General features: G+C 61.1%; 51 protein-coding genes and 2 riboswitches (1 of these 53 only partly in view). Of the genes, 17 read left to right on the top strand and 34 right to left on the bottom strand.

Going from position 1 to position 57,369, the window contains the following annotated elements; translation table 11 throughout:
• Together AC1DD7_RS17375 and AC1DD7_RS17370 are read right to left on the bottom strand one after the other, a co-directional pair.
• Positions 1-219: the beginning of an ABC transporter ATP-binding protein gene (locus AC1DD7_RS17375; RefSeq protein ID WP_477515965.1), read on the bottom strand. 1,695 nt of this gene lie to the left of the window's left edge; the window shows 219 of its 1,914 coding nt (coding positions 1-219); the start codon lies at positions 217-219; the stop codon falls past the left edge of the window.
• 3 nt (positions 220-222) lie between these two features.
• Positions 223-1,884, bottom strand: a complete 1,662-nt coding sequence (locus AC1DD7_RS17370; protein WP_477515964.1) for an ABC-F family ATP-binding cassette domain-containing protein — start codon at positions 1,882-1,884, stop codon at positions 223-225.
• A gap of 279 nt (positions 1,885-2,163) precedes the next feature.
• Here AC1DD7_RS17370 and AC1DD7_RS17365 point away from each other — a divergent pair, with 279 nt between their 5' ends.
• The 5 genes from AC1DD7_RS17365 (at position 2,164) to AC1DD7_RS17345 (ending at position 6,147) form a co-directional block, all read left to right on the top strand.
• Entirely contained in the window at positions 2,164-2,886 is a 723-nt protein-coding gene (locus tag AC1DD7_RS17365) for a hypothetical protein (RefSeq protein ID WP_477515963.1), read from the top strand.
• The gene (locus AC1DD7_RS17360) at positions 2,883-3,590 is read left to right on the top strand and encodes a hypothetical protein (RefSeq protein ID WP_477515962.1); all 708 of its coding nucleotides are present in this window, start codon (positions 2,883-2,885) and stop codon (positions 3,588-3,590) included. Before AC1DD7_RS17365 ends, AC1DD7_RS17360 begins: the two co-directional genes overlap by 4 nt.
• Before the next feature lie 243 nt (positions 3,591-3,833).
• On the top strand, positions 3,834-4,649 hold the full coding sequence (locus tag AC1DD7_RS17355) for an amino acid ABC transporter substrate-binding protein (RefSeq protein WP_477515961.1): 816 nt from the start codon (positions 3,834-3,836) through the stop codon (positions 4,647-4,649).
• A complete protein-coding gene (locus tag AC1DD7_RS17350; protein WP_477515960.1) occupies positions 4,650-5,309 on the top strand; it encodes an amino acid ABC transporter permease in 660 nt (219 codons plus the stop codon). It begins immediately after the preceding gene.
• Positions 5,296-6,147 (top strand): amino acid ABC transporter ATP-binding protein, encoded by an 852-nt coding sequence (locus tag AC1DD7_RS17345; RefSeq protein ID WP_477515959.1) that lies wholly within the window; start codon positions 5,296-5,298, stop codon positions 6,145-6,147. The genes AC1DD7_RS17350 and AC1DD7_RS17345 overlap by 14 nt, the downstream gene beginning before the upstream one ends.
• Before the next feature lie 36 nt (positions 6,148-6,183).
• On the opposite strand, the gene AC1DD7_RS17340 is transcribed toward AC1DD7_RS17345, so the two are convergent.
• From AC1DD7_RS17340 to AC1DD7_RS17295, 10 genes are all read right to left on the bottom strand, one after another.
• Positions 6,184-9,210, bottom strand: coding sequence for an alpha-mannosidase (locus tag AC1DD7_RS17340; protein ID WP_477515958.1), 3,027 nt, complete (start codon positions 9,208-9,210; stop codon positions 6,184-6,186).
• A 171-nt stretch (positions 9,211-9,381) separates the two neighbouring features.
• Entirely contained in the window at positions 9,382-10,248 is an 867-nt protein-coding gene (gene fdhD / locus AC1DD7_RS17335) for a formate dehydrogenase accessory sulfurtransferase FdhD (RefSeq protein WP_477515957.1), read from the bottom strand.
• Position 10,249: 1 nt separating this feature from the next.
• Positions 10,250-12,559 carry an FdhF/YdeP family oxidoreductase gene (locus AC1DD7_RS17330; RefSeq protein ID WP_477515956.1) on the bottom strand — a complete coding sequence of 770 codons (2,310 nt, stop codon included), beginning with the start codon at positions 12,557-12,559 and terminating at the stop codon, positions 10,250-10,252.
• A gap of 57 nt (positions 12,560-12,616) precedes the next feature.
• A complete protein-coding gene (locus AC1DD7_RS17325; RefSeq protein WP_477515955.1) occupies positions 12,617-13,963 on the bottom strand; it encodes a molybdopterin molybdotransferase MoeA in 1,347 nt (448 codons plus the stop codon).
• A complete protein-coding gene (locus AC1DD7_RS17320; protein WP_477515954.1) occupies positions 13,960-14,862 on the bottom strand; it encodes an NTP transferase domain-containing protein in 903 nt (300 codons plus the stop codon). The genes AC1DD7_RS17325 and AC1DD7_RS17320 overlap by 4 nt, the downstream gene beginning before the upstream one ends.
• Before the next feature lie 42 nt (positions 14,863-14,904).
• Positions 14,905-15,405, bottom strand: coding sequence for an HNH endonuclease (locus AC1DD7_RS17315; protein WP_216926047.1), 501 nt, complete (start codon positions 15,403-15,405; stop codon positions 14,905-14,907).
• Between the two features lie 229 nt (positions 15,406-15,634).
• Positions 15,635-16,387 carry an NlpC/P60 family protein gene (locus tag AC1DD7_RS17310; protein ID WP_477515953.1) on the bottom strand — a complete coding sequence of 251 codons (753 nt, stop codon included), beginning with the start codon at positions 16,385-16,387 and terminating at the stop codon, positions 15,635-15,637.
• A gap of 98 nt (positions 16,388-16,485) precedes the next feature.
• Complete coding sequence (locus AC1DD7_RS17305) at positions 16,486-17,214, bottom strand: C40 family peptidase (protein ID WP_477515952.1); 729 nt, start codon at positions 17,212-17,214, stop codon at positions 16,486-16,488.
• Between the two features lie 4 nt (positions 17,215-17,218).
• Positions 17,219-17,382: riboswitch (cyclic di-AMP (ydaO/yuaA leader) on the bottom strand.
• Between the two features lie 145 nt (positions 17,383-17,527).
• Positions 17,528-18,358 carry a M23 family metallopeptidase gene (locus AC1DD7_RS17300; protein WP_431118572.1) on the bottom strand — a complete coding sequence of 277 codons (831 nt, stop codon included), beginning with the start codon at positions 18,356-18,358 and terminating at the stop codon, positions 17,528-17,530.
• 6 nt (positions 18,359-18,364) lie between these two features.
• Positions 18,365-18,594, bottom strand: a riboswitch (cyclic di-AMP (ydaO/yuaA leader).
• 201 nt (positions 18,595-18,795) lie between these two features.
• Positions 18,796-19,491 (bottom strand): iron-dependent transcriptional repressor DtxR, encoded by a 696-nt coding sequence (locus AC1DD7_RS17295; RefSeq protein WP_442018464.1) that lies wholly within the window; start codon positions 19,489-19,491, stop codon positions 18,796-18,798.
• A gap of 304 nt (positions 19,492-19,795) precedes the next feature.
• Between AC1DD7_RS17295 and serC the strand changes: the two genes are divergently transcribed.
• Positions 19,796-20,926: a phosphoserine transaminase gene (serC, locus tag AC1DD7_RS17290; protein ID WP_477515951.1), complete on the top strand. Its 1,131-nt coding sequence runs from the start codon at positions 19,796-19,798 to the stop codon at positions 20,924-20,926.
• An 84-nt stretch (positions 20,927-21,010) separates the two neighbouring features.
• Here the strand turns inward: serC and AC1DD7_RS17285 are convergent, their stop codons facing one another.
• Positions 21,011-21,637 carry a DUF3027 domain-containing protein gene (locus AC1DD7_RS17285; protein ID WP_477515950.1) on the bottom strand — a complete coding sequence of 209 codons (627 nt, stop codon included), beginning with the start codon at positions 21,635-21,637 and terminating at the stop codon, positions 21,011-21,013.
• Between the two features lie 8 nt (positions 21,638-21,645).
• The gene (locus AC1DD7_RS17280) at positions 21,646-22,029 is read right to left on the bottom strand and encodes a cold-shock protein (RefSeq protein WP_216926040.1); all 384 of its coding nucleotides are present in this window, start codon (positions 22,027-22,029) and stop codon (positions 21,646-21,648) included.
• Between the two features lie 301 nt (positions 22,030-22,330).
• On the opposite strand from AC1DD7_RS17280, the gene AC1DD7_RS17275 reads away from it, so the two are divergent.
• The 5 genes from AC1DD7_RS17275 (at position 22,331) to AC1DD7_RS17255 (ending at position 29,604) form a co-directional block, all read left to right on the top strand.
• A complete protein-coding gene (locus AC1DD7_RS17275) occupies positions 22,331-22,546 on the top strand; it encodes a hypothetical protein (protein WP_477515949.1) in 216 nt (71 codons plus the stop codon).
• 87 nt (positions 22,547-22,633) lie between these two features.
• On the top strand, positions 22,634-25,105 hold the full coding sequence (locus AC1DD7_RS17270) for a helicase-associated domain-containing protein (protein WP_477515948.1): 2,472 nt from the start codon (positions 22,634-22,636) through the stop codon (positions 25,103-25,105).
• Between the two features lie 10 nt (positions 25,106-25,115).
• Complete coding sequence (locus AC1DD7_RS17265; RefSeq protein ID WP_477515947.1) at positions 25,116-26,774, top strand: DNA repair helicase XPB; 1,659 nt, start codon at positions 25,116-25,118, stop codon at positions 26,772-26,774.
• A gap of 187 nt (positions 26,775-26,961) precedes the next feature.
• Complete coding sequence (locus tag AC1DD7_RS17260) at positions 26,962-27,435, top strand: hypothetical protein (protein ID WP_477515946.1); 474 nt, start codon at positions 26,962-26,964, stop codon at positions 27,433-27,435.
• 12 nt (positions 27,436-27,447) lie between these two features.
• Positions 27,448-29,604: a multicopper oxidase family protein gene (locus tag AC1DD7_RS17255; protein WP_477515945.1), complete on the top strand. Its 2,157-nt coding sequence runs from the start codon at positions 27,448-27,450 to the stop codon at positions 29,602-29,604.
• Between the two features lie 37 nt (positions 29,605-29,641).
• Here AC1DD7_RS17255 and AC1DD7_RS17250 read toward each other — a convergent pair whose 3' ends face one another.
• The gene (locus AC1DD7_RS17250; RefSeq protein ID WP_477515944.1) at positions 29,642-29,866 is read right to left on the bottom strand and encodes a hypothetical protein; all 225 of its coding nucleotides are present in this window, start codon (positions 29,864-29,866) and stop codon (positions 29,642-29,644) included.
• A 186-nt stretch (positions 29,867-30,052) separates the two neighbouring features.
• Positions 30,053-30,958 carry a LysR family transcriptional regulator ArgP gene (locus tag AC1DD7_RS17245; protein WP_477515943.1) on the bottom strand — a complete coding sequence of 302 codons (906 nt, stop codon included), beginning with the start codon at positions 30,956-30,958 and terminating at the stop codon, positions 30,053-30,055.
• 68 nt (positions 30,959-31,026) lie between these two features.
• Here AC1DD7_RS17245 and AC1DD7_RS17240 point away from each other — a divergent pair, with 68 nt between their 5' ends.
• The 4 genes from AC1DD7_RS17240 to AC1DD7_RS17225 all read left to right on the top strand — a co-directional run bounded on the left by AC1DD7_RS17240 (position 31,027) and on the right by AC1DD7_RS17225 (position 34,349).
• Entirely contained in the window at positions 31,027-31,662 is a 636-nt protein-coding gene (locus AC1DD7_RS17240) for a LysE/ArgO family amino acid transporter (protein ID WP_477515942.1), read from the top strand.
• Positions 31,663-31,730: 68 nt separating this feature from the next.
• Positions 31,731-32,441, top strand: a complete 711-nt coding sequence (locus AC1DD7_RS17235; protein ID WP_026543233.1) for a response regulator transcription factor — start codon at positions 31,731-31,733, stop codon at positions 32,439-32,441.
• Between the two features lie 2 nt (positions 32,442-32,443).
• Positions 32,444-33,889 (top strand): sensor histidine kinase, encoded by a 1,446-nt coding sequence (locus tag AC1DD7_RS17230; protein WP_477515941.1) that lies wholly within the window; start codon positions 32,444-32,446, stop codon positions 33,887-33,889.
• A gap of 169 nt (positions 33,890-34,058) precedes the next feature.
• Positions 34,059-34,349 (top strand): WXG100 family type VII secretion target, encoded by a 291-nt coding sequence (locus AC1DD7_RS17225; protein WP_431118557.1) that lies wholly within the window; start codon positions 34,059-34,061, stop codon positions 34,347-34,349.
• 88 nt (positions 34,350-34,437) lie between these two features.
• Here the strand turns inward: AC1DD7_RS17225 and AC1DD7_RS17220 are convergent, their stop codons facing one another.
• The 5 genes from AC1DD7_RS17220 to AC1DD7_RS17200 all read right to left on the bottom strand — a co-directional run bounded on the left by AC1DD7_RS17220 (position 34,438) and on the right by AC1DD7_RS17200 (position 39,008).
• Complete coding sequence (locus tag AC1DD7_RS17220; RefSeq protein ID WP_477515940.1) at positions 34,438-35,475, bottom strand: RNase H family protein; 1,038 nt, start codon at positions 35,473-35,475, stop codon at positions 34,438-34,440.
• Between the two features lie 195 nt (positions 35,476-35,670).
• Positions 35,671-37,296, bottom strand: coding sequence for a chaperonin GroEL (gene groL, locus AC1DD7_RS17215; protein ID WP_431118555.1), 1,626 nt, complete (start codon positions 37,294-37,296; stop codon positions 35,671-35,673).
• 313 nt (positions 37,297-37,609) lie between these two features.
• Complete coding sequence (locus tag AC1DD7_RS17210) at positions 37,610-37,813, bottom strand: cold-shock protein (RefSeq protein WP_216926027.1); 204 nt, start codon at positions 37,811-37,813, stop codon at positions 37,610-37,612.
• A gap of 190 nt (positions 37,814-38,003) precedes the next feature.
• A complete protein-coding gene (locus tag AC1DD7_RS17205) occupies positions 38,004-38,624 on the bottom strand; it encodes a LytR C-terminal domain-containing protein (protein ID WP_477515939.1) in 621 nt (206 codons plus the stop codon).
• A gap of 48 nt (positions 38,625-38,672) precedes the next feature.
• Positions 38,673-39,008 carry a DUF3263 domain-containing protein gene (locus AC1DD7_RS17200; RefSeq protein WP_396133470.1) on the bottom strand — a complete coding sequence of 112 codons (336 nt, stop codon included), beginning with the start codon at positions 39,006-39,008 and terminating at the stop codon, positions 38,673-38,675.
• A gap of 109 nt (positions 39,009-39,117) precedes the next feature.
• On the opposite strand from AC1DD7_RS17200, the gene AC1DD7_RS17195 reads away from it, so the two are divergent.
• Positions 39,118-39,885, top strand: a complete 768-nt coding sequence (locus tag AC1DD7_RS17195; RefSeq protein WP_477515938.1) for a uracil-DNA glycosylase — start codon at positions 39,118-39,120, stop codon at positions 39,883-39,885.
• 52 nt (positions 39,886-39,937) lie between these two features.
• On the top strand, positions 39,938-40,777 hold the full coding sequence (locus AC1DD7_RS17190; RefSeq protein ID WP_477515937.1) for a siderophore-interacting protein: 840 nt from the start codon (positions 39,938-39,940) through the stop codon (positions 40,775-40,777).
• Positions 40,778-40,783: 6 nt separating this feature from the next.
• On the opposite strand, the gene AC1DD7_RS17185 is transcribed toward AC1DD7_RS17190, so the two are convergent.
• The 13 genes from AC1DD7_RS17185 to AC1DD7_RS17125 form a co-directional block, all read right to left on the bottom strand.
• On the bottom strand, positions 40,784-42,271 hold the full coding sequence (locus AC1DD7_RS17185; RefSeq protein WP_431118548.1) for a threonine/serine ThrE exporter family protein: 1,488 nt from the start codon (positions 42,269-42,271) through the stop codon (positions 40,784-40,786).
• A 28-nt stretch (positions 42,272-42,299) separates the two neighbouring features.
• On the bottom strand, positions 42,300-43,613 hold the full coding sequence (locus AC1DD7_RS17180; RefSeq protein WP_477516027.1) for a peptidoglycan bridge formation glycyltransferase FemA/FemB family protein: 1,314 nt from the start codon (positions 43,611-43,613) through the stop codon (positions 42,300-42,302).
• A 105-nt stretch (positions 43,614-43,718) separates the two neighbouring features.
• Positions 43,719-44,807 (bottom strand): lipid II:glycine glycyltransferase FemX, encoded by a 1,089-nt coding sequence (locus AC1DD7_RS17175; RefSeq protein WP_477515936.1) that lies wholly within the window; start codon positions 44,805-44,807, stop codon positions 43,719-43,721.
• A gap of 1,096 nt (positions 44,808-45,903) precedes the next feature.
• On the bottom strand, positions 45,904-47,283 hold the full coding sequence (locus AC1DD7_RS17170; RefSeq protein ID WP_477515935.1) for an AMP-binding protein: 1,380 nt from the start codon (positions 47,281-47,283) through the stop codon (positions 45,904-45,906).
• Positions 47,280-48,614, bottom strand: a complete 1,335-nt coding sequence (locus tag AC1DD7_RS17165) for a condensation domain-containing protein (protein WP_477515934.1) — start codon at positions 48,612-48,614, stop codon at positions 47,280-47,282. Before AC1DD7_RS17165 ends, AC1DD7_RS17170 begins: the two co-directional genes overlap by 4 nt.
• Positions 48,611-49,840, bottom strand: a complete 1,230-nt coding sequence (locus tag AC1DD7_RS17160; RefSeq protein WP_477515933.1) for an MFS transporter — start codon at positions 49,838-49,840, stop codon at positions 48,611-48,613. Before AC1DD7_RS17160 ends, AC1DD7_RS17165 begins: the two co-directional genes overlap by 4 nt.
• The gene (locus tag AC1DD7_RS17155) at positions 49,833-51,254 is read right to left on the bottom strand and encodes an NAD(P)/FAD-dependent oxidoreductase (RefSeq protein WP_477515932.1); all 1,422 of its coding nucleotides are present in this window, start codon (positions 51,252-51,254) and stop codon (positions 49,833-49,835) included. Before AC1DD7_RS17155 ends, AC1DD7_RS17160 begins: the two co-directional genes overlap by 8 nt.
• A gap of 49 nt (positions 51,255-51,303) precedes the next feature.
• Positions 51,304-52,035 (bottom strand): SDR family oxidoreductase, encoded by a 732-nt coding sequence (locus AC1DD7_RS17150; protein ID WP_477515931.1) that lies wholly within the window; start codon positions 52,033-52,035, stop codon positions 51,304-51,306.
• Positions 52,032-52,718 (bottom strand): methyltransferase, encoded by a 687-nt coding sequence (locus tag AC1DD7_RS17145; RefSeq protein WP_477515930.1) that lies wholly within the window; start codon positions 52,716-52,718, stop codon positions 52,032-52,034. Before AC1DD7_RS17145 ends, AC1DD7_RS17150 begins: the two co-directional genes overlap by 4 nt.
• A gap of 517 nt (positions 52,719-53,235) precedes the next feature.
• Positions 53,236-54,330 carry a beta-ketoacyl synthase N-terminal-like domain-containing protein gene (locus AC1DD7_RS17140; RefSeq protein WP_477515929.1) on the bottom strand — a complete coding sequence of 365 codons (1,095 nt, stop codon included), beginning with the start codon at positions 54,328-54,330 and terminating at the stop codon, positions 53,236-53,238.
• Positions 54,327-54,554 (bottom strand): phosphopantetheine-binding protein, encoded by a 228-nt coding sequence (locus AC1DD7_RS17135; RefSeq protein ID WP_477515928.1) that lies wholly within the window; start codon positions 54,552-54,554, stop codon positions 54,327-54,329. Before AC1DD7_RS17135 ends, AC1DD7_RS17140 begins: the two co-directional genes overlap by 4 nt.
• A 1,613-nt stretch (positions 54,555-56,167) precedes the next feature.
• The gene (locus AC1DD7_RS17130) at positions 56,168-56,989 is read right to left on the bottom strand and encodes a DNA/RNA non-specific endonuclease (RefSeq protein ID WP_477515927.1); all 822 of its coding nucleotides are present in this window, start codon (positions 56,987-56,989) and stop codon (positions 56,168-56,170) included.
• Positions 56,990-57,027: 38 nt separating this feature from the next.
• Positions 57,028-57,369, bottom strand: a 342-nt coding sequence (locus AC1DD7_RS17125; protein WP_477515926.1) for an L-serine ammonia-lyase, iron-sulfur-dependent, subunit alpha, incomplete at its 5' end; no start/stop codon positions are given.

The raw sequence follows: 57,369 nt of genomic DNA, 5'->3' as shown, positions 1-57,369 counted from the left end.
GGCAATGATGGCGTCAACCACTTGGCCGGCAAGCACTGGCGTGGCGACGGCGAGGAACGCGCCCGCGATCGAGGCAATGACGAAGGCTATGAGTTTGCCCTTGTGCGGCGCGGCAAAGCCCAGCACGCGCTTCAGCGTTTCCTTCGAGAACGGCTGTGAGCCACTCTGGGCACGCGTGATTTTGTACAGCGAGCTCCAAGCAACGCCATCCATGCTCATCGTTTACTTCTCCTGGCTGGGGGTGTGGTGAAGCTCCTGGACACGGCCGTTTTCCAGGTGCCATCGCGAATCGAGCCGAACGTTCTGAAGCAAACGCCGGTCATGGGTGACCAGCAGGAGGGCGCCTTCGTAGCTTTCCAGCGCCTCTTCAAGTTGCTCGATCGCAGGGAGGTCAAGGTGGTTGGTGGGTTCATCAAGCACCAGCAGGTTCACGCCACGGGCTTGCAGGAGGGCCAGCGCGGCACGGGTTCGCTCCCCCGGGGACAATGAATCAACGGTCCGCGAAGTGTGGTCCGCTTTGAGGCCGAACTTGGCCAGGAGCGTGCGGACATCCGCGCTGTTCCAGTCCACCAGCACGGCTTCGACGGCGTCACCAAGCTGCCGTCCGCCGTCGAGCAGTCCGCGGGCTTGATCGATTTCGCCGATGGCGACAGACGCGCCCATGGAGGCCGCGCCGTCGTCCGGTTTCCGGGTGCCCAGCAGCAAGCGCAGCAGAGTGGACTTACCGGCGCCGTTGGGCCCGGTGATGCCGATGCGCTCACCGCCGTTCAGTTGGAGGTTGACCGGTCCCAGCGTGAAGTCGCCTTGGCGGACCACCACGTCACGAAGGGTGGCGACGACGGCACTTGAGCGGGGTGCCTGGCCGATGCTGAACTGCAGCTGCCATTCCTTGCGCGGCTCCTCCACCTCGGTGAGGCGGGCGATGCGCGACTCCATCTGGCGGACCTTCTGTGCCTGCTTTTCGGACGACTCGGTGCTCGCGGCCCTCCGGATTTTGTCGTTGTCCGGGTTCTTCTTCATCGCATTGCGGACGCCCTGGGAGCTCCACTCGCGCTGGGTCCGTGCGCGGGACACAAGATCGGCCTTGGTGTTGGCAAAATCTTCATAACGTTCGCGGGCGTGGCGCTTGGCGACGGCGCGTTCTTCGAGGAACGCTTCGTAGCCGCCGTCGTAGACAGCGACGGAATTCTGGGCGAGGTCCAGCTCCACAACAGTGATGACGCAGCGCGCCAGGAACTCACGGTCGTGGGAAACCAGAACCACTCCTCCGCGCAAGCCTTGCACGAAAGCCTCCAATCGGGCCAGGCCATCAAGGTCAAGGTCATTGGTGGGTTCATCAAGAAGGACAACATCGAAGCGGCTGAGCAGCAGCGCTCCCAAAGCAACCCGGGCGGCCTGCCCGCCGGAGAGACCTGTCATGAGGGCATCGGTGCCAAGCTCAAGGCCAAGATCCGCCAGGACAGCAGGAATCCGTTCCTCCAGGTCTGCAGCACCGGATGCCATCCAGCGGTCAAAGGCCAAAGAGTAAGCGTCATCCGTTCCGGGAGCCCCGGACGCGAGGGCCTCGGCGGTGGCCTCCATCTCGGCAGTGGCCTGTGCACAGCCAGTGCGGCGCGCAATGTACGCTGCGATGGTTTCGCCGGCGGTGCGCTCATGTTCCTGGGGCAGCCAGCCCACAAAGGCGTCCGACGGAGCCAGATTGACGGTCCCCTCCTGCGGCTGGTCCACGCCTGAGAGGATGCGCAGAAGCGTGGATTTGCCAGCGCCGTTCGCGCCTACCACGCCCACCACATCACCGGGCGCAACGGTGAGGGAAAGCTTTGAAAAGAGCGTGCGGTGGCCATGACCACCGGAAAGATCCTTGGCCACCAGTGTTGCAGTCATTCTCTATTCCTCTCGCAGCGCCATCAGGCGCTCGCGTCTACATCACCAGCACGGTAAAACAAGCGCGGGTTCACTTACGAAACGCGGCCACACTGCCCGTGATTCCCATGGGCATGGAAAAACCCGCTGGTCCGGACTTGGGGGGTGTACGGACCAACGGGTTCAAGCATCAAGCATAATTCAATGTGGCGTCGGCGTAAAATCAATCCGTACCTTCGCTCCGGCTCCTTTTTGGGCCAGGCCGGACTTGCCCGTTTGAAATATCCCAGAAAGCCCTCCATGCCCTTACCGTCCAAGGCGTTCCAACGCTGGCTTCACGGCGTTGCCCCCAACGCCAGCACAGCGGACGTCTGCAGGATTTCCGGGATAAAACGGACAACGCTGGCCCAACAGCTGGTCCGCGGCAAGGTGGCAGAGTCAACGCTGGTCAGCATCAGCCGGGGTTATCACATCAATCCCGTGCAAGCCCTGGCCACGTTTGACCTCTACGCAGATCTTCGGGGCGATCCCGTCCCGCCCACTCCTGATGAACTGGTGAGCCAGATTGCCACCATGGATTTGCTGCGTGCCGTAGTGGAACGCAGTGAACCTGGGTCCGTCTCCGTCACAGGACTGTCGCCAACACCGCACCCCACCGCGGTTCGCAACTGGGTGGATGCAATCGACGACGGCGAGTTGCGGCACCGGGTCAGCGAAGCCACCGGCATCGCACCACAGAACTTCTCGGCTCACCTGACCGCCAACAGGCTTCCTCCGGAGCTGGCCATCGCAACGTCGCGGGCTGCCGGCGTCGGACCAGCGGGCGGGCTGGTTGCTGGAGGGCTGATCACCGAGGCCGAGGCCGGCTGGTCCCCCAATGGACGGCAGGAGGCCTTGGACCGGATGACCTTGGGCGAACTGGTGACCCTCGCCGGCGAGAGGCTTCAGGCGCTGGGCAAGACCGTGCGCCGTCAAGAACAAGACCATGAACGAACTGAACGAATTTGGGAGAACCTCGGATGACGGCTGTCCTGCCTTGGGCAACCTTGCTGGTGTGCCTGGCGATTACCATCGCGCGGATTCCGAGCCTGCTCAGGGGTGAGAACCGCGTGGTTTTCTACATTTTCGCGCTGATCACCCTGGATATCCTCCTCAGCATCGAAGGGCCGTACCTTGCCATCGATGCCCTGCTCGGCGGAGTTAACGTCACCAACCTGATCCTGCGGTTCCTGCTGTACGGTACGTTCCTGCTGATGGGCATCAAGATTGCCATGGGTTTCGCTTCCGCGTCAGCGGAACGGGCCATTCGTGGCCCTTGGGGGCTGACAGTCCTGGGAATCACGGTGGCATTGACCACGTTCTTCTTTGTCATCACGGACACCCGCGGTTCCACGGCGGGAATGACAGGGCTGACCTGGGGACCATCCATGGAGGCCTACGCGGCTCTGGGCCGCTTCTATCCTGGATATGTATCAGCGTGTTTGCTGCCCGCGATCTGGCGCACCATCGTAGGCCGCTACCCCGCGTTGTTGCGTGCGGCCTCCGCACTCCTGTTTATTGGCCTGGCGTTGCTTTTGGTGTCCCAACTCTTCCCACTGATCCCACTGGTGCACCTGTGGCTGCGTTCCCTGATTAACTACTCCGCTGTGCTGGCAACCGCCATTGGGCTCGCTGGGATCTGGTTTTCCAAGGCATTTGCCAGGCGCAAAGCAAGACGCACAGCGTAAAGACTTTCACAAAACCATTAGATCGTGGCACAATCATGAATGTGTGAACGCGGTTGCAGCCTGGCACCGGAATCAGAGAACGGGTTTCCGGTGAATGTGGCGCCCACGTGATCACAATTGGGGGGATGAGTGGTGGCGGGCTGTTGGGGACCGCCCCCACTCAGCCTTTTTAACCAGGCTTTCTACAGGCCTCCAAGCCTTCCCTGCCGGGAATCCGCAGTGGCCCGTGACTAAGATGGCTCCATGACCAGCCTTCGCTCCCGCCGTTCTCTTTTCGCCGCTACCCTGGCCGCCGCCGCCCTTGCACTCGCTGCCTGCGGTGGCGGTTCCACTCCAGCCCAGTCCGGTGGCGATACCTCCTTGTCCGACGTGAAATCCAAGGGCGAACTCGTCATCGCAACGGAAGGAACCTACCGCCCGTTCAGCTTCCACGCTGAGGGCGCCGGTGAACTGACAGGCTTCGACGTTGAGATCGCCAAGGCCGTTGCTGAAAAGCTGGGCGTGAAGGCGAGCTTCCAGGAGACGCAATTCGATGGAATCTTCGCGGGCCTGGACGCCAAGCGGTTCGATACCATCGCCAACCAGATCTCCATCAATGCCGAGCGCAAAGCCAAGTACGAGTTCTCCAAGCCCTACACCGTCTCGACCGGCGTTGTGGTGACCAAGAAGGACAATTCCAGCATCAACAGCTTCGCTGACCTCAAGGGCAAGACCACCGCGCAGTCCCTGACCAGCAACTTCTACAAAATGGCCGTGGAGGCCGGCGCCAACGTTCAGGCAGTTGAAGGCTGGGCCCAGTCTGCCACCCTCGTACAGCAGGGACGCGTGGACGCAACGGTGAACGACAAACTCACCTACCTGGACTACGCGAAAACCACCCCGGACTCCGGTTTGAAGGTGGCCGCCGAAGCGCCGGACAAGACCGAGAGCGCCTTGGTGTTCCGAAAGGGTTCCACAGAGCTGGCCAAGGCTGTAGACAAGGCGCTGGATGACCTCCGGGCGGATGGAACCCTGACAAAGATCTCCGAAAAGTACTTCGGTGCGGATGTCACCAAATAAATGAACTGGGACCTCATCTGGAGTTCCTTCGGGCCGATCATCACAGGGGCCGTAACGGGCACCATCCCCCTTACCCTGGCCTCCTTTGCCTTTGGCCTGGTGCTGGCTTTGGTGGTGGCGCTGTTGCGGCTGAGCTCGAATTGGCTGCTGTCCGGCATAGGTCGCTTCTACGTCTCGGTTATCCGCGGTACTCCCCTGCTGGTGCAGCTGTTCGTGATTTTCTTCGGCCTTCCCAGCATTGGCATCCGGCTGGATCCCTGGCCGAGCGCCATCATCGCCTTCTCCTTGAACGTGGGCGGCTACGCTGCCGAGATCATCCGGGCTGCCATACTTTCGGTGCCCAAGGGACAGTGGGAAGCCGGCCACACCATCGGGATGTCCCACCCCCAAACGCTGGTGCGCATCATCCTTCCGCAAGCGGCACGCGTGTCCGTTCCACCGTTGTCCAACACCTTCATTTCCCTGGTTAAGGACACCTCGCTCGCTTCACTCATCCTGGTTACTGAGCTCTTCCGCAATGCCCAGCAAATCGCTGCGTTCAGCCAGGAGTTCATGGCCCTGTACCTGCAGGCAGCCCTGGTTTACTGGGTCATCTGCCTGATCCTTTCCACTGCGCAGTCCGCTGTGGAAAGGAGATTGGACCGCTATGTCGCCCACTGATGCACCTCAACAGCGCGAACCACGCGTCACCTCAGTACTGAAGGCCCGGAACCTCGCGAAGGCCTTCGGCAGCAACGTGGTGCTCCGCGACATCGATATCGACATCCGGCGCGGCCAGGTGGTGGCCCTCATCGGTCCCTCAGGTTCGGGCAAGACCACTGTTTTGCGCTCGCTTAACGGCCTTGAAATCCCCGACGCCGGTACCGTCACCTTTGGCGGCACCGGCCGGGGCCCGGGCTCCGGCTCCGGCTCGGGCTCGGGGAGCGAGACCTCCGATGGCCTCTCGATCGACTTCGGCGCCAAAGTGGGCAAGAAGGAGATCGCTGCGCTCCGGGACCGCAGTGCCATGGTGTTCCAGCACTACAACTTGTTCCCGCACATGACTGTCCTGAAGAACATCATCGAAGGCCCCGTCCAAGTCCAGAAGCGCCCCAAGGCAGAGGCCATCGCCGAAGCCGAACGTTTGCTGGAGCGGGTGGGCCTGGCTGACAAGCGGGACGCCTATCCGTTCGAGCTCTCAGGCGGACAGCAGCAGCGCGTGGGCATCGTCCGCGCCCTGGCGCTCCAGCCTCAACTGCTGTTGTTCGACGAGCCCACCTCGGCCTTGGATCCCGAGCTCGTCGGTGACGTCCTGGGCGTCATCAAGGAACTCGCCGAGGAAGGCTGGACCATGGTGATCGTGACCCACGAGTTGGCCTTCGCCCAGCATGTGGCGGACGAGGTCATCTTCATGGACGGCGGCGTTGTAGTGGAGCGCGGCCCTGCTGCCGAAGTGCTGCGCGCACCCCGGCAGGAACGGACCAAGTTGTTCGTGAAGCGGCTGCAACACGACGTCTAAACCTCTTGGCGGGATCCTCTTGGCACTCGCCAGCCTTTATCGGGCGAACCGCAACGTGACCAATTGGAACGGGCGCAGGACCAGCTCGGCTGCATCCTGCCCCACAGCCACTCCAGGAGCCTCTACCGGCCGTTCGAGCAGGTCGGTGGCCAGGACGCCATGAGCCTCAAAATTGGCCCTGACAACACCGTCTGAGCGTTGTCCCAGGGATTCGTAAAGACGCACAATGACGTCTCCGGAGCCATCCTCAGCCAGCTTCACTGCCTCCACTACCAAGGCAGGGTTGGACACGGACAGCAGGGGTTCCACTGGCTTGCTGCCAGTGACATAGCGGGGCTTCAGGTTGGTGCGGTAGCCCTCCTCCACGGCATCCCCGATCCCGGCTCCAGGCCTGACGGACAGTTCAAGTGTGTGCTCGCCGCGGTCTGCTTCGGGGTCCGGGTACCTGGCGGAGCGCAACAGCGAGACACGGACGGTGGTGGTCGTGCCCCCGTCTCCGCGAACAGCCCTGGTGACGTCGTGCCCATAGCTGGAGGAGTTGCTGACGGCCACGCCATAACCTGGCTCTGCAACGTGGATCCAGCGATGGGCGCAGATCTCGAACTTCGCAGCATCCCATGATGTGTTCGTGTGGGTCGGCCGGAACACATGGCCGAACTGGGTCTCGGAGGCCGAACGGTCCGCCCGGACATCCAGTGGGAAGGCGATCTTGAGCATCTTTTCGCGTTCTTGCCAGTCCACTGTGGTGGAGATCCCCAGCGACTCCGCACCGGCGTCGAGCGTTATTCGTTGCGTGATGGTGGAGGCACCAACCGTACGCTTGACCACCACGACGGCGCCTGCCTCCGTGCGCTCAAGATCGATGGTTTCCGCCTGGGTCACTTTGGTGACGTTGCGCCGGTAGAACTCCTCGATGTCCCAGGCATCCCATTCATTCGGAGTATCCCTGAACAGCTCAAGCAGGTTGCCGGGCTGACTGGGCACCATCGCCTCGCGGCCAGTGGAATAGTCCATGAGTGAGGTCAACAAGCCGTCACTGTCCACGACAGCGCGGATGATTCCGTTGTCCAGGATGTACCCGCCATCCTTTTCGCCGGCATCAACAACTGCCTCCGGCTTCACGGCTTCCGCGGCTGCGAGTGCCGGCACGCCAGCCCGCTTGTGCGGGGCCGCATTGAGCAGGAACTGCCTGTCTCCTTGGCCAACGAGCGCCTGAGCGGCCTTGCCGATGATGGCCTCGAGATCGCGGGCGATCGCTTCATAATTCCGCTCGGCGTCCTGGTGGACCCAGGCGATGGAACTGCCGGGCAGGATGTCGTGGAACTGCTGCAGGAGCACCAACCGCCACAGCCTCTTGAGCTCCGTTTCGGGGTAGGAGTAGAGGTCGCCCAGGCGCACTGCAGCCGTCGAGCACCACAGTTCTGCCTCGCGCAGGAGGTGCTCGCTGCGCCGGTTGCCCCGCTTGGTCTTCGCCTGGCTGGTGTACGTTCCGCGGTGCATCTCCAAGTACATCTCGCCCACCCACACCGGGAGGTTGCGGTATTCGGCCTCGGCCGCCGTGAAGAAGTCCCTGGCCGTGCCCATGCGGACCTTGGGGGAACCTTCAAGATCCGCCGTGCGGTGTGCAGCCGCCACCATCTCGCGTGTGGGACCACCGCCGCCATCGCCATAACCGAAGGGAACCAGCGACATGGTGCCGCGGCCGTGGTCACGGTAGTTGCGTTCCGCATGCGCAAGTTCTCGGGCATGGAGCTCAGCGTTATACGTGTCCACCGGCGGGAAATGGGTGAACAACCGTGTGCCATCGATGCCTTCCCACGTGAAGGTATGGTGTGGCATCCGGTTCACCTTGTTCCACGAAATCTTCTGCGTAAGGAACCATCGCAAACCCGCGGACTTGACGATTTGTGGCAGCGCTCCCGAGTAACCGAAGGAATCGGGCAGCCATGCTTCCTGGCACTCCACATCGAATTCCTTCAAGAAGAAACTCTTGCCTTCCACGAACTGGCGCGCCATGGCCTCGCCACCGGGCATGTTGGTGTCCGATTCAACCCACATCCCACCGACTGGAACGAACTGCCCGGCCCGGACCTTTTCCCGGATGCGGACAAAGAGTTCAGGGAAGAATTCCTTGATCCAGGCCATCTGCTGAGCTGAGGAGCACGAGAAGATGAAGTCGGGGTCCTCGTCCATGAGGGCCACCACGTTGGAGAAGGTGCGGGCACACTTGCGGATTGTTTCACGGACGGGCCACAACCACGCGGAGTCGATGTGCGCATGACCGGTAGCCAGGAGTTCGTGGGCCGAAGCATAGGCGGGGCGGCTCAGTACTTCGGCCAATGCCTCGCGGCCTGCGGCAGCCGTTCCTGCGACGTCGTCCGGATCCATGATGTCCAGCATCCGTTCCAGGGCCCGCAGGATTTCGTGGCGGCGCGGCAGGTCCATGGGGAGCTCGTGCATGAGCCCGCTCAATGTCCACACGTCCTGGTTGAGTTCCCACACCGTCTCGTTGAGTTCGGCAATGGCAATCCGGCCCAGACGATACCGGGGTTCGTCGCCGGAGGTCGCCTTATCCCCCAAAGGAGTAGGCGCAAATGACCAACCCTGCGACACGTCCGGGTTGGCTGCCGCTTCCACATAGAAATCAACGGACAATCCGCCGCCGAGCAGCTTCAGCGGAACGTGGTAATTACGCGGTGAGATCGCTTTGATGATGCTGGCATCGGCGTGCCAGGCCGTGCCTTCGCATTGGAACCCCGGCACATCGCTGTTGAAACCGAGGTCCACGATGATTTCCACCGCCGTACCCTTGGCTGAACCCCAGCCTTCTGGAACTTCACCCTGGAGCCGGAGCCATTTAGTGCTCCATGGCTTACCCCAAGGTGCGCCCGGCTCCTGGGGCGTGAAGAGCTGGCGCATGGCCTCCGCTGCGGGCACGGGTTCTCCAGGCGCGTCCCAGCTGCTGAGGTGCAGCGGGACGGACCTGCCGTAAATGGCCGGAAGAAGGCGTTCCCGAACGAATCGATCGAGACGCTGTTCAGTGATCCGGCGGTCGTCGTGCAATTAAATCCCCTTAGGCATTGGCTGGTGGCAAAGCGTCATGGCCGGCTGGCGAGCCGGCACTTTATGGACGGCATTATTAGAGGACACAGCGATTCCAATCGATGGATAAAATCTACGTTGTTCCAGCTCAATAGCCAAGTGATCGAGGACTATCCGCAGCGAATGGGGCCCTCAGCCAGCCTCTACCCCTACGATCCTGTCCCTGCCCGCGTACACGTTCAGGCTCGCACCGCGGCTGAAGCCCACCAGCGTGATACCCGTTTCGTCCGCGAGCTCGGCAGCGAGGCTCGATGGAGCGCTGACGGCCGCAAGGACGGGAATGCCCGCCATGGCAGCTTTCTGGACGAGCTCGAAAGATGCCCGGCCGGATACCTGAAGAACTGTGCCTTTCAGTGGCAGCTTGCCTGCCCGCAAAGCCCAACCCACCACTTTGTCCACGGCGTTGTGGCGCCCCACGTCTTCCCGCAGGCACAGCAGCTCGGTAGTACCGTCGTCGTGAATCCTGAAAAGGCCCGCGGCATGGACGCCACCGGTTTTGGCGAAGACCGCCTGCGCCTCACGCAACCGGTCCGGGAGGGCAGCCAGTGCTCTTACGGGGACCGTCACGTCATCGTCCTGGGGACTATGACGTGAGGACTTCCGGACGGCGTCGATCGAGTCGGTACCGCAAATGCCGCAGGAGCTTGAAGTGTAGACGTTACGGCCGGTGTCCGGACGTTCGACGTCGGGCCGCAGCTGTGCGTCCACCACGTTGAAGGTCTGTACGCCGTCCTCGTCCTCCCCTGCGCAGAAACGCTCGGACACCAGTTGCCCCGGCTCCCAGATGATGCCCTCCGAGACAAGGAACCCCGCCACCAGATCGAAGTCGTCTCCAGGGGTCCGCATGGTCACCGAGAAGGACATTTCACCAAGACGGATCTCCAGGGGCTCCTCGACCGCCAGGACGTCTTCCTTGTAACGAACAGGGTGTTCCAGGGCCTGGGGCGATCCGTCCAGGACGAACTTATGCAGCTTTCGGCGCTGGGTCACACGTCCCATGTCAGGATCCGTTCTCCTCTGGGTGTTTTACGAACCGCACAGTCATGGCCTTGTAGCCGGGCGTGTTCGATTCGCGGGCCACAAGCTCGCGGTGCACCAGGGCGTTGGCCTCCGGGAAGTAGGCGGCAGCGCAGCCCTTGGCCGTGGGATATGAGATCAGCCGGAACTTATTGGCTCGCCGCTCCGTGCCCGCAAAGGTGGAAATGACATCCACCAGGTCACGGTCCTTGAAACCCAGGCCAGCGATGTCTTCCTCGTGGACCAGGATCACCCTGCGGGCGTCCGAGACCCCGCGGTAGCGGTCATCAAGGCCATAGAACGTGGTGTTGTATTGGTCGTGGCTGCGCACCGTCTGCAGGATCAAATGGCCCTCTGGAGCTTCAAGATACTCCAGCGGACTTACCGAGAACCGTGCTTTGCCGATGTCAGTGGCGAAGGTACGGGTATCCCGTGGCGGGTTCGGGAGGACGAAACCGTTCTTTGTCCGGACCCTGGCGTTGAAGTCCTCGAACCCCGGGATAACACGTGAGATGTGGTCCCGGATCACGTCATAATCCTCTGCCATGGCGCGCCAGTCCACGCCGTGGTCATCCCCGAGTGTCGCTTGCGCTATGCGGGCCACGATCACGGGTTCGCTCAGGAGGTGCTCTGAGATCGGAGCCAGCCTGCCCTGCGTCTTGTGGATGACCGACATTGAGTCCTCTACGGAGAGGAACTGCTTGCCCTTGGGGTGTTTGTCGTCCGTGTCCGTGCGTCCAAGTGTGGGCAGGATCAGGGATGTCTTCCCGTGCACCACGTGGGCACGGTTCGGTTTGGTGGAGATGTGGACCGTCAGTCCGGCGGTCTTGAGCCCGGCTTCCAGTGCTGCGGTGTCAGACCCGGCTGCAGCGAAGTTTCCACCCATGGACACGAAGACATCCACCTCCCCCATTTCCAGGGCGTGCTGGGTCTCCACAGAGTCATATCCATGCTCTCGAGGCATCTGGAACCCAAATTCCTTGTCCAGCGCGGCAAGGAACGTTTCGCCGGGCTTCTCCCAAATACCCATGGTGCGATCGCCCTGCACGTTGGAGTGGCCACGCACCGGGCAGGCGCCAGCTCCCCGCTTGCCGAAGTTGCCTTGGAGCAGCAGCAGGTTGATGATCTCCTTCAGCGTATCCACGGAGTGCGGCTGCTGGGTCAAGCCCAGCGCCCAGCAAATAATGGTTGCCTTTGACTTGGCCATAAGCCCGGCCACAGTGACGATCTCCTCGCGGGACAAGCCGGTTGCGCGCTCGGTTTCCTCCCAGTCCAGCTGGGACCGTGCCTTGGCGTACGCGTCGAAGCCCTCGGTCTGCTTTCCGATAAATGACTGGTCGACGATCGTTCCCGGGTTCCGCTTCTCTTCCTCCAGGAGCAGGTGGCCCAGTGCCTGGAACAACGCGAGGTCGCCACCGACCTTGATCTTGAGGAACTCATCCGCGATCGTAGTGCCGCCGCCGATCACGCCGTTGAGGGACTGGGGGTCCTTGAAGTTCAGCAGCCCGGCTTCCGGAAGCGGGTTCACGGCCACGATCTTTCCGCCGTTGTTCTTGCAGTCACGCAGAGCGGACAACATGCGAGGATGGTTGGTCCCGGGGTTCTGGCCCACCACGAACACCAGTTCGGCGTGGTGGATGTCCTCCAGCGAAACCGTTCCCTTGCCGATTCCGATGGTCGGGTTCAGCGCGCTGCCCGAGGACTCATGGCACATGTTGGAGCAGTCCGGAAGGTTGTTGGTTCCGATGCTGCGGGCAAACAACTGGTACATGAACGCGGTCTCGTTGGCCGTGCGGCCGGACGTGTAGAAAACACAGCGATCGGGTGTGGTGGCATTGATATGCTCCCCGATCAAGGCAAAGGCTTCAGTCCAGCTGATCGGGGAATAGTGGGTATCCCCAGGTTTGAGGACTACCGGCTCGGCGATCCGCCCTTGGCTCCCCAACCAATATTCGGTCTTGTCCTCAAGATCGGCAATGGAATGTGCTGCCCAGAAATCTGCGCCGACCGTCCGTGTGGTGCTTTCCTCAGCGATTGCCTTGGCGCCGTTCTCACAGAATTCCGCGGGACTGCGACGTCCCGTGATGGATTCCGGCCAGGCGCAGCCCGGGCAATCAAAGCCATCATGCTGGTTGACCCTGAGCATGGAGCGGACCGTGCGGGCTACTCCTGCCTGGGAGTAGCCTCTTTCAAGGGCGACAGTGACAGCTTTGAGGCCTGCCGCGGCCTTCTTGGGCGGGTGGATTTGCAGGTCATCTTCATTGATGTCCTGTTCGGGAGCATGCCTGTTCATGGGTCCATCATTGCAAGCCAGGGCACCCAGTTACCACCTGCGTCCATCCGGGGACGTTCAGGATTCCAGCGCGCTCCAGTCAACAGGACCGGAAGAAGCCTTCTTTTGTTGCCTGGCCGGCGGCTTGCGTGGTTTTCCTGCAGCATCTTGGGGCGTGGGCAGAGGTTTGCCCCATGGCAAAGAAAAAGCCGGGACCAGCTCGCCCATCTGGACACCATGCGGCGGCACCACCATGACGCCATCTGCTCCCGCCAGCCCTCGCATCATCCCAGGCCCTGCATGCTGCGCGGGCGATGCCAATCCGTAGACCAGCTTGAACGGCATCAGGCGCGTCCGTCCAGGATCGGCGTCGATCATTGCACCGCTGGGAACCTCGCCGACGTCCTCCAGCTTCCCGTGGCCAAGCGCTGCGAGCAGCGGCCCCCCGACCGTGAACAGCGCCATCATGGCAGCCAGCGGATTCCCGGGCAGGCCCAGCACGAAGCGCCCGTCCGGAAGCTCCGCCAACACGGCCGGGTGCCCGGGGCGCATGGCAATGCCATCGATCAGCAGCCGGCCGCCCAGTTCAGCTACGGCCCTCCTGAAATGGTCCGTCCCTGAGCGTCCGGTCCCGCCCGTAGTAATCACGACGTCGGCCGGCGGCTCCGCTGCGGCAAATGGTGACGCGGGTTCAGGCTCGGTGTCCTGCAAAGCCGCAAGCCAGTCGTCGTAGTTGTCGCCTACCTTAAGTTGCTCTCCTGCGATGCCACCCAGGAGTTCGACGACGGCGCCGAGCTGAGGGCCAAAGGTATCCCGGACCTTGCCTGGCACGGGGACGCCTTGCGTCACCACTTCCGACCCCGTCAGGAGAAACCGCACCAAAGGTTTCCCCAGGACTTCCAATTCATCCAGACCGGCCAGGGCAGCCAAGGCAATGTGCGCAGGATTCAGGATGGTGCCGGCTTTGAGCAGCACGTCCCCTTCGGCAGCTTCCTCGGCAGCTTTGCGGATGTGCTGGCCATTGCGTGGCTCCCCCGGCTTCGCGGACCCGCCAAGCGCAAGGATCGGAAGACCGTCGTCGTCCGTGGTGATAACGCCACTTTCGCTGCGCAGAACAGCCTTGGCGCCTGGCGGAATGAGTCCTCCGGTGACGATGGGACTGGCCTGGTGGGGAGCAAGTCTGTGGCCGGGCTCAACAAGAATCCATGGGCCCGTTCCGTTGACGGCCCAGCCGTCCATTGCGGAGGACGCATAGTGCGGCATGTCCTGAATGGCCACTGCATCCGAGGCAAGTGTCCTTCCCAAGGCAGCCTTCAATGGCACTGGGCTTGGCGGGATGGGAGCAGCGACCTCAAAGGCACGTTGCCGGGCCTCATGCCATGTGTGTGCCGCGTGGTGGTGGCCCTGTCCGGGGGCCTCGGTCATTCCGCCTCAGTCCCGGGCTCCAGGTATTGCTTGGCAACCTGGCGGGCCAGGTCAAGGGCAGCGCTCATGGCGGTGTCGTCCGCCGCTTGTCCGATCCCCCTGGCCATACCGGCAGCGTAACCGGCGATGAACGTAGTCAGGGGCGCCGCAGGCCGCACCACGGAGTGGGCTGCAACTCCTGCCACCGAGAGGACTTCATTGATGTCCACTTCAACGCCCTCAAGCTCAAAGGCCTGCAGCAGTGTGCGGCACCAATCCTCGAGCGTCTCTTCCTGGCTCTTCATGTCCGCCTCCTGCTCGTTGTGTATGCCCAGGGCCGCAGCGTCCTCCCACGTGTCCACATCATCGGTAGACCCATCGGGGACAGTAACGGCCAGCAGGTTCAGCCTAGCAAGCAGCCGGAACACTGAAGAGTTCGTTAACCCCGAAGCTGCCGAAGCTACGGCAACTTCCCTTTCCAAAGCGGTGGTGCTGTAGACCCCCAGGAGGGGCTGTTGCCGGCCGTCGGCTGAGACGGCCATGGCACCTTCCACTTCAGGATGGGCACGCAATCCTTCCCAGAGGGGCGCAATGCCCCTGGAGGCGTGCGGCATGTCGCATGCCAGGACGAGCGTCCACGGCGCTGGCTGCCCATTCTGGTGAAAAGCCGCCAGACCAGCAGCAATCGCGGCGGCAGGGCCAGCAAAGGCCGGCTCCTCCCGGGCGCTAAGAACTCCATCCGGCAGGACGCCGCCGATACCAGAGGTGTCAGGACCAACCACCACCACAACTGAAGCACCCCGTGCCGCCTGCACGGCATGCGCAAGGAGGCTGGCGCCGTCGAACGTTAGTCCGGGCTTGGGCACGCCACCGAGGCGGGTGGCCCTGCCACCCGCCAGAATCACAGCGTTGAACTCCATCCGCCCAGATTACCCGGACGGCGGGAGCCCAACAGAAATCGATCAGGCGGCGGATTCCGGCAACAGGAACGGGTCCCAGTCCGGCGCAGGTTTCTCGAGTTCTTTGATCTGCCACATGGTTCCTGTGGGCACGCCAGGTTTGAAACGAAGTTTCCAACCCATCTCGGCGAGCGTGTGGTCACTCTTGGCGTTGTTGCATTTCAAACACGCCGCAACCAGGTTTTCCCAGGAATCCGCGCCGCCCCTGGATTTGGGGTGGACGTGGTCTATGGTGTGGGCTGTTTTCCCGCAATAGGCGCAGCGATGGCCGTCGCGGCGGAGTACCCCGCGGCGGCTCACGGCAGTGATCCTGTTGTACCGGGGCCGGATGTAGCGATTGAGAAGAATCACGGATGGTCTCCCGAGAATCTCCTGTGGCCCGACGACAGGCTCGTCGCCTTCGGCCACCACGCTAGCTTTTCCAGTCAGCACAAGGACCAGCGCCCGGCGGAAGGTTACTACCGCCAGCGGTTCATATCCAGCATTCAGAACGAGTGTGCGCATGCACGTACCTCTTCACGGCCGCACCCGTCAGGGGCACGAGGGCCGGCTGCCCTCTGCTTGTACGGGCTGTGGATCGACAACACAAGGGTAAGCACTTATATGCCATATCAACGAATTTTTCCGCCGTTTCGCCTGTGGTGTTGGCGAAAGTTCATGTGCGGGACACCCCGTGGTTAAAGCAGAACACCCCGCCGGCCTGAGCCTGCGGGGTGTTCCGTGGAGTATTTGATCAGCCGTTGACGCGGATGAAAACCGGGCCGGAGCCAACGTTCACGCTGAACAGTGCCGTGGTGGATCCGTTCCATCCGCCGTGGACTGCCATGCCGTTGCCGACGTAAACAGCGATGTGTGCCATTCCGCCGTAGCCACCGTTGGCATAGTAAGCGAGGTCGCCGGGCTGGGCTTCAGCTGCACTGACCGTGCGGCCGAGGGAGAGGTAGCCGGCCGGCCAATCGTGGAAGTGAATACCGACGGCGGCCAGCGAGTTGGTCACCAGCATGGTGCAGTCCTGCGTGACGCCGAGCTGTGCGTAGGCCGCTGCAGCGATAGCCGCACCGAGGCCGCTGGATGCAGCAGGCGCCTTGGCCGCGGACGCATCAGTGTTGACCGCCAAAGTAGCGGTGCCGCCAGCAGCCGGAGCTTCCTTGACAGGTGCCTTCTCGACGACGGGAGCCGGGGCTTCCACAGTCTTGACCACAGGGCGCTCGTAGGAGATGGCGACGCTGGAATCGGCAGCAATGGTGGCCTGGGCAACCGACTGCACATCAAGGGTGGACGCAGAAGTAGATTCGCGCTGGACGTTGGTGTCCGCAGCATTTGCAGCAACGCCGCTGGCCAGGACAAGGCCCGATGCAGCTGCGATCACTGCTGCCTGACGGCCAACGCCACCGGCGTTGTCGCTGACAGCCTTTGCAATGACGGCAAGTGAGCTGGTCTTGGGGGCCTCAGCTCTATGCCGTGCAACCTTGTTTGCACTGGTCATGATTACTCTCTTTTCGTATCCGCGCACGGTGGGGTCGCACGCGGGTTATGGGCTGCCAGCACTTGGGGGGCATGCTGGCTTACCCCGAATGGGATTTTCTAGCGGAGGGTGTAGAACGAGGACGTGCCGGTGGAGGCCGCGGAGTGCAGGAGCGTGCCCTGGCTGGGGTTCAAAGCGCTGATCATCATGCCGTTACCGACGTAGATGCCCACGTGGGCTCCGCCGTTCTGCACGACGAGGTCGCCAGGGGCAGGCGTGCTGGTGGGCGTCATGACCGTCCAGGCATTGACGCGGGGGATGCTGATGCCGGCCTGGGCGTAAACCCACTGGGTAAATCCGGAGCAGTCCCAGCCGTTGGGGGAAGTGCCGCCCCAAACGTAGGGGTGGCCGATGCCCGTGTAGGCAATTGCTGCAAGTCCTGAGGCTGCCGCGCTTGAAGCGGCATCCTTGGCCTTGGAGGACAGGGCAGCGAGGGTGCCGTTCGCTTGGTCTTCGGTTGCCGTGCGCTGGGAGGCCCGCTGAACCTTGGGAGCTTCCTTGGTAGCCACAACGGGGCTCTCGAAGGAAACGGTTGCGGTGGGCTCCGCGGTAACAACTGCGGTGGCGACCAACTGCTGGGTGCTGGAGGATTCCGACTTGGAGACGTCGGTGTCAGCGGCCTGGGCCGGAAGTCCAACGCTGAGAACGAGCCCCGAGGCTGCGGCCAGAACGGCGGCTTGGCGGCCTACGGTGCCTGCATTGGTTGAGACAGCCTTGGAAAGGGTGTTCAACGGGTTCGTGCGAACCAATTCGGCGCGGTGGCGCGCAGGGGTAGTGCGTGATGACACGAAGGTAGCCTCTCCCAATGCCTGCGAGGTGAGCTGTCGGATTCGGATGGGAGTCATCCGGCCGCGCGGCTTCAAGGAAGCTTTTGCGACTTAACCCCAAGGTCTTCTGACTCGAAGACCAAAATTGGTTCCCCCGCCCCTGCCAGACGATTTTTGCGAACGGACCTCGAGTGGTGGCAGAGCTAGGCAATCCACTCAAGTGCATCGGCCCCCTAAAAAGCCGATGCGCTTTAGACGGTACAACAGATGTTCGTGAATGTCACATTCAGGTCACGGGGCGTGTCATGAATGCGATAGACAACCATCAACTGGCTCAGAGCCAGCCCATGGGATCTACGACTTCGCCGTTTACCTGGACCTCGAAGTGGAGGTGGCAGCCGGTAGATGCTCCTGTGGTGCCACTCAGCGCGACGGTATCGCCGCGGCTGACAGTCTGTCCCACTTTGACGTTGAAGGACGACAGGTGGTTGTACGTGGTCTCGAGGCCGTTGCCGTGATCAATCACGACGCGGTTGCCTCCGCCGTACTCATGCCACCCGGCGAATGTGACCTTGCCTGCGGCTGCGGCGTGAACGGCGGTTCCGCACTGGGCCACGAAGTCCTGGCCACGGTGGAAGTCGCCGGTGCCGCCGGTAAGGGGGCTGACACGGTAGCCAAACGGCGATGCCGTGACCAGCTTGTCCAGCGGACTTCCCAAGGTGCCAAGTGAGGAGGCGCGCTGGATGCTCCCCGCTGACTGGGCGCTCAGCAACTGCTTGAGTTTGCCGTCAGGATCAGCGGCGGTAGCGACGGCTGCGCGACTGAAATCGATTTTGGCAGAGGCTGCTGCAGAAACTTCCGGTTGGCTGCCACCGGGCACGGAGAGGGCCGCCTCGGCCTGGCCGGACTCGGACGTGGCCATGACGGGGCTTGTGGCAGGCAGGCCTACAGTCAGGGCAAGTCCGGTGGCGGCAAGCGCGACACCGGCCTTCTGCCCGACACCACTGGCTGCGGCGAAGTCGGCTACCTGGCGCAACGGGCTCTTACGGCGGCGCACCTGACGCGGGGTGTCGCGTGGCCGGATCTCCATTGCGGCGCGGGCTGGCCGCAGCTCAGCAGCGGGGCCGGACGCGCGGCGGCGGCCCCTGACGTTCTGCGATGTCAAACTCTGTTCCTCTCTGGAAAGCCTGCGAAGTTAGCTGTCGGATTCGGGTCAGAGAGTTCAAAGACCCGGTCCGCACGAAGCGCAAACGGCACACAGGTATCCCCGGAAGGACTTGCGTTAGTAGGCACTTCTGCTGCGGACTTCACCCCAAGGCTGCTTCTTTAGGCAGCCGCTTGTGGTTCCCCCGCCTCTGCCAGTAGTTGATGACACACCTGATCTGCTGGCAGAGCTCGGCTCCAGATCAGGTAACGCTTTGGTATCGGCGCTAGTAGATAACTATAGGTGATTAAAGCCCGCAGTAATAAATTCGTTATCTTTCCAAACGACCGTGTTGTGGGTGACCCATATCATCAGTCGCGGAAATCCGCAGGTCACACGCGCGCCAACCACCCCAAAGTGAGATCTGACACTCCCCGCGGTCAGAGGGAAAGTCAGAGTCAGCTGACGGCGACGAAGACGTGCGCAGCTACCTCGGGAGGCAGCTCCAGCGCTCCTTCAATGCCGGGAACGCGGACGGAGATGTACTCCCCCACCCGTTCCAAGGAGACAGTTGCGCCAGGACGAATTCCGCCTTCGTCGAGCTGGGTGAGGAGCTCGGGCTCAACCTGGATGGGCTCAGCAAGCCGGCTGACCACTACGCGGGAATCGGCAGCGTACCCGTCCATCGCATGCAGCAGGTTCACGTCCAGCCGGGCAAGGGGCTGGTTGGCGAGGCCGCCAAGCGCTTCCAAACCCGGGATGGGGTTGCCATACGGTGACTCCGTGGGGTGTTCCAACAATTCATAGAGCCGCCGTTCCACCCGTTCGCTCATGACGTGCTCCCAGCGACATGCTTCGTCATGAACGTACGCCCAGTCCAGACCAATGACATCCGCCAGGAGCCTCTCGGCAAGGCGGTGCTTTCGCATGACTTCGGTGGCCCGCTTGCGCCCGACTTCGGTCAGTTCCAGGTGGCGGTCGTTGGACACAATCACCAGGCCATCGCGTTCCATACGTCCAATGGTCTGGGAAACCGTGGGACCCGAGTGCCGCAGACGCTCCGCAATGCGTGCGCGAAGAGCCACGATGTTCTCTTCTTCAAGCTCCAAAATGGTCCGAAGATACATCTCAGTGGTATCGATCAGATCCGTCATCCAGCTCAGCTCTCCTCGAACGCATTTCTTGCGTAATCTCCACCGTACCGCGTCCCAGCCAAGGTGGACGGTGTGCAACCGACACCTCAGGAACGTCAACCCCAGCCTAGCTTATTTGGAATTACTCTGGATAATTTTTCCCTGGACAGCAATGCCTCTGGTGGTCCGGCATTCCACGTGGCGGACTATGACAACCGCAGATTCCTGACGGTGGGTCCGGTCAGGCAGAATGAGGGAGTCGAAGGGGCAGCCGATGCCACCTGCCCACCTCCCCCTCTCTAACCGATACCCATTGGAGCCATACGTGAGCGACAACAGCATCACTATTCCCGCCGACCTGCTGCCCAAGGACGGACGCTTCGGCGCGGGACCGTCCAAGGTCCGCCCGGAACAGGTCCAGGCCCTGTCTGCCGCATCGACCACCATTCTTGGCACGTCCCACCGTCAGGCGCCGGTCAAGAACCTGGTGGGTTCGGTCCGCGAAGGGCTCAGCCAGTTCTTCCGTGCACCTGAGGGCTACGAGGTTGTCCTCGGCGTCGGCGGTTCCACTGCTTTCTGGGATGTAGCGGCTTTTGGCCTGGTTGAGAAAAAGGCCCAGCACCTCTCCTTCGGTGAGTTCGGTTCCAAGTTTGCCGCGGCCACCAACAAAGCCCCGTTCCTGGATGCATCCTCCATCATCAAGTCCGAGCCCGGCACGCGGCCGGTCTCCCAGGCGGAGGCTGGCGTTGACGTCTATGCCTGGCCGCAGAACGAGACCTCAACTGGTGTTGCAGCCCCGGTGAAGCGCGTCGAGGGCGCCGACGCCGGTTCGCTCGTCCTGGTGGACGCCACTTCAGCCGCCGGCGGGCTGGACGTGGACGTTGCCGAATCGGATGTCTACTATTTCGCCCCGCAGAAGAACTTCGCCTCTGACGGCGGCCTGTGGCTGGGCCTGTTCTCCCCCGCGGCCCTGGAGCGCGCCGCTCGGATCAAGGCGAGCGACCGCTGGATCCCGGACTTCCTGGACCTCCAGACCGCAATCGAGAACTCCAAACTGAACCAGACGTACAACACACCTTCACTGTCCACGCTGGTGACCTTGGACGCGCAAGTGCAGTGGCTCAACAGCAATGGTGGACTGGACTTCGCCAGCAAGCGCACAGCAGACTCTGCCAGCCGCATCTACTCCTGGGCTGAGGCTTCCGAGTACGCCACACCGTTCGTCGCCAAGGCTGAGGACCGCTCCAACGTCATCGCCACCATCGACTTCGATGACTCCATTGATGCAGCGGCAATCGCCAAGATCCTGCGTGCCAACGGCGTCGTGGACACCGAGCCGTACCGCAAGCTTGGGCGGAACCAGCTGCGCATTGCCACTTTCGTCGCTATCGAACCGGACGACGTCTCAGCCCTGCTCGCCAGCATCGACTACGTCGTGGGCGAACTCAAGAAATAAAACTGAAGAAGTAACCGTCGCGGAATTCCGCGCAACGGCAGGAAACGGCGTCGTCAGGGTTCTTCCCGGGCGGCGCCGACGCCGTTAATCGCCTAGGCGGGCTGCGTCGTCGTCCTCTTCATCGGCTTCATCGGATGCTTCGGCGGCGTCGTCTTCATCAGCCTGCACGGATTCCTCCGACACTTCCTCAACCGTCTCCTCCACCAAGGGTGTCTCGTCTTCCGGGCGGACACGCTTGGCCCACGGGACCCATTCCGGGGCCAGGATGGAATCCTCAGAGGGCAAGAGGCCAAGCTCGCTGACTGTGACGATCTTTGACCGGGAATTGCGCGTGATCACGGCATACCATTGCCACCCGCCGTATCCCGCAAGCTTCGACTCGAACAAGTGCGTGACCACGCGGTCGCCCTCGGACTTTGCGCCTACGTAGGTACCCACCTCGCCCGGGTTGGCGATAGTCTCCACCGCTTCCCGCGCGACGTCGACGGCGGCGGCCAGGAACGCATCCGGCTTGCCAGTGCGCCACACGGGGATGCCGGCCCGCGGCTTCGCTGCGACCGGCTTCCGCGCAGGGGTGTCGCTGTTTTCAGGGGTTTGCCCGTTGACAGGATTCTCCCCGGTCACAGGAACTGGGGCGGCGGCAGTGACGGCCTCAGGGCTGGCCTGCGCGTCCCCTCCGGCCTGTGTATCCTGTGCGGATTCCGAAGTCATGGCAGTTCCTAGGCTTCCAGCTCGTCGGCAACCTTGCGCAGCGCCATACCGATGGCCTTGGCCTTGTTGCCTTCCGGGTACTTGCCGGACGACAAAGTACCGGACAAGTTATCCAGCACGGTCACGAGGTCCTGCACCAAAGGCGCCAGGTCCTTGGCGTTCATGCGCTTGGCCTTGGCGATGGAGGGCGTCTTGTCCAGGACCCGAAGGCCCAATGCCTGGGCACCGCGACGGCCATCCGCCACGCCAAATTCCACACGCGTACCGGCTTTGAGCTCGGTTACGCCTGCGGGCAGCGATGTCTTGGGCAGGAATACCTCCTGGCCGTCCTCAGCCGCGAGGAATCCGAAGCCTTTTTCCTTGTCATACCACTTGACCTTGCCGGTGGGCACGTAATCAACCTTCTTCGTTCTTGCTTTGGAGACACGTCGCGCCGCCACCGCATCCGCAGGGATGTGCGGGATCGAGGGAGACAGCACGGTCCGTGTTGGTCTGTTGATTCAAGGTTATCCTGCCGGACCACCTATTCATGCTTTGCCGCCGCTTTGCGGCGCCGTTGCTTCACGCATGCGGCGCCTTCGCCTCACGCGTTACTGCACCTTTCCCGCACCCTGGCTGCGCACGGGCCGCGATGCAGGCCGCCCAGGAGCCCATAGGCCTGGTTCGTGTGGCCCTGCTGCTAGCGTTAGGCGCATGACTTCCCCGGGTTACCGCCGCCCCCTCATGATCGTTGCCGCCATGATCGCCATCCTCTCCTTGGCTGCAGTAGGCGTGGTCATGGCTATCGCCTTCAACGGTGGAGTGGCGCCGGTGTGGATCACGTCCGCCGCCCTGTACGGACTGCCGGTTGCCTTCATGCTTGCCGTGGTCCTGGTGTTGGATGCCGTCCGTCAACGGCGCCGGCAATAGCTAATCAAGCGTCGGCAATAGCAAATCAACCGGGGCGGCTTTGCCTTGGCCACGCACGAGTGGCCCGGTGGCGGTAACGTTGGATTGATGTCCCTAATTCGCGCGCTCAGCAAGGAACTGGAAGCGCGCAGCGACAATTCGCTGCGGGCCTTGTTTGCCGCGCGACCCGACCTGATTTCTCCCATGGCCCCGGACTTCGCTGCCTTGGCAGCCCGGGCAAGTGCGCGAGTCAGCGTGCAACGGGCGTTGGAGCGCCTGACGAAGCCTGAAATGCAGGTTCTGGAAACGCTCCATCTGTGCACGAATGCCGATACTGGCCACAGCGTTTCCGCTGCCGGGCTCAAGAAAGTCATTGCCGGTTCCACTCTCTCTGCGCTGGAACCGATTCTCGCCAAACTTCAGGAGTTGGCGCTGATCCACCGGGCAGATCCGCCGGCGGCATCAAATTCACAACCGAATTCCCGGCAACGGTTCTACCTTCCAGTTGGAAGCCTGAAGGACGTGATCGGTATCTATCCGGCCGGCCTGGGCCGAAGCTACACGGAGCTGGTCAGGTTGCAGCCGGCTTTCGCCCAACGCGTGGTTCAGCTCGTAGCCGAGCTCCATCACTGCGGCTTGGACATCCACCCCGCCAGCACCCCCATGGACGCCGCATTGTCCCTGCAGCGGTGGACCTCAAGTCCGGAGAACGTGCGCGCCATTCTCGCCACGGCGCCCGAAAGGACCGTCGGCTTGCTGGACAAGTTCGGCAGTTGGGCCATGGGCGCGGTCCCCCAAGCTCAACGACGGGCCTCCGTGACCCACGAAAGCGCCGACGTCGGGCCTGTCGACTGGCTGCTGGCCCGCGGCCTGCTGGTTCCCTTGGATGCCGGCCACGTCGAATTGCCGCACAGTGTCGGCATCGCCCTGCGCGGTGGTGCGATCGTTGACGACTTCACCCTCAGCCCTCCGGTTCCGGAACTGGGCCACACGAGTGCCGCCCTCCGGCGCAACGCCGCGATGGGCGCGATTGCCGAGACACTACGGCTCACGAGCGAGGTGCTGTTCGCAGTCCGTGAGCAGCCATTGGCAACCCTCCGGAGCGGCGGCGTAGGCGTGCGTGAGCTGCGGCGCCTTGCGGAATCCATCCGGTGCGGCGTCCACGAAACTGCCCTCCTTCTGGAGTTCTGCGCGCTGGCCGGCCTTGTGCGGCTGGACGTTGACAGTTCCACGTGGATCCAGCCGCCATCGCTGGAATGGCTCTCCCTGCCGCGACAGGAACAGTGGCTCTGGCTGGTGAACGCCTGGTTGGCCAGCGAGCGGGCACCTTCCATGGTGGGGCAGCCCCTCCCGGGAGCGACTTCCGGTTCATCATCCCATCCAGGTTCCGCCGGCAGCACCATCAATGCATTGTCCGCGGAGGCTCAAAGGCCCGACGCTCCAGTGGTCCGGCGCCGGATCCTGGAAATCCTCAATGAACTGACGGTTGAGGCGGCCGCTCCGGATGGCAAAGCACCCGTCCTGGATGCACGCGCGGTGCTGCAACGCGCGGAATGGACGCAGCCCCGGATGTCCCGCCGGTTCAGCTCCCTGGTGAGGGGGATCCTGGAAGAAGCCACCTTGCTGGGCTTGATGGGGTCCGGGGCCTTCACGCAGTTGGGGTCTGCCATCGCGCTCGGCCATCCGGAAGAGGCGATGACCCTCCTCGGTGAACACCTGCCCGCCGCGGTCAACCACATCCTCCTTCAGGCGGACCTCACAGCCGTAGCGCCCGGTTACCTCGCCCCCGAACTCAGTGAAACGCTGCTGCTCATGGCCGACGCCGAAGGCCAGGGCCCGGCGTCGATCTACCGTTTTTCCACGTCAACTATCCGCAGGGCCCTCGACGCCGGCCAGGATGCGGAATCGCTGTTGACGTTCCTCCGCGAGCATTCAGCCACGGACGTGCCGCAACCGCTCGCGTACCTGGTGCAGGACACAGCGTCCCGACACGGACGTTTGCGGATCGGTTCCAGTGCCAGCTTCATCCAAAGCGACGACGAATCCGCCATCACTGACCTGCTGCAGGAGGCCCGCACGTCTGCACTGAGCCTGGTTCGGATCGCCCCCACCGTCCTGACATCCTCTGCCAGCCCCAAAGAGACTGCACGTGTGCTGCGCGAGCTGGGACTGTCCCCTGCCGTCCAGGACGCGGAACCCGCCGTCGTGCGCTTTAAACGGACAGCGGCAGTGCCCGGCAGCGCGCGTCCGGTCTATACGGCACCGCGGACAGCCCCGCCGGACGACGACGTCGAAGCCCAGCTTTCGGTCTTGCGGCAGCACCGTGGCGTCCCGGCCGATGCGACAGGCGAAGCCTCCACGCAGCTCGGCCTGGAAACGCTGCAGAAGGCCATCCGGCTCAAACAGGCCGTCACCATGAACGTGGTGGACAGCCTGGGGAATGCCAACACCGAAACCGTGGTTCCTGTCTCCGTCTCCGGTGGCCGCGTCAGGGTCTTCGATCCTGGCAAGGAAACAGAACGTGTGCTGTCCATCCATCGGATCATCGATGTAGAACCCGCAGGAGAGCTGCGCAAGTGAGGATTCAAGAGTGACCGACGGTCCACTGATAGTACAAAGCGACAAAACCATCCTGCTGGAAGTCGATCACGAGCTCGCTACAGAAGCCAGGCACGCCATTGCGGCATTTGCTGAACTTGAGCGCGCTCCCGAGCACGTGCACAGCTACCGGCTGACGCCTCTTGGGCTCTGGAACGCCCGTGCCGCCGGACTCGACGCCGAGCAGGTGTTGGATACGCTGCTGAAGTACTCCCGCTTCCCGGTCCCGCATGCATTGTTGATCGATATCGAAGAGACCATGTCCCGCTATGGCAGGCTCCGCCTCGAAAAGGATCCACAGCACGGTCTGGTGATGCGTACTGACGACTACCCCGTGCTGGAGGAAGTCATCCGCGCCAAGAAGATCGCCCCACTCCTTGGGCCCAGGATCGATGGCGAGACTGTGGTGGTTCACTCCTCGCAGCGAGGTCAGCTCAAGCAGCTGCTCCTCAAGTTGGGATGGCCGGCCGAGGACCTTGCCGGGTACGTCAATGGGCAACCCCACCTGATCATGCTCGACGAAACTGGTTGGCAGTTGCGCCCTTACCAGAAGTTGGCCACTGAGAACTTCTGGGCCGGCGGCAGCGGCGTCGTCGTTCTTCCTTGTGGTGCGGGAAAGACCCTTGTGGGCGCGGCCGCCATGGCGACGTCCTCCACTACAACGCTGATCCTGGTCACCAACACGGTTTCGGCACGTCAGTGGAAGGACGAACTGCTCAAGCGGACGTCCCTGACCGAAGATGAGATCGGCGAATATTCCGGTGCCGTCAAGGAAGTCAGGCCGGTCACCATCGCCACCTACCAGGTACTCACCACCAAACGCGGTGGACTTTACCCCCACCTTGAACTCGTGGACGGTCATGACTGGGGCCTGATCATCTATGACGAGGTGCACTTGCTGCCCGCCCCGATCTTCCGGATGACCGCGGACCTGCAGGCCCGCCGAAGGCTCGGACTGACAGCTACGTTGGTGCGCGAGGATGGCCGGGAAGGCGAAGTCTTCAGCCTGATTGGACCCAAGCGCTATGACGCTCCGTGGAAGGACATCGAAGCGCAGGGCTACATCGCACCCGCGGATTGCGTTGAAGTCCGCGTCGATTTGCCCCGTGACGAGCGCGTGGCCTACGCCATGGCAGATGACGCCGACAAATACCGGCTGTGCGCAACCTCCGAGACAAAGACCCAACTGGTAGAGCAGCTCGTGGCGGCGCACAAGGGTGAGCAACTGCTGGTCATCGGCCAGTACATAGACCAGCTGGACGAGATCGCAGAGCGGCTGGATGCTCCCCTGATCAAAGGCGAAACCAGCGTCAAAGCCCGGCAGAAACTCTTTGATGCCTTTCGCAAGGGCGAGATCCAGACGCTCGTGGTGTCCAAGGTTGCCAACTTCTCCATCGACCTCCCGGAAGCTTCAGTCGCAATCCAGGTTTCGGGTTCCTTCGGGTCCCGGCAGGAGGAGGCGCAACGCCTGGGACGCCTTCTGAGGCCCAAGCAAGACGGCCGTTCCGCCCGGTTCTACTCCCTCGTGGCCCGCGACACCTTGGATCAGGACTTCGCGGCGAAGCGCCAGCGGTTCCTTGCTGAACAGGGCTATGCCTACCGGATCATGGATGCCAAGGACGTGGGCAAGGACGCTGCAACAGACGAATAGTCGTTAAGGCATTGCTATTTATCTCCAGCAATTTTAGGATTCCAAGTGAAGCTCTCCGCCCTTTAGGGTTGCCCTTGGTCCAGGCAGCCCGGCGGCCAGTCGTCGGCAGTGGGGGTAGCCCGCAGCCAGGGTGCCGGCGATTCGAAGGCCTTGAAGAATCTGTGATTTTTTTACCAGAGGATTCCCTATGCGTAAGACCCTCCTGGTCCTGGCGGCGATCATCCTGCTATCAGGGCTTGCCCAGCTCTTTTTCGCCGGCTACTTCCATTTCCAAAACACCATTGAAGCCCAGCGCGAAGCGGGCGTTTATCACGTGATGAACGGCCAATACGTGCTGCGCTATTCGGCGCTGTTGGCTGTAATTGTCGCGGCTATTGCCAAAGCCGGCTCCCGGACTATTTGGCTTGCCGCCGGCATCTTCCTCATGACGTGGGTCCAGCTGTTCATTTTCATTATCGGCGGCATGCTCACTGGCTCGTCGGAGGATTTCATCACCCCCTCCGGCTCGTGGGTGGCTTCCATCCACCCCATCACAGGACTGCTGATCATCTTCATGTCCTACTGGTTGTTCAGACGTGCCCGCGCGCTTGCACTCAATCCCCAGCCCCTTCCACCCAAGGCAGCAGCATCGGATGCTTCCGCCTCGTCCACTACGGCGTGATCAGCGGCGGCTGTGAACATTTCACAGCTACTGGCCGTCGACCTGGTGCTGGCCGTCCTTGCAGCCGGCGCCTGGATAGCAGCCGCCTGGATGGCCATTTCTTCAACAGCTGACAGGAGGCCAGCCAAGCCACGCGTTATCGACTTGGCGCTTCTTCTGCTGGGCCTGGCCGTCGTTGCCACGGCGGCGCGCTATGCCTTGCTCCCTGCTTTGGTGGCGGGCAGTTGGTGGTTTGCCAGCGAACGCACAACCATCAGCCTGCCTTTGACCGCCATCCCCGCGGCTTGGGCCGCGATGGCCGGTGTTCCGTACTTGCTGAGGAGGCGGAACACCGGCTCAAAACCTTCGCGGACTCTACCCAACCGTGCTGGCCGAGCCCAGGAATGGGCTGTTCTCGCCATGGTGTCGGCCGTGGCTTCGGCAATTGCCTCACTTGCGCTGATCTTCGTCCTCGGCCCATTCCCCGCCCCGTGGACGCTGGCGATTCTCTTCTTCCTGGTTGCAGGGACCGTGATGCTGGCCAGGCTCGCGCTGTTCCCTCCGTTCCAGCGTCCGCCCGGTCATCCCGCTCATCCCGCTCCTCCCGGCAGCAGCGCCTCACCCGGCCAGGGCCGTGTGGTTCGCAGGCGCACGACGGCGGCTGCTGCAGTCGCCGGACTCATGGCCTGCACCGCTTTGGGCTCAGGAGTCTTTGCCTGGCTGGGTAGCCGGTCCGCCGATGGCGCAGTGATCGCGGCCGCCGTCGGTCATCACCGAGGTGTCACCACTGCACCAGTGGTGGCCCCAACTCCGGTAACCAGCTTGGTGGGAGACATCCCTGACAATGCCGTGGTCCGGCACTACGAGCTCACTGCCCGCACGGAACACATAACCTTGCCCTCCGGGGAGTCCACCGATGCCTGGACCTTTGGCAGCCTCCCCGGGCCCGGCATTGAGGCCCGACTGGGCGAGGTCATGGAAGTTGAGCTTAAGAACCAGGACGTGAGCGCTGGCGTGACTCTGCACTGGCACGGTTACGACGTCCCCAACGCCATGGACGGCGTGGCCGGGGCAACACAGGACGCCGTCATGCCCGGGCAGTCCATGACCTACCGCTTCCTTGCTGCCCAAGCCGGCACATATTGGTACCACACGCACCAGGACGCAGCCGAAGGTGTCCGCAAGGGCCTCTACGGCACATTCGTCGTGCACAACCCCACACTGCCTCGCGCGGATACTGACATTGTGGTGGCGGGACACGACCTCGGCGGTCTGGGGTTGCTGGGCTCCTCAGACCGCAGCAGTGTTCATGCGGCCGTCCCGGGCTCGAGCGTTCGGGTGCGCCTCATCAACACTGATTCCCTGCCACAGCGTTACCTTCTGGACGGAACGGCGTTCAAGGTTGCGGCCGTGGACGGAACGGAGGTGAACCAGCCCCAGGAGGTCACAGGGAAGCTATTGCGGCTTGGAGCCGGAGGAAGGATGGACGTCACCTTCACAATGCCCGAATCCGAGGTGACGCTGCGCTCTGACTCGGCGGCCAGCGCTGTCGTCGTGATCGCCCCGTCCAGCCCGGACGGGGCGGGTGCTCATGCCGCAGTGAAAGCAGCCGACGTCCCTGGGAAGGCGCCGTATGTCCCGGAGAAGACGCCCAATGTCCCGGAAAAGGCACAGCCGGGCGTCTTTGCGATGACGCCCGTCCTGGACCTTTTGGACTACGGCGAACCCGTGGCTGGAACACCGGCACCCGCAGAAAATGTCCGGGAGGAAGTGCTGGTGTTGGACCGCCAGTTCCGCTTTGTTGACGGAGTTCCGCGCTATGCGTTTACGGTGAACGGCGCCTCCTATCCCCTGGTGCCTTCCATTGAGGTGGCGGAGGGGGAGACTTTGAAAATGACGATCGTCAACCGCACCGCGGAGCCGCATCCCATGCATCCCCACGGACACCACGTTCAAGTACTCAGCAGGAACGGGGTTGCCCCGAGTGGATCGCCACTGATCCTTGACACCGTGGACGTGCTGCCGGGCGAAGTATGGGAGCTACTGCTCCATGCGGACAATCCAGGCATCTGGATGGATCACTGCCACAACCTGGACCATGCTGCAGAGGGAATGATGATGATGCTGAAGTACGAAGGCGTGTCATCTGACTTCGTACACGGTGGCCATTCCCACAACCGTCCTGAATAGGGCGGCTGGTGGGCGGACGTCTTTCGGGTAGACGTGCTCAGGCCACCATCCGGCTGGCGTGCTGGATTGCAACGTGATCCACCACTGCCCAGCAATCGGCGTCATGGAGCTGTGCGCTGGCGAAGCGCTCGGCTGATGCCAGGTCCGGAAATTCCTCGCGCCGGATGTGGCCCGAGTCTGTATCCAGGTACGTCACGTGGAACTCGACGTCCGCGGCTTTTTCATTGTGATGAATGCTGATGGGGGCTGCTTCTTTTGCCATGTTTCCAGTGTGGAATGGGGCACTGACATTTTTAGGAGCATCCGTGGGCGTGTTCGGATCTAAAGTCTTGGGCCCGTGGCTTCCTGACCTTCTTTGATCTCAGATCCACTCGAAGGCAACTGAAATGGGTTGCCTGGAGGAAGCGCAGGCAGCAAAGAGGGTCGCGACCCAACAGCCTGGACGTGACTACAGCGTCCGAAGATACTCGGCAGAGACTTCCCTCACCGTGGAGCTAAGGACGTCGAGCACTCTTGACGCCGTCTTCCAGCGCTGCCAGTAGAGCGGAACATCAAAAGGATGCTCGGGGGCAAGTTCAATCAAGCGCCCGTCGGCAATGTCCGGCCCGCATTGAACTTCCGGAATCAGTCCCCATCCCAGGCCCAGGCGAATGGCATCCCCGAAGTCCTGCGACGCCGGCACATAGTGTCGCGGCCCCTTCTGTTGGCTTTTTAAAGCATCCGGCCACGATTCCACGAAAGCCCACTGATAGGTGTCCTTCCGGTCGAAATCCACGGCCGGCGCCGCGTTGAGCTTGCCTCCATCCACACCATCTGCGAACCAACGATCCACAAAGGCTGGAGCTGCCACTGCCCGGTAACGCATGACTCCAAGGCTCTCCACACGGCAGCCCTGCACCGGTTCCGGGGTGGCCGTGACTGCAGCCATGACGGCCCCCGAACGCAGCATCGAGGTGGAGTGTTGTTCGTCGTCACGGTGCAGGTCAAAGGTGATGTTGAGATCGCTGGGCACACGGGCAAGTGCTTGCAGGAACCAGACCGCCAGCGAGTCAGCATTCACCACGATTGGCACAGCCAGCTGCGGACCGTCCGTGCCCAAACCCAACTCGACGCCTGCATCCGCTTCCAACTGGGCCACTTGGCGGGCGAGTCGAAGGACCACTTCGCCTGCCTCAGTGGCCTGGGCGGGATTACTCCGCTGGAGCAGGACCCTTCCGGTCGATTGCTCAAGCGCCTTCAGGCGTTGGGACACTGCCGACGGCGTGATGTGCAGCCGGCGCGCTGCCGCATCCAACGTGCCTTCCGAAAGTACGGTGGCGAACGTTAATAACTGGTCAGAAGGAAACTGCGGCATAAGAAAATCTTACGGGACGTCAAAAACATTAGCTGGCCTAAGTGTCCTGGAGACCATAGTTTCGAAGAGTGACTTTCTCTGACATCTTCAACTCTGCAGGCCTCGGCCTCGCCACGGGCCTCGGCCTTATCGTCGCCATCGGCGCCCAAAACGCCTTCGTCCTTCGGCAAGGAATCCTCGGCAAACACATAGGCGCGGTTGTCGCAGTTTGCGCCCTCTCAGACGCCCTTCTTATCGCCGCCGGTGTGCTTGGCACAGGCGCGCTGATCGCGGCCGCTCCTGCGGCCGTCGTGATCTTGCGCTTTGTGGGAGCGGCTTTCCTGGTGACTTATGGGGTACTTGCGGCCCGTCGGGCCCTTCGCCCGCAGGTGCTCGTTTCTTCGGATACTGCGTCCCCTGATGATGACGCCAAACGTGGCCTCGCCGCGGTCCTCACCACCGTACTGGCGCTGACTTGGCTCAACCCACACGTCTATCTGGACATCGCACTTATCGGTTCGCTCGCCACCGCCCAAGGCGCTCCTTTGCAATGGTGGTTCGGCGCCGGGGCGATGCTGGGCAGCATCCTCTGGTTCTGTTCCCTCGGCTTCGGTGCCAGGTTCCTGCGCGGCTTCTTCGCCCGGCCCAAGTCGTGGCGAATCCTGGACGGTGGGATTGCCGTAACCATGGGCGCCCTCGGCGCAGGGCTCGCCCTGGGTGCCTGAGGCGGCACGCAGTCTCCTCACATCAAGCATCCAGATAACTCACAGAAACTGGGAGCATCATGGGTGTCATGAAAAAGAACGGCCCCGAAGCCAAGCTCCTTGTCGTCGACGACGAACCCAACATCCGCGAGCTTCTCTCCACGTCCCTGCGGTTTGCAGGTTTCGAGGTCGTTGCCGCATCCAACGGTCGCGAAGCCCTGGCTGCCGCCGACCTTCACGCCCCCGACCTCGCAGTCCTGGACGTCATGCTGCCGGACATGGACGGCTTCACAGTGACGCGTCGTCTCCGGGCCGCTGGCAAGCACTTCCCCGTCCTGTTCCTCACGGCGAAGGACGACACCGAGGACAAGGTCACTGGCCTGACTGTGGGCGGGGATGACTACGTCACCAAGCCATTCAGCCTTGACGAAGTAGTGGCCCGCATCCGCGCCGTACTGCGCCGGACGCAGCCCCTTGAGGATGACGACGCCGTGATCCGCGTGGACGACCTCGAACTCGACGACGACGCCCACGAGGTCCGACGCGGTGGCACGGTCATTGAACTGTCGCCCACCGAGTTCAAGCTCCTTCGCTACCTCATGCTGAACCCCAACCGCGTTCTCTCCAAGGCACAGATCCTGGACCACGTGTGGGAATACGACTTCAACGGGGACGCTTCGATCGTTGAGTCGTACATCTCCTACCTGCGCCGCAAGGTGGACATCGACCCCGATGCCGCAGCCCTCATCCAAACGAAGCGCGGCGTGGGCTACGTGCTGCGAACGGCAGAGAAGCGCTGACCTTGCTGCAACGCTGGAAATCGGCGTCCCTGAGGTCGCAGCTCGTCGCCATCATCATGGGACTGCTCCTCCTCGCGCTGGCCGCGACGGGCGCCGGCACGCTGACGCTCGTCAAGAGCTACCTGCAAGGCCAGGTGGACGACAAACTCAAGGCCGCCGTCGCACTGGCCCAGGACCAGCAGTCATTCGACAAGCTGTCCGAGCCGAACCCTGCGGTACCCACGGACTACTCGCTGACCCTGTACGTTCCGGGGCTTTCGCCGTACCCCTTCGGCGGCATGCAAGGCGACCGTCCGGCGATCGCGAACATCACTCCTGCCGAGGCCAAGGCACGTGGCAATGCCCCATTCCAAGTCAGTGGCACCGCCGGTAGCAACTGGCGTGTGGTCGCCGTCGGCGTCGTGGCCAACGGGCAGAACGGCGTGGTGATTATCGGCCTGCCGCTGACGCCCGTGGACAAAGTCATGGAACACGCCGTACTGGTGGTGGTGGGCGTTGGCCTGCTGACCCTGGTCTTGGCGTTCTTCATCGCTACATGGACTGTGGCACGATCCTTCAGGCCCCTGGCCCGGGTGGAAAAGACAGCAGCAGCCATTGCCGCAGGGGACCTCTCCCGACGCGTGGAAATCGACAACCCCCATACAGAGGTGGGGCGGCTTGGCGCTTCGCTAAACGCCATGTTGGCCCACATTGAGGCCTCCTTCGCGGCGCGCGCCGCTTCTGAAGCCCGGATGCGCCGATTCGCCGCGGATGCTTCCCATGAGCTCCGGACTCCCTTGGTCACCATTCGGGGTTTCTCCGAGCTTTACCGCCACGGCGCGCTGGCGACTCCCGAAGACGTCGCCACCGCCATGAGCAGAATCGAAAGCGAAGCCAAGCGGATGGGTTCCATGGTGGAGGACCTGCTCCTCTTGGCCCGGCTGGACGAGCAGCGGCCGTTGCAGCTCAAGCCAGTGGATCTGCAGTTGTTGGCGCACGACGCCGTGGTGGATACCAAAGCCTCATCCGGCAACCGGAACATTACGCTCATCGGACTCGACGGATCATCGCCCACCCCAGCCCCGGTCCAGGGGGATGAGGCCAAGCTCCGGCAGGTTATCGGTAACCTGGTGGGCAACGCCTTGCGCTACACGCCAGAGGGCACCCCCATAGAACTCGCAGTTGGTGTTCGGACCAGTCCTGAAGGCGCGTTTTCGGTCATCGAAATACGGGATCACGGCGCCGGCATTCCTGAGGCTGAGACCAACAAGATCTTTGAACGCTTCTATCGTGCCGATACCTCCCGCACCCGCGAGACCGGCGGCAGTGGCCTCGGACTGGCCATTGTGGCTGCCATCGTTGGCTCGCATGGGGGCAGCGTCCGGGTGAAAGAGACCGACGGCGGCGGCGCAACTTTGATGGTCAGCCTCCCGTTCCGCGAGGAGCCCGCGGAGCTGATATCCCAGTAACGCTGGTGTCCCCCATGGCGGCGTTATCCATATAGCGGCTCGTCAACGGAGTGTTATCCACATAGCGACGAATGGTTGTTCCCCGGCTCCAGGCGGCTGCCTAGGCTCGATGTTGTGGCCACGCAAACCGCCGCGAGCAGCGGAACATCATCGTCGAAAGGCATCACCCATGAGCGTCATTTCCGTCGACACAGAGCTCCTTCAGCTCAAGTCGTCCAACGTCAAAGCAACCGTTGATCGCATCAGCACGGACGTGCAAGCCATGAAACACGGACTGGATGAGCTTCAAGCCACCTGGAGAGGCTCAGCTGCCACCAACTTCCAGTCGCTTGTCCTTGAATGGTCCCTGACGCAAAACAAAGTCGAGGCCTCACTGGCTTCCATCAACATGGCTTTAGCGTCGGCAGCCGCAAGCTACCTCGAAGTGGAGCAGGGTAACACCCAGCGGTTCGCCTACTAAGCTCCTGCGGGGCCGGCTGTCTTCCCCCTGTGCAGCCGCCCCGCAGGTCATCAAGCCCGTTGCTTCCTGTGCCGTGCTTCCGGTTGGCTCAGTTTTCGGGGGTGCCCTGGTGGAATCGGAGTCGCCACTGGCCTCGGTCCAGAAGCCAAACGGAACTGCGGAGGGCCGAACCTGAATGCGCGAAACTGCGGTAGTTCAGCAGGATAGTGTTCTCACTCAGGCGATCCGCGCTAAGAACTTCCAGCTCAATGGGCTCGCCAGGGTTCTCCTCAAGGGCGACCATCATGGCGTCCCGGGTCCAGAAGCGACCAGAACTGCCAATCTCGGCAAAGTCAGGATGGAGCAATACTCCGATCCTGCCGATGTCAGTGCGCACATCCGGGCGGAGGAGCTCGCGCTCCAAGGCAACCACGATTTCCTCCGCGGGCAATTCCTGTGCGGATGCGTCCTCGTCCAGTTCACTGAAAAGATCCGGCTGGCCGAAGATACCCGATTCCCCGAACAGCGTGGGTTCCGAGTGGGATTGGAAGCTGCGCCCGGCTCTGGCCGGGGGAACTGAAGCGGTGGTGGGAAGTGAGGCGGTTGTGGGAACTGGGCGGGTACTCGTAATGCTGCCGGTGCCAGCTGTAGCAGGAACAGGCTCGGCCGAGCCTTGGCCTGAGCCTGTAAACCCCGGTCCGATTGGAGCGGCCGTGCCCTGCTGGAAAGCGGTGGCTACGGCGCGTGCGCGCTCGTCTGCTGCCTCGTTGAGGTCGTGTCCGGCGTGCCCCTTGACCCATTCAAACGTGTATTTGCGTCCGACAATGGCTTGGTCGATGTCCTTGAGGAGGTCAACGTTCAGGACGGGCTTTCCGTCAGCCTTGCGCCAGCCCTTCCGCTTCCACCCGGGCATCCACTTAGTGATGCAGTTGATGACGTACTGGCTGTCGCAAAGGATCAGCAGTTCTTCTTGCGGTACGTGGGCAGTGGAGCGGAACAGGTCCAGGACAGCCATGAGCTCGCCCATGTTGTTGGTGCCGTGGGGCCAACCTCCTGCGCGCCAACAGGAGTCGTCAACATACCAGGCCCAACCGGCCGGCCCAGGATTGCCGAGGGCAGAGCCATCGGCGGCAGCAATAATCGTCATGCCTTCAATCCTGCCAGACCACACAGACACTGAAAGCGTGCCAGCACCCAAGTAAGTAGCAGCACATGTCGTTCTGAGCACTCAGAACGGCCTGACCTGCTACTCACTTGGGCGGCACAGCAAGACGGCGGCCCCCACCAAATGGTGAGGACCGCCGTCGTTTGCTCTGAAGCGTGACGCTACAGCTTAGGAGGCTTAGAAGCCGCCCATGCCGCCCATGTCGTCGCCACCGGCAGCCGGAGCGTTCTTCTCAGGCTTGTCGGCAACTACAGCCTCGGTGGTCAGGAAGAGACCAGCGATGGAAGCAGCGTTCTGGAGAGCCGAGCGGGTGACCTTTACGGGGTCGTTGACGCCGGCAGCCAGCAGGTCTTCGTAGACACCCGTGGCAGCGTTCAGGCCGTGGCCGGAAGGCAGGCCGCGAACCTTGTCGGCAACAACGCCCGGCTCGAGGCCAGCGTTGAAGGCGATCTGCTTCAGCGGAGCGTCGATGGCAACCTTGACGATGTTGGCACCAGTTGCTTCGTCACCCTGCAGGTTCAGGTTGGCGAATGCCTTGGCACCAGCCTGGATGAGGGCAACGCCACCACCGGCAACGATGCCTTCTTCAACAGCAGCCTTGGCGTTGCGGACTGCGTCCTCAATGCGGTGCTTGCGTTCCTTGAGCTCAACTTCGGTTGCGGCACCGGCCTTGATGACTGCAACGCCGCCGGCCAGCTTGGCCAGGCGTTCCTGCAGCTTCTCGCGGTCGTAGTCGGAATCGGAGTTCTCGATCTCGGCGCGGATCTGGGCAACACGGCCCGCGATCTGCTCGGCGTCGCCGGCACCTTCAACGATGGTGGTCTCGTCCTTGGTAACAACAACCTTGCGGGCGGTGCCGAGGAGTTCCAGGCCAGCGTTCTCCAGCTTGAGGCCAACTTCTTCCGAGATGACCTGGCCACCGGTGAGGATGGCGATGTCGGCGAGCTGTGCCTTGCGGCGGTCACCGAAGCCCGGAGCCTTGACGGCTACAGACTTGAAGGTGCCACGGATCTTGTTGACGATCAGGGTGGCCAGGGCCTCGCCCTCGATGTCTTCAGCGATGATCAGCAGCGGCTTGTTGGACTGCATGACCTTCTCCAGGACCGTGACGAGTTCCTTCACGTTGGAGATCTTGGAGTTCACGATCAGGATGTACGGGTCTTCGAGGACCGTTTCCTGGCGCTCAGCGTCAGTGACGAAGTAAGCGGAGATGTAACCCTTGTCGAAGCGCATGCCTTCGGTGAGTTCGAGCTCCAGGCCGAAGGTGTTGGACTCCTCGACCGTGATGACGCCTTCCTTGCCCACCTTGTCCAGGGCTTCGGCGATCAGGCTGCCGATTTCCGGGTCACCGGCGGAGATGGAAGCCGTGGCTGCGATCTCTTCCTTGGTTTCGATTTCCTTGGCAGAGGCGAGCAGTTCTTTGATGACTGCCTCAACAGCCTTCTCGATACCGCGCTTGAGGGACAGCGGGTCGGCGCCGGCGGCAACGTTGCGCAGGCCTTCCTTCACCAATGCCTGGGCGAGAACCGTAGCGGTGGTGGTACCGTCGCCAGCGACGTCATCCGTCTTCTTGGCAACTTCCTTGACCAGCTCAGCACCGATCTTCTCGTAAGGATCGTCCAGCTCGATCTCCTTGGCGATGGAAACACCATCGTTGGTGATCGTGGGGGCGCCCCACTTCTTTTCGAGGACGACGTTGCGTCCACGCGGGCCGAGGGTGACCTTGACGGCGTCGGCGAGGATGTTCAGGCCTCGCTCGAGGCCGCGGCGTGCCTCTTCATCAAATGCAATGATCTTGGCCATAACGGCGGTAGTCCTTTCGGGACAGTCGTTAAGAAGGAACCTGTCAGATGGGGTGCCCGCGACGGACGGTCCTTTGCTTGCGGCCTCTGTATGCCCCGCGCTCCGGACCTCACCCCACCAAGGTGTTTCTTGATCCTCCTGGCGTTCCGAGAGCCATCCGCCCCCGGCGTAAACCGGGGCGCAGTTAGCAGTCGAAGCGTAGGAGTGCTAAATCAATAATTAGCACTCGACCGGGGAGAGTGCAAGCAGAAGCGCCACTTTGCGCTATAAACAAAGGGGTTTCAGCCGTTAGCTGACGCGACCGGGATAAGGACTATGCAACGCGGACGCTTTCCGCCTGCGGACCCTTCTGGCCTTCGCCTAATTCGAACTCCACCCGCTGGCCTTCCTCGAGGGCACGGAAGCCTTCCATCTGAATAGCGGACCAGTGCACGAAGACGTCGTCGCCGGAGTCATCCACAGTGATGAAGCCGTACCCTTTTTCGGCATTGAACCATTTGACGGTTCCCAAAGCCATGATGCCCACACTTTCACAGTAGCCAAGACCGGTTGCCGGGATCTCCGGACCGGAATCAATCCACTGTAACCACAGTCACTATCTGCGCGCTGCTGCCGAGGGGCCCACCATGACTTTTGTTATTGAGGCTTAACCGAGTTGCGGCTTTCGGGGCTGAAACCTACTGAAAAACTGCCGAAATTCAGCGAAATTACTGGTAGCCAGGTCCCACAACAACAACCAGTGGCTGCTGTATTTCAGGAGATTCAACCACCGCGCTGATACCGAGGAGCTTGCCCAGCGCTTCTGCGTTCGCCTTCTGCCCGGGAACGTTGTAGAAGACGACGGACGACTGCTGCGGCAGGCCACCCCAGTTCCCCACAGTTCTCAGGGTCCAGCCATCGCCTTGGACCAGTCCTGCGACACGGCTGGCGAGGCCAGCCGTACCCGTGCCGTTGTAGACGGCTACCGCAACGGTCTTGTCCACGGGCGCTGAAGAAGGAGTTGCGGAAGGTTCGCCCGAAGGTGTGGTCCCCGGGCTCGGCTCACCGGAAGCGATCGGGGCGTTGCTTGATTCGGTAGGTGCAGCAGAGGGGGAGGTTTCGCTCTGCTGGGGCGCCGGCGTCGAAACGCTTGTGGACGCACCGGGGGCCACCAGGCCAAGCCGCGGAAGTATCAGGAAAGCGACGAGTCCCAGCACCAGGGCTACGGCTCCTACGGTCAAGACCGGCCACAGATTGGGGCGGACTGTCTCTTGGGCGTCACGGTGCACCCCCTGCCGGGAGCTGTTCTGTGGGACCCGGTCGAATTCATCCTTGGCAAATTTGGTCATGGTGAAGCCTTGTCCTTGCTGGTTGCTGCTGACTATCAGCCGGGCGATTTACGCGTCGGACCCCAAACGGCGCGCTGTCCGCGCACGTTGGCGCGACGTACGTAGTCTACGCAATCTCTTCACAAGCATGGGATCGTGGGCCAACGCATCTTCCGTATCGATAAGTGCGTTCAGGATCTGGTAATAGTGCGTGGCGGAGAGATTGAAGAGCTCCCGGATCGCCTGTTCCTTGGCGCCGGCGTACTTCCACCATTGCCGTTCCAAGGCCAACATTTGTTGATCACGGTCACTTAGAGGTGAGTCGCTGCGGGTCTCGGCCGCCAGGTCTTCAAGTGCCAAACCGGTAGACTGCGGCGCCATTGGTTCCGGTGCTGGTTCTGCCACGGCACACTCCTTGACGCTGGTTGGGGGGAAAATGTCCTACCCCCATGTTACGGGCGAATAACAACGCTGTCATTCGCACCGCCGATGCCATGGAGGAGACAATGACAGGGTGACTGGTGAGGATGCACTGTTTGACCTGGAACCCGCCGGCGTTGCCGATCCGGGCTTCGACGAGCTTGTTGACCGACCCTTGGAAGAGCTGATGGCCGTTGATTGGGCGGACGCGTTGCGACCCGTGGAAGGCCAACTCCGTGAGGCTTTGGCCTTTGTTGCGGGTCAGGCTGCCCAAGGCATCCAAGTCCTTCCTCCAGCCACCAACCTTCTCCGGGCTTTCCGCCGACCACTGGCTGACGTCAAAGTACTCATCCTTGGCCAGGATCCGTACCCAACCCCGGGACACGCCGTCGGGCTTTCCTTTGCCGTTTCGCGGCATACGCGGCCGATCCCCCGGAGCCTGGCAAATATCTATCGTGAACTCCACGACGACCTCGGGCTCCCGCCACGCATCCATGGCGACCTCACGGCCTGGACGGACCAAGGCGTCCTGCTGCTGAACCGGGTCCTTAGTGTCGCAGCGGGAAGCGCTGGCTCACACCGTGGCAAAGGTTGGGAGGCAATCACGACGGCGGCCGTCAGGGCGGTAGCCGATCGGACCGACGGCGCGGGACGCCGGAGCCCCCTGGTGGCGATTCTGTGGGGGAAGGACGCCGAAGCGGTCATGCCGCTGCTGGATGGCACACCGGCAATCACTTCTGTGCACCCCAGTCCCCTTTCGGCATCCCGTGGGTTCTTTGGTTCCAAGCCGTTCAGCCGAACCAACCAACTGTTGTCGGCACAGGGCGCAGAGCCCGTCAATTGGGAACTACCCATCTTGTAACCTTCGACTCATACCCAGGTGGCACCCAACGAATTAGCTTAGGCTTGCCTACATGGCTGCTCTCCCCGTCTCTTCGTCCGCCACCCGGAACACGCGCCCGCAGGTTAACCTGACCGTCCTGCGCAAAGAATGGCTCTCACCTCACATGGTGCGGATCGTCGCCGGCGGCCCAGGGTTCAGCGACTATGCGAACAACGAATACGTGGACCGATACGTCAAGATCGTTTTTCCGCAGCCCGGCGTTGACTACCAACTTCCGCTGGACCTGTGGGCCATCCGCGAGACGATGCCGCGTGAGCAGTGGCCGCACACCCGGACGTACACCATCCGCTGGGTGAACCTTGAAGAACGGGAACTGGCGATTGACTTCGTAGTCCATGGCGACGAGGGCCTGGCAGGGCCCTGGGCATCGGCAGCGGAACCTGGGGCCTCGCTGATTTTTACCGGCCCCGGCGGCGCCTACAATCCCGCGCCCGACGCCGATTGGCACCTCTTCGCCGGCGATGACGCCGCGATTCCAGCCATCGCAGCCTGCATAGAGGCTCTCGCCCCGGAAGCCCGCGGATACGCGTTCCTCGAGGTGGACAGCGCCGAGGACATCCTGCCTATCTCTGCTCCTGCCGGCCTGGAACTCCACTGGCTGCAGCGCAACGGGGCGCTGGCCGGATCAAGCGAGCTGCTGCTTGACGCACTTCGCGAAATGCAGTGGCTGCCCGGGCGCGTTGATGTCTTTGCGCATGGCGAAAGGGGCTACATGAAGGGCCTGCGGCAGATCTTCTTCTCCCAGCGCGACCTGGAGCGTTCTCAGGTTTCGCTCTCCGGCTACTGGGCCCAGGGCCGGGTAGAGGAAGTTTTCCAGGCCGAGAAGAAGCTCCCCGTAGGACAGATCTAGTCAGATTTAGCGGCGCCGTACCCTGCGGCGCTCGTTGCTGGATAGGCCCTTCGTCAGGGGTCGCGCCAGATTGTCGCCGAGGACGATTCCTGCTGCGACTCCCAGGACGATCGCGCCTGCATTCAGCATCCCCCCGGCACCCTGAAGTATGTCCGCTTCCTCAATGGTCAATACATACATTGAACGGAATATAGTCAGGCCGGGCAGCAGAATGAGCGCGGCCGGAACAGCCACTACAAGTTGGGGAGCGCCAAGTTTGAGCGCCACTACCCGAGCCAGCAGGCCGATGGCCACAGCCGAAACTGCCGGCGACAAGCGGTCGCCAAACCCGGCGGTGGTGGCACCCCACAAGACGAAGAAGCCAACCAAGCCGACGGCCGCCGTCGGGAGTAACAGACGCATCTGCGTCTGTTCGGTGACCCCGATAGCCACTACCGCAATCGCGATCAGAATGGCTTGGCCCCACAAAGGATACGCATCCGGGAATGTTTTGGTGACGTCCAGGACTTCGCTGCCCATGAGGGTCCCCACCACGACGGCGACGGCGATGCCGGCGACGATCGCGCCGAAGGTGAGCAACGTGGAGAGGAACCGTCCGGCGGCCGTGACGGGGAAGCCGTTGATGGCGTCCTGCACGGAAGACACTAGCCTGCCTGTCGGAAGCAACAACAGGATCCCGCCCGCAACCACAATGGACGGAGCGATGTCCGCACCCGCCCAACGCAGCATGAGGGCGATAAACGTGACGAGGAACGAGCACGACATCGTGATGAAGAAGTCCGGCGTGCGCCAGCGGCTAAGCTGCCGCGCAACCAGGCTGATCAGCAGGTTGGAGGCAAAGGCCAAGGCGGATGCGCCCGGACCACCACCCAGGACGCCCACGAACACCGCGGCGAAAACAGCGAAGGCAACCGTGACCATCCAGCGAGGGAAGGGCTTGGCGCTGCGGACGATGTCATTCAATCGACGGACTGCTTCGTCGCGGCCAACTCCCCCGGCCACAATGTCCGTGACCAGTTGATGCACTTGGGCGAGGCCAGCGTAGTTATTGGTCCACGAGCGCACCACCCGTAACAGCGTGATGGGCGTCTGGTCCTTCGGCGCATAGTTGATGGCCACCGACTGGTTGGTGATGTCCACTTCAACGTTCTTCAAGCCAAGGGCCGCAGTTACGGCAATCATGCTGGTCTCAACTTCAAGGGCGCCTGCGCCGTAGCGGAACATGACTTCGGCCAGATGCAGGGCGAAGTCAATGGTCTTGCGCGCTGAGGCGTCGACGCCGACCACCTGAATAGTGGGGTTGGCGTAGGGACTGCCCGCGAGCCGGTCCACGATGTTCATGGGGGCAGTGGGCGGGCTATCGCCTTGCACCAAGCGCATCAGCATGCGTTTGGCATTGGCGTTCTGCCGGATTTGCGATGGCCGCATCGGCTGGGTCTTGGGCAAGCCGTCAGTGTGAGGCCTGCCGCCGGAGCCCTCAGGGCGTTCAGTCACGCAGTGTTCCTCCCTTTGGCTTCGTTGATTAGTTCTTCCCCCGGAATTTCCTCAGCAGGTTTCCGGGCTCCGGCAATTTTGCCAGTACCGTCTTGGCGGCAGCTGCAAGCTTCCTGACCGCCTGGTATGCGGTGAAGACCGGCCGATTTACCGGCGTCACGAAGTCGCCCACCAGTTGGACCACTTCGCCGCCGAAGCCCTTCTTGAATTCGTAGCCGCCGTGACCGGTTTCATCCTGGCCCTGAATGCCGAACGTGCCATAGAAGTTGTAGCGCGAGTAGCCATTGTTGAGCGCGTGGAGCATCATGCCCCAGTACAGCGACGTTGCACCGTTGAAGTAGATGTAGTCCTGGACAGTGCCGCCGATCACGCACACGATTTCATCGCCGGAGCAAGCGAAGTGGATCGCCGCAACGGTAGCCACGCCAACAGAGTCGGGGAAGCGTTCAATATCCTTCAGGCTTCTCTCGTAGCTGTCCACGAGGTCCTGGACCACCTTGATGCGGTTGGCCTTCTTCTTGCTCCCGGTTTCCTCGACATCGCGCTTGAGGTCCGCGAGCGTCTTGGCTTCGGCATCCAGGCGCTCAGTGATGGAGGCCCGGTATTCGGGGATATTGATCTTGGCCATCATGAGCTTGGTGAACTCATCCGAGGTGTTGCGGAGCAGTTGCTCGTAGTATTCACGCTCGCGGTACGTGAATCCCTTTTCGTCGCCGGCAGTGCTCAGCGCGTTGTAGAAGTCGTCCAGCGTTTCCAGCGTGGCCTGCTCCAGGTAAACGCCGTTCTTTTCGGCCTTCCGAATGGCCTTGCGCGTGCGGTAGTTCATGCCCATGATGAGCTCTTCGGAATCGGCGATCCCGTCCAGCTTCTTGACGAACATCCAGTTGATGTTCGCGAAATTCATGTCAAAGCCCTGCTGCTTGAAGCCCAGCCCCGCCAGCTCCTTCAGCAGTGGGCGGTTGTCCTCAACCTCCGGGTGCTCCGCGCCCTCTTCGTCGCGGGCGATGTACTTGACGTTCGGTGAGATCCGCAGCTCAGCAGCCTTCTTGGAGGCCGCATGCTTTTTCAACTGCTCGACGACGAACCGCACCGCTTCGGCGTCGCTGTAGTCCAGCAGTGGTCCCTTTGCGCAGTCGCAGACCTTGTAGCCAAAGCGATTGGCGGTGTAGACGAGCTTTCCAGCGGCGATCAGGCTGCCGCCCCGGGTCACGCCAAAGAGCTCCACTTCCTGGCCACGGGCACGCTGGAAACGCGCCAGGTCCACGGATTGGATGAAGCTGCCTTGCGGGTGTCCCTTGGCGAATGTCTCGAAATCAGCGTCACTGAGAATCACGAATTCCATGTCGGTTCCAGCCTCAATCGGAGTCAAAGAAATTACCTTACCTAGATAGATTTGCACCCGTTGGTGGCCGGGGCGGGCCTGAAGTGTGTTGAGTTGTGCCGGTTCTCAGTAGAACTGTCCGCCGGTGCGCATGGTTTCCAGCCGGCGGAAGACGCGCTCTGCACCCTTGAGCCAGAGCTTATGGCGGATTGGTCCGAGGACGAGGTCGTAGCAGCCTACGAAGTCCGTAACGGTCTTAGTGAAACTCGTTTTGAACAAACCCATGCCGAAGAGAGGATGGGTCTTGTCTTTGATCCGGGCGGCAGGCGGCGTGCCGCAGAAATCGTACTCAACGCAGCCCAGATCCTGCATCCGCTGGATAGCTGCCCACTGGACCAAATGCGAGTCACCGTATTGCTTGCGGTTCTGGGTGGAGCCGCCGTCCTTGTACGTTGCCTTGGAGCCATAGTTGATCACGAAAGCACCGACGCTGGGTGCGCCGTCCTCGTAGACAAAGAAGAAGTGTCCCTGGCCTCGGCTGCAGAATTCGTGCCAGAAACGGGAGTAGTACTCGTAGCTCCGCAACGGCATAGCACCCTTGGCGTTCACTGTGTCTTGCATCAGTGCGTAGAGCTTGCGGTAGGTCTCATCGCCAGGCTCGGCTGGGAGAACTTCGCATCCTTCACGTTCTGCCCTGCGGACGGCGTTGCGGGCCCGCGATGAAATACTCCGCAGCACTTCATTGGCGGGCGCGGAGATGTCCAGGAGTGCGGTGGAATCGTTGGATTGGATGTTCGGGGCCTTAACCAAGCCAGCCGCCTTCAGCTGGCCGGACACCTCAGGTGACTCCACGACGTCGGGCTCTATCTTGATGGTGAAGACGTTCATCTTCTGTTCCTTCGCCAGATTGGCGACGGCGTTCAGCATAGGCTTGATGTCGCTTACCTCGGCTGCGTCCGGTCCCTTGATGAGGTACCAGAGCCGGCCAAGGACGGGGAACTTCTTCTCAAGAAGGAGGTTGTAGCTGGCGTAGTCAGCGGCCTCAATGACGAGCCGGCGGACCAACCAGCCGTTGCCATCCTTGACTGCCGCATAGGCGTCCGACTGCAGCATGTTGCCGCCATTGGGGTTGGCTGTGACGTGCTTGTCCCAGTTATCGATTTCCTCGGCGGTGGCAAAGCGGGCGGTAAATTCTCGCAAGGTGGCCGTGTCCAATCTCAGGGGTTTGGTGCAGTGTTCAAAAGCTGGGTGCGCATGCGGACATGCAGCCTCAAGTCTATCGGGCCGAGGAAAATAGCCCGACTCTGCTGCCGAGTCCGGGCGCGGGCGTGAGAATGAGGCAGTTGTGCTGGCCAGCAACCTCCCCGAAGCGCTGCCCCTCCGCCAATTGAATAGTCCAATAATGACACTTTGGACACCTATAACCCGTGCGCTTCGGCGCAGTGCTTCTTTTTTTCTTCCGTGCTCCTAATCGCGCGATCAGCCAACCGACAGAGCTGATTCTCCTGCTGTCCGACAACACCCACTAGCTGCAGGTGTTTGCCGGGAGCACTAGACAATTGCTGTTGAAGATCACACCCTACGAAACAAGTACACACCTCAACACAATTGTCTGGACCGCGCCCATCCGGGAAGCAGAAAACGACTTCGGCAAGGACGGCTTCGACACCGACTAAGAGTTCATCCTGGCGGCACTCTGGATCGAACGACGGGAAGACGGCGGCCATGCCCTGCGGGACCACTACAGCGAGCCGCTCGCTGGGGAGCTCGACGACTGATGCGGTGAAGAGTCCATACCTGGCACTGCCGATCCCTCCGAGGCATTGCTGCGGAAAGTAGCTGACATCATTGCCGACCTGCGGACGTCAACGGAGCGCGACAGAGCAAGTCTTCTTCTGAAACCCACCTCGGGCCGCCATTATCGTCCCGGGTGAAGTCTTCGTGCCCAAACCCCAAGACATCGCAGTGGGCGGAGCGGACCTGGTTCTCGGCTCCAAATCAGGCACTTGGTGCCACGGCCGTGCGCTACAAGAATCGGTCCACGACGGGTCATTGGGGTCCGCACGCGTTCCACTACGACTCGTGATTATGGCCGACGACCAGCACCAGGCCGACCGTGTCATAGTCGAGATCATCACATACGACGAAGCCCGGAGGGAACACGGTGTCAAGGAAATTAGTATTCATGCAACCCCGGACAGGTCCCCGCGAGAGCTTGATCCGACCGTAAACCCACCCACAGAGCGAACCTTGAAAACCATTGAAGCCCCGTCCGGATCGGACAGGGCTTCTTCTCTTGCACGGTCCGAGGTTACGACGCCTCGGGCGCTTCCAGAAGCAAGTTTCGGTCTCTCAGCACCTTGCCACCATATGTGCGCGGAAAATCGCGAAGGTACCTAATGCGCATAGGCCGTTCCCAGGGCTCCAATCGGGAGTTCAAGGACCGTTCAAAGTCTTTCCGACCGGCTCCGGCCGCAAGCTCGACGAACAGCTCAATTCTTAAACTCAGAGAGGCAACCGATCCCACACACAGGCCTGTGCTCGCGGCGGCGTCCTCGATTCGCGAAAGATTGATTTTAAGTCCACTCACCTTGACTTGCGAGTCAAGACGCCCAACTATGCGAAAGGCAGGGCAATCAGAAGCTGATGCCACCGGTTCCACGACATCCCCTGAGCGGAACCATCCTGCATTCCACCCTTCGATCTCATTGACGCCTACGTATGGGCTGCGCAACATGCCGACCTCAAGTTTGTTATCACAAATTTGGAGTTGCCTGGTACCCGACGACGAAAGTACAGTCAAGTCCTTTTGGCCGATACTTGAGGCCAGGAGCCCCACCTCTGTAGTCCCAAAGACATTGACCGTGCGGCACCTGGATTCGCCGAGGGTTTGCGCTAAGCCTCCAGATAAGCGCTCCCCAGCAAATAGAGTATGTCGGATTGACCCCAAGCCCTCGACAGATCCAAATCGTGACAGCAATTCCAGCACAGAGGGAACCGAAATCAGAGACACCACTGATCCGGATCTTCCATGTGCCAATTCATTCCTGGTCAGCTGCTGCATGAATCCCAGATTCTTGCCTGCAAAGATTCCACTCAGTACGCCAGCAATGAGCCCGAAGGTGTGGACGGGCGAACACGCTAATAGCACTTCCTGGACGCCCGCCTCGAGATAGGACAACTTCAGATAGGCGTTCAGTTCGTTAAGCACGCTGGCCATGTCTCGGCGTACGAGCCGGGACTTCCCCGTGGTTCCGGAGGTGAGTTGGACCATCAACACGTCTGAATAATCAGCCGTTGACTGCAGCCTTGGCAACCGACTTATCACAGGATGATCATCGAGAGCATGTTGAACAACTTCGATCTGCGGACCAATTGCCTTCCAAACATCCGCGCGGGCAGGCGTCGACAGACGATGGTCCACAATAAAGGGGATCGCACCCCGTTCCCATATATGAATCAAAACACCAAGGAACCAAACAGGATCCCGCAGTTGAATGGCTACTATGTCGTCCGTAGCCACTTTTGCGTGCGTCAATAGGCTCCTGGCCGTGGCGATTGCGTCCAGCAAGCGGATGGCTTCACCTTTGCCGCGACTAAGCAGTAGACCGGACTGTGCCTGATGGACAATGAACCTGGCCAGGTCACGCCCATTCTTCATGGACCCATCTGAAAATGGTTGAAATATCATCGCTTCCCCTCAAGGACGCCGCGAATTCGCGACTTTACGTCGTTGACGTTCAGTCCCTTCGCAAGCGATTTCGAGGCCTCGTTCAATGCACGACCAAAGTCAACCGCGGGCCCCACAATGCGAGGGTCCGCAAGCAGCCAAACTTCAAAAAGGCCCTCCCGCGTACGGCAGACGGTTACAACGATGCCATTGCGTTTCTCCAACTGAACGGGTTCCCTCGACGTGAGACCCGCGACAAGTTCGGGATCAGCTGACTGTGCGATGGCCGCCGCCCCCATTCTGGTGGCGCGCGCTGGCGGATAGTAGTTGAACGACACCAATCGATACTTGTCTAGGCCGCCTTGACCAACGAGTTCGCTCAACCAATTGCCGTGTAGAGGTGGACCCTCCAATGACCTGTCGGCCGCGGCCGCGACCCACGAACCAAATTCGCCATCGACAAACGGCACCGCTGCGGCCACAACTGATTCCGAAAGTGGTCCAACAACATGCAACGACTTCAGCGATGGTCTCCCGAGGCGCGAATAGAGAACTGGCAACGGTGCCGCCACCCACGCCGAAGCGACAAACTGAACCAAGGAGCGCCACACGCCACCGGGAGACACTTCGTGCCGGGCACACCACTCAATGAGGCTCTGCGAGTCTTCTGGGGTGAGGGTGAAGTGGGCCTCGTCGTGCGCATGCCACTCCTGAGGAGCAATTTGGATTTCCCCGGTCATTCTTAGGGACGCATGGGGCGCTGGGCACCTTTTCACATGAGCCTTCAAGTCATCCAACCCGGCCTCCTGCTGGATTGCGGCGATTCTCGAGAGGTAAGAGGCTTCCACCGCGAGCCCACGGCTGTCTTTGATTGTTCCGTATTCTTCAGCGATGTTCCTGAGGAGCAGCGTCAAAGAGTATCCGTCGAGAAATGCGTGATCCGCACCGAAGGCGAGGATCGAGTAGGATCCGGAGCAGACTAGCAGGCTCCACGGCCGAGCACCGGCCAACAAATCATTCCTGTCATATGCGAGCTGGACAACCGTCTGCCGAAACAGCTGTCGGGCAGTTGCGCGGTCGTCGACACAATGGGTGCCGTGCCGTGCAGGGGCGACTCGGCCCGGCGGGTAGCCCGGGATGGGGCTGGTCAATGTGTCTGTGCCTTGAAAAGCCCGCTCGATTGCGCGTTCAAGTCTCGCAGGGTCCAGATGTCCTTCGATCTCGAAGGCCTCCCAAGCCTTGGGAAATTGATGAAAACGCGCCAAGCCGTCATGATCCACGCCAGCCCGGGCTAGCAGTTCCAGTTGAACACCGTACGGACGTAGCCTGGTTTCGAGGCCTTTTGTCTTCATGGCAGGTCCTTCATTCCGTTAGCCGAAATGCGCAGTCCCCGGGCGGCGTCCCGAAGCATTCTCCAGCAGAGGGTCAATGGCACCCCGATGCAGGCTGCTATGAATGCTGGCCCCAGCCAGGCCAGAGTGGGCGGCTTCAGCGACGTGGCAAGAAGGAGGCCACCGACGATGGCAGCGTCAGTCAGAGGGCTAAGCAACGAGAAATAGCGGCCTATCTCACGTGAATCAACGCGCTTTTGGATCTGCGTGAAAAAGACCGCAGTCGTTGCACCCTCGCAAAGCCCAACCAACACAAGTGAAACCACTGCCGCCTCCAGACTTTGCATCAGCAATGGGACCAGCCAGAGCAAAGCCTCTATGAGGGTCAATCCGACATACCAAGCCGCCGCGGCCTCGTCCTTCACTTTCCCAACCAGCAAGCCCCCAACAATGCCACCCAGTGCCAGCGCCGCAAGGAGCAGACCCAAATCATGGGGATCGTGTCTCAGACCGACAAGCGCCAGGGCCGGCAGTACCAAGCGCCTGAAGCCTACGGCCACGGAATAGACGACTGCAGTGAGTGTGTATTCACCGACGATGCGATCGACTATCACTAACTGGACCGAACTCTTGAAGACATAGGCGGGACTAAAGGCGCGCCTTCCCTCACGTTCCTTGTCCTGTCGTGGCCGCTTAGTAGGCGGCAGCGTGAAAAGTACCGACCCCGCGAATACCGCAAAAACAGCTTCCAAGTAGAAGACTGATGAATACCCCCACATCTGTGACACCAATGTGGCGACGAGAGGTCCCAAAACCAATGCCAACCGCTCCCCCGCCACGATATAGCCGCTGACCCGCTGTTGGTCCTGCTTTGACACGATGAATGCACGCAGTGCCATCCGCGAGGGAATGCCCGGAAGGACTGCGAGCCCCACGACCAAGGCAACGATCTGGGCTTGCTGCGGCGTTACGGCAAACGGATAAGCCATGACAGCAGTGGCGCTGGCCGCAGAACTGGCAACGGCAACCACGCGTGGGTCCCATCTGGTTACGAGCTCACCGACGAACGGTCCGAGGAGAATATTCGGCACGACCTGTATAGCAAGAGCCAGCCCGGTTTCGGGCCCGATGCCAAACCTGTCAACAAGAAGCAAAGCAGCCCCTACGGCAGTCATCGCCGTGCCCACTTGCGTCACGAAGAGGCTCAGTACCAAGCCACCTATGGGCGTCGTCCGGCGCTCATCCATTCGCCAGCCTTCGATAGTATCTGCGCAGCTGGACAAAAAGTGATGGGATCCTGTGCAGCACTGTCAGAATTTCCGGCGGGGGAACGAACTCGCAGTCAAGCCTTTCCAGGACAGAATTGAAGTGGGCTCGGTAGGTCTGCTCCAGATCTCCTCGAAGCACTGCTGGTATTCGCCAGCCGAATTCATCCCCTGTGGCCAGGGCATGTTGGACTGTCTGTTCGATGACCTCCGCCCGTTTCCCCGAGTATGGAAGTCGCAGAGGGTTGAAGACCTCCCACTCTGCCTCGGTCTTTCGTTCCATGATTAGATCGAGCAGATAGTCACCTATGACGGGCGAAAGATGCACCCCTTCCCGATAGGTGCCACTTGCGATCAAGAGACCTTTCAGACCAAGGTGTCCCACCAATGGAAAGCCATCCACGGCAACAGGTCGATTGCCTGTACTTAGCGAAGACAATCTGCTCGCTGCGAAACCGGAGTGCAATTGTTCTACCGCACAATTGAGCAGGAATGTAACGTCTTCCAATAGCGGTTTGGTGACGGGTTTTGCCACGATGTGATTCGTGGCGCCAAGATACCAACGCCCATCGCCGCGCGGGACCGCGTGGAGGCCACATGCAAAGGCTCTGTTCGGAGTCCTAATAACCGTTGAGGGAATCAACTGGGGCGCCTCATCAACTTCAACGGAGACTCCTGCGCCCGAGAAAATGGGCATAGTGGGCCCAACCTCAGGAGTATTCTCCAGTATCTGTTGAGTAAAAGCCCCCGCACATAGAATTGTGCGGTCCGCCCACCACACAACCTCCCGATCATCCACGACCCCAACCGTTTTCCCGCCTTGGACAAAGAGCCTCAAAGCCCGCTTCTCCACGAAAGTCCCTCCGGCCTTCACAAATGAGGCATGAAGGTCTTCCATCCATGTCATCGGATTGATCGCCAGCTCGCCATGAATCATGAGGGCCCTCAACGGCCTAAGAGGCTGATGCGGACTCAATTGAAAACGCCCCGGATCTTCCTCAGTGAATCTGCCACCGAACTCTCTCAGGGCCGAGACAACCGCCGCAAAATTATCGTCGTCAACACGTGCGGCGCCGGCCGTGTTGTGGATCATCAAAGTTTGATTGGCCAGAATGTGACGATCCGGGAGCCTGCCTGACTGATCGGCGATTTCTTCGAGGACGGAACTCCACGCCCGAGAGGCTTTCAAGTCCAGTTCAAATCTTGCACGACCATGCTCGGTGCCCAGCGTAGTCGAGACCACCTCCCCAAAGGTCCCGAGCATGGCCCCTGCCACACTTGAGGCTTGCCCCGGCCGATCACCGCCCAATAGCGTAACGACAAGCCCTGCCTTTTGCAGGCGGTAGGCAGTCATGAGCCCCACCGCACCCGAACCGACAACAACTACATCTGCCACTTCTGTTCTCCCTCAATAAAGCAATAAACGACATTCGTCTCACAAGGTGCTATGTACCGCCCATGCTCAGTCCGCCGTCCACAGGGATACAGGCGCCTGTGACGTAGGTCGATTTGTCGGACAGTAACCACGCAACCGCGTCGGCGATCTCTTCGAGCGCCCCAGCGCGTCTGAGCGCTGTTCTGCTCAGGACCTCCGCTCTGGCGGGGGCTCCCATGGCGACCGATAGACCACCGTCCAACAATCCCGCCAACAGAACATTGCTTCGGATGTTGTACGGACCGACCTCGAGGCTCAACGATCGCGCCAACCCAATCAACGCTGCTTTGCTGGCCGAATAGTTCGCTTGCCCTGCCGATCCGGTAAGGGCTGAGCTTGAGGAAACGAAGACAATGGAACCGAGCCTCCTTAGCATCATCTTTCGGACAATGGGTTGAATGAACCGATACGAGCCAATAGCGTTTACGTTCATCACAGCTCGAAAGGCCTCGGTGGGGCTGAACGCAACGGGCCCGTTTTGAGCGATGCCGGAATTCACAACGACACCGTCTGGAGTACCAAACTTAGTGAGAGCGTCCGCTATTGCAATGTCAGAAGCGTCATCGGCAAAGTCACAGATCACGGACTCGACGCCTTCTAGGCGACAGACGGTACGTTGAAATGAGACCACTCTCGTACCTGCAGCGACCAACGCTTCGGTCACAGCGCTACCCACGGCCCCCGTTGCCCCCGAGAGGAAGACCAAGCCGTCCCTGTTTTCGGGGTTGGGTTGCTCTCTCATTGCTCTCTCCGACGAAATTCAAAGAGTTGGTACTCGAGACCGCGACTTCGTCTGCTACTTTCCGCTTCAATGTTCGTTACAAACCACCCGGCAGATCCTGCGCTCTGCTCCAAAAGAACTGAATTACCCAAAGATGAGAACCCAAGAAGAATTATGGATTTCTTGTCGCATCTAATTGCACACTGATTGAAGAAACGTTTATGAGTCCGGTAACCTGGATCATAAAAGGCATCGGTGAGATCTCCGGGCTTCGGGGGAATTGCATCAATGAAGTTGCTGTTCCAGAACACTGTTATGCCATTCTCAACTTTGGACAGCGGGCTGAGAAGGTCACCTTGATAGCACGCCACTCGATCCTGGACCTGATGCATTTCGATGTTCAGGGTGGTGTTATGGACTGCCTGTGGCGAAATGTCTGTGGCCGAAACTTCTGTTCCGAGCTCCAGGGCAGCACTGATTCCGGTAACACCGGCCCCTGCCCCCACTTCGATCAAGTGATGTGGGTGGTGGGCCAGTACAGCCCGAGTGAAGATCTCAGTAGATTCATCCGTTACTGGTGAAAAGACCCCAGGTGCCAGGATCCATGTCCTGCCAAACATTTCAAAGTCCTGGTACTGGACACGCAAAGCGTTTGAGCGTCGTAACAGTTCTACCTTCGTCAGGTCCCGGATGCTCAGGCTCATGGTTGGACCTCAGCCCAATGGGCCCACTGCCACAAGCAACGCGATTCCGCCGTCTCGTAGCTCATGGGCGCGTCGATGATCAGAGCTGTGGACGGTCGGCCATTATGAAGGACTCTCGTAAGTAGTCGCTCAACCTCTCCCTCGTCATGAACGTCTCCCAAGGACACAGTGAAGATGGGTCCGGAATTCCCATGAATCTGCCCCAACCGGCCCAGAACACCATTGGGAACTGATTGCATAAGATGCAAGGGGGAGATTCGTTCATCGGCAGCCAGCCGACGATCAATAGAGTGCGCCAGGCCAGAATCCCAACTGTCAGCCAACAAAACCAGGGCATACGGCTGATCATGTTCGTGCCGCAGTGCACGCCTCCCGCTGGACTTCAGTGCAAGTTCCACGACAGCTGCAACGGCGTGTGAATGCCGTGACTCGCTAAAGCCAGGAAGTTCGCCAGCCCTTCTCGCACGGATTCTGCCTGATTGGGCTTCGGACATTTTCCATCCACCTCGTTGACTCATCAGGCTGCCCCCGCCAGAAGAACTGCCGCATTAGCGCCACCGAATGCGGCATTGACCGATAATCCAACACTCAACCCTTTGGATCGGACCGTCTCTGATAAGGGTCTAACCCCCAGACCAGGATCCGGTACAACATCTTCCGATGAAGCCGGGATGACGCCTGTCCTGAGGCCGTGGGCAAGGAGACAAAGTTCCAACACACCGGTGGCCTCCAACGCATGGCCTGTCTTGGACTTGGACGCCGAGACGTGAACCTTTGAAAGATCAGATCCAAACAATTCCTCGTAGGCAGCGCTCTCCGAGGCATCGTTCAATGGCGTGCCGGTGCCATGTGCGCTAATGACATCAATCTCGCCGGCAGTTCTTCCGGAGGATGCCAGTGCATACCGGATAGCCAACGCCATGCCAAGCCCAGATGGGTGTGGGCGAACGGGATCATGACCTTCTCCGCTGATCCCCCATCCTTCTACACGAATACTGTTACCGGGCGGCTTCGAAGAAGTGAGCAATACCGCGCCCGCGGCATCTCCCAGCAGCATTCCATCACGGTGCTTCGTGAAGGGACGAACCTTCCCCGTCCGGCTCATCGCTCCACCGCAAAGGAACAATTCGTAGGTGGGTCTGTCAATTTTCCTGGCCCCAATAGCCACCGCGGAATCAGAGTGACCCAGTGCCACCGCGGACACGGCTTCAATGAAGGCGTAGGTTGATGCAACGCAAGCATTCGTGTGCACGCTTCCGACCCTGCCAACACCACTTTCGGCGACGGCTCGAAGAGCCCGTTGTCGAGGTGAGAGCCCATCCGACCAATATCCTGAGATGCCCGACAACCCAAAGAACGCCGGCACTGAATCGTCCTTCGGTAGCTCCGCATCATCACGCAGCTTCCCTAAACAGGCGTTGAGCATAACGCTCTCCGACGAGAATCCCGACTGGGTAATGGGAGGGCCACGATTAACTCCCGCTTCAATCCACTCTGGTTCCTGGAATGGATCGACGTCAGTCATTAAGCCATTGAAGGCGGCCTCCAATCCACTGCCCATGCCAGATTCAATCCACATGCCGCCTATGTATACCGAGCGAAGATAGGTCATTTAACGAGACTCGTTAAGAACTCTTCGACCGTCATCTTCTGTATCTTCTGGAAATCGTCCTGATCAATCACGAGCCCATATTGCTCTTCAATTTTCAAGACCAGTTCCATGATGTAGAGAGAATCGATGCCAATCCCATCATCACCAAGAACAGTATCGCCATCGATTTCGTCCGTTTTGAAGTCCATTCCCGCCAGTAGACGCTTGAAGTCCTCAAAGTTCATACTTTCCTTTCTTAGCGTCAGTTATCATCCACAATGCAAACAGTCAAAAGCGATCGCAGACAACATCACCAGCGTCGCTTATATGATTCAACGTCTAGGTAGCACCGAAAACAGCACGCACGGAGCCTGCTCAAATACGGATTCGTTGATTCTGCAAGCTGAACCGCACCAAATTTTTACCCTATGAAAACGCTCGACCTATTAGGTTCAATCGACTGCGAAGAAGGGTCATCGGACCTGATTCGCATTCCCCTCACCGAAATTTATGGATATCAGTGCTCAGCCGACTCATGGGCCATGGAGCCCTCAGATAAATTCCGCCAACTTGAGAGTGGTAATCCGTCTGCAAAGTCAAACATAGAAATATCTTTCTCGCAATGAGCATTCCGCGAAACACTAATGTCGATTTCATGACGCCACAAACCCGTATATTTACGAAATCGTAACCAATTTCTGGGGTTTCCACGTTAGCGCGCAGCGTAGCTATGGCTGGAAGGCGTTGCTACCTGCCGCGTTGACTCATGGGAAAGGTCCAGGGAGCTGGATACGTTGCCTCATTGGAAAGGGCCCGGGAGGCGTGGTTGGCGGACATCCTGGAGGGATGGGTCTAACGATGGGTCAACGCAAGGCTGTCACGGTGGTCAAGGCGAGGGCTTAGGCCCGGGGGACGCGTTCTGAGAAGACCCGGATCCTGAGTGAGTTGGTGAAGCTCACTGGCTGGAATCCGGGATTGCGCGCGCAGGTCGTTGCGGCAGGCTTTGGAGCTGCGGTCGGTGCGGGTCCGGCCTGCTCCCGTGCCGGTGTATGGTCCGCCTTGTTACGGCGTTGGTGGTGCGTTGGGCGGTGTTGCGTGCCGGCCGGCAAGCCCTCGTTGTTCCGGACACTCTTGATCTTGACGGCGACAAATTCCGGCAGAGCCTCATTTAGGCACGACGCCAGACCGCCTTAGCAGGCTGGGAAGCTGCCGGGCACTGGCCAGAACGCGACGGCGGAGGCAGCCGCGAAGCTGAGGGTATCGATGCCAGCGCTAGACCCACGCGAGCCTGGGAATCTTTCGGGCGACGGGTTCATCAATGGTCCAGGGCATCGTCCGTCCACTACATGGCCCCAACGATTAGACGCAGCCGCTGCAGTTGCTACGAACTTCCCACGCTCGCGCGCGCCGCGGCGGTACAGGGGATCACCGCAACGCGGCGAATCAGGACAGCATGGATGCCAAGCGCTGTCTCGGGACGGACGACTCTCGGAGTTCATCTTTGTCATAGGACGCCGATAGGCTCGGCTTGGGCGGCGTACATCTTCTGGTGCCACAAGGGGAAAACAAACATTCCGTCGGATACCAGGTTCGGAGCCGTTCGAGGTCTTGCCGCGTAGAGGAAATAACCATGGCATGCGTCCCGAGACGATGCCGGCGAGAAATGGTTGCCGATGTCAAGGCCCTCGGACTAAGGCATGCTCGCAGCCGAGAGGGGATCAATACGCGGCAGTGGGGACCGCAAAGGGGAATTGAGCATCTATCTCCGTTACGAGCTCGCCCTTAGTGCGTAGATCCTGGTTACCCGCCGACGAGAATCGAACCTCCGGCCTGGTATCAAGAGTGGGTGCCAGTGATTTTACAGACGGATCTGCTCAGCGCTCTCCAACTTGATTGCCTTCGGTTCCTTACCGAGTTCCCGCTGGCCCTTCACCAGACGGTCCGCGTTGGCGAGCCTACTGAGGCTCAGTCCGGTCAGGTCTGCGATCTGCGCGATAGGGACCTGGAAAGTCCGGTACGGCCCCAGCGGGGGTGGCTCACCTTCAAGGAGCCGCTGGTCGATCGCCTTTTTTAGTTCTACTTTGCCCAGCAACGGCGACTGGTCCAGCACAAAGCCGGCAGCGGCGAGCTTGGCGTCGTTGGTCCACACGGCGATTTTCCAGAACTTCCGCGGAACCTGTACGCCCCTGTACGGGAGGTCGTCGTCGAGAAGTACTGGCCCGGTGAACACGGAGAGCTTGGCGTCATACGCATCGGCGTGGCCCAGCACGTGGTCCTCAAGCCCCACCCACAGTTCCTTGCCTTGGTTGAAGTCGTCCACCTGCGGTGCGGCATTCGTAAAGACGAAAGTCTCCTGGTTGGCCGTTTTCGCCGTGGCCGCATCGCCCCACACGGGATCCAGGCGACGGACCAAATGCCCACGATCGAACGCATTGTTTTTGTAGACGTCCGGGCCGGCCTGCTGTTCTTTAGGGATCCTGCTATCGAAATGCCAGGTTCCCTCGCGGGCCAGCGGGCTCAGCTCACGGCCACTGATGTTGACCCCCACGATCGCCGCGAGCTTCCGGGCAACCCGGAAGCGCACGGAGAAGTGCGTGTAGTCCAAAAGAATCGTCGTTGCCGACGGACTGGGCAGTTCAAGGCGTGCCCGCAAAAAATCCCTGTCGTATCCCCCGCTCATGGATACAGCATGGCACTAGGGACGGACAGCGAACAGTGTCAGCATTCGACGACGTTGACGGCCAGGCCGCCCATCGCGGTTTCCTTGTACTTGGAGGACATGTCCTTGCCGGTCTCGCGCATCGTCACGATCACCTCATCCAACGACACCCGGTGCGTCCCGTCACCCCAGAGCGCCATCTTCGCCGCGTTGATCGCCTTCGCCGCAGCGATCGCGTTCCGCTCAATACACGGAATCTGCACCAACCCCCCGATCGGATCACACGTCAACCCCAGATTGTGCTCCATCGCGATCTCCGCCGCGTTCTCCACCTGACCCGGCGTACCACCCATCACCTCGGCCAACCCGGCAGCAGCCATCGACGACGCCGAACCCACCTC

This window comes from Paenarthrobacter sp. 10L412 (genome assembly GCF_056395565.1).
Note: the sequence above shows the minus strand (reverse complement) of the source record. Positions and strands in the feature narration are given on the sequence as shown.

What these genes read in the sequence shown, in the direction of transcription:
- AC1DD7_RS17160 (WP_477515933.1), bottom strand. Translation starts at nt 49,840, where the DNA reads ATGGATGAGCGCCGGACGACGCCCATAGGTGGCTTGGTACTGAGCCTC.
- AC1DD7_RS17310 (WP_477515953.1), bottom strand. Translation starts at nt 16,387, where the DNA reads ATGACCAGTGCAAACAAGGTTGCACGGCATAGAGCTGAGGCCCCCAAG.
- AC1DD7_RS17210 (WP_216926027.1), bottom strand. Translation starts at nt 37,813, where the DNA reads ATGGCTTTGGGAACCGTCAAATGGTTCAATGCCGAAAAAGGGTACGGC.
- AC1DD7_RS17250 (WP_477515944.1), bottom strand. Translation starts at nt 29,866, where the DNA reads ATGGCAAAAGAAGCAGCCCCCATCAGCATTCATCACAATGAAAAAGCC.
- AC1DD7_RS17145 (WP_477515930.1), bottom strand. Translation starts at nt 52,718, where the DNA reads ATGAGCCTGAGCATCCGGGACCTGACGAAGGTAGAACTGTTACGACGC.
- AC1DD7_RS17345 (WP_477515959.1), top strand. Translation starts at nt 5,296, where the DNA reads ATGTCGCCCACTGATGCACCTCAACAGCGCGAACCACGCGTCACCTCA.
- AC1DD7_RS17235 (WP_026543233.1), top strand. Translation starts at nt 31,731, where the DNA reads ATGAAAAAGAACGGCCCCGAAGCCAAGCTCCTTGTCGTCGACGACGAA.
- AC1DD7_RS17365 (WP_477515963.1), top strand. Translation starts at nt 2,164, where the DNA reads ATGCCCTTACCGTCCAAGGCGTTCCAACGCTGGCTTCACGGCGTTGCC.
- AC1DD7_RS17315 (WP_216926047.1), bottom strand. Translation starts at nt 15,405, where the DNA reads ATGCGCACACTCGTTCTGAATGCTGGATATGAACCGCTGGCGGTAGTA.
- AC1DD7_RS17165 (WP_477515934.1), bottom strand. Translation starts at nt 48,614, where the DNA reads ATGAAGACAAAAGGCCTCGAAACCAGGCTACGTCCGTACGGTGTTCAA.
- AC1DD7_RS17285 (WP_477515950.1), bottom strand. Translation starts at nt 21,637, where the DNA reads ATGACTTCGGAATCCGCACAGGATACACAGGCCGGAGGGGACGCGCAG.
- AC1DD7_RS17330 (WP_477515956.1), bottom strand. Translation starts at nt 12,559, where the DNA reads ATGAACAGGCATGCTCCCGAACAGGACATCAATGAAGATGACCTGCAA.
- AC1DD7_RS17205 (WP_477515939.1), bottom strand. Translation starts at nt 38,624, where the DNA reads ATGACCAAATTTGCCAAGGATGAATTCGACCGGGTCCCACAGAACAGC.
- AC1DD7_RS17130 (WP_477515927.1), bottom strand. Translation starts at nt 56,989, where the DNA reads ATGAGCGGGGGATACGACAGGGATTTTTTGCGGGCACGCCTTGAACTG.
- groL (WP_431118555.1), bottom strand. Translation starts at nt 37,296, where the DNA reads ATGGCCAAGATCATTGCATTTGATGAAGAGGCACGCCGCGGCCTCGAG.
- AC1DD7_RS17355 (WP_477515961.1), top strand. Translation starts at nt 3,834, where the DNA reads ATGACCAGCCTTCGCTCCCGCCGTTCTCTTTTCGCCGCTACCCTGGCC.
- AC1DD7_RS17170 (WP_477515935.1), bottom strand. Translation starts at nt 47,283, where the DNA reads ATGATATTTCAACCATTTTCAGATGGGTCCATGAAGAATGGGCGTGAC.
- AC1DD7_RS17225 (WP_431118557.1), top strand. Translation starts at nt 34,059, where the DNA reads ATGAGCGTCATTTCCGTCGACACAGAGCTCCTTCAGCTCAAGTCGTCC.
- AC1DD7_RS17140 (WP_477515929.1), bottom strand. Translation starts at nt 54,330, where the DNA reads ATGACCTATCTTCGCTCGGTATACATAGGCGGCATGTGGATTGAATCT.
- AC1DD7_RS17370 (WP_477515964.1), bottom strand. Translation starts at nt 1,884, where the DNA reads ATGACTGCAACACTGGTGGCCAAGGATCTTTCCGGTGGTCATGGCCAC.
- AC1DD7_RS17135 (WP_477515928.1), bottom strand. Translation starts at nt 54,554, where the DNA reads ATGAACTTTGAGGACTTCAAGCGTCTACTGGCGGGAATGGACTTCAAA.
- AC1DD7_RS17190 (WP_477515937.1), top strand. Translation starts at nt 39,938, where the DNA reads ATGGCTGCTCTCCCCGTCTCTTCGTCCGCCACCCGGAACACGCGCCCG.
- AC1DD7_RS17260 (WP_477515946.1), top strand. Translation starts at nt 26,962, where the DNA reads ATGCGTAAGACCCTCCTGGTCCTGGCGGCGATCATCCTGCTATCAGGG.
- AC1DD7_RS17245 (WP_477515943.1), bottom strand. Translation starts at nt 30,958, where the DNA reads ATGCCGCAGTTTCCTTCTGACCAGTTATTAACGTTCGCCACCGTACTT.
- AC1DD7_RS17180 (WP_477516027.1), bottom strand. Translation starts at nt 43,613, where the DNA reads ATGGAATTCGTGATTCTCAGTGACGCTGATTTCGAGACATTCGCCAAG.
- AC1DD7_RS17220 (WP_477515940.1), bottom strand. Translation starts at nt 35,475, where the DNA reads ATGACGATTATTGCTGCCGCCGATGGCTCTGCCCTCGGCAATCCTGGG.
- AC1DD7_RS17270 (WP_477515948.1), top strand. Translation starts at nt 22,634, where the DNA reads ATGTCCCTAATTCGCGCGCTCAGCAAGGAACTGGAAGCGCGCAGCGAC.
- fdhD (WP_477515957.1), bottom strand. Translation starts at nt 10,248, where the DNA reads ATGGGACGTGTGACCCAGCGCCGAAAGCTGCATAAGTTCGTCCTGGAC.
- AC1DD7_RS17350 (WP_477515960.1), top strand. Translation starts at nt 4,650, where the DNA reads ATGAACTGGGACCTCATCTGGAGTTCCTTCGGGCCGATCATCACAGGG.
- AC1DD7_RS17325 (WP_477515955.1), bottom strand. Translation starts at nt 13,963, where the DNA reads ATGACCGAGGCCCCCGGACAGGGCCACCACCACGCGGCACACACATGG.
- AC1DD7_RS17360 (WP_477515962.1), top strand. Translation starts at nt 2,883, where the DNA reads ATGACGGCTGTCCTGCCTTGGGCAACCTTGCTGGTGTGCCTGGCGATT.
- AC1DD7_RS17275 (WP_477515949.1), top strand. Translation starts at nt 22,331, where the DNA reads ATGACTTCCCCGGGTTACCGCCGCCCCCTCATGATCGTTGCCGCCATG.
- AC1DD7_RS17150 (WP_477515931.1), bottom strand. Translation starts at nt 52,035, where the DNA reads ATGAGAGAGCAACCCAACCCCGAAAACAGGGACGGCTTGGTCTTCCTC.
- AC1DD7_RS17295 (WP_442018464.1), bottom strand. Translation starts at nt 19,491, where the DNA reads ATGACGGATCTGATCGATACCACTGAGATGTATCTTCGGACCATTTTG.
- AC1DD7_RS17320 (WP_477515954.1), bottom strand. Translation starts at nt 14,862, where the DNA reads ATGGAGTTCAACGCTGTGATTCTGGCGGGTGGCAGGGCCACCCGCCTC.